A 55,058-nucleotide genomic window follows, 5' to 3' on the forward strand; every position below is an offset into this window, starting at 1 on the left:
AGGCCCCGTCTTCATGCTCTGGCCACGGCAGGATCACCCGACCGGGAATCCGCGTTCGACCGCCACCGCTCAAGATCGAAAAGACAACAGCTACTTACACGCCCTGCTGATGGGGCCACGTAAAGGGCACGGGCCTTGGGGGCACCGAGATCGGCATCGTGGGAGAGTCGCCCTCCGCCCCTTGACCTGCTCTTCGGTAGTAGCCCCAGCATCCACAGCGGCGAGGTGCCTTGAGCCTGGCATTCCCTTCCCAAGCTCACGCTCACCCGATTTGCGCGCCACTATGCTTCGCCTCGCCCGGGTCCGCGCCTCCCCAATCACGAGCGGGCGGGCCGAACTATCTCTCAACCACGGAGAACGCAACATTGTTCGACCCGCCCGGACGGGAGCGGAGGCCGCCCATGAATGTACCGACGGGCAAGGGCCAACCGCGCGCCAAGGAGGCACGTTCAGCCGTCATGGTCCCGATGCCGACGGCATTCCGGAACAGTTCATAGCCGGACGTTGATCAGGGGAGTGGTGTCGGTGCCTTACTGGGCGTCAGCGGACGGCGGCTGCGCGGCCTATGGTTGCGGCAGATGAGGCGTCAGGACGTGCTGCGGCGTTCCTGGCCTGCCTGCGGGCCTTCCTCGGCGATCGAGCGGGCTCGGCCGGTGCCGGTGTCGATGAGGATCTGCTTGGCCTGCGTGACGTTGTCGACACGGACGGCCCGGGCCATCGCCGCGCGTGCCGCGTCGGGCGTCGCGTGCGGCGGGACCACCAGCAGGGAGAAGAGATCTCGATCGCCTCGGGTGATGAGGATGGTGTCGTCACCCACTGGGAACGAGTCGATGTGCACGATACGGTCGTCGATGATCATTCGTGTCGGCAGTTCTTCCCAGGCGCTGGAGTCCAGGCCGACGCGCATGACGGGCCCGAGGTGCTCGGTCAGCGCGGTGACCAGGGCAGGAAGCTCGGCGCGTACGTCGCGGGAACGCGGCCACCAGGCACCGTCGAGAATGCCCTCACGGGTATGTGTCGTCGTCAACCGCAGCAGGGCTGTTCCAGGTTTCACAGCACGGTGGATCGCGTCCGGCAGAAGATACATTTGTCGCGGGGTCTCGGCGTCGGACATGGTCTGCTCACCCTCTGCGGGGTTCGGTGGACCGCCGGTTTCACCGTACTCCGAGCGCACGCCCCAGGCTCACCCACGCCCTGCGGACACAGACCCGGGTTCCTGAAGAAGTCGCTGATCACACGGGGCTCAGCGGCCCAACGCCCGGAGTACAGTGAAAACACCGGGAGTACTTCGCACACCTGCTTCCACGCGGGCGTCGCTCTCGGCGACCAACAACACCGGGACGTTGAAAATGCGCCCGGGGACAGGTCCGCGCCATGACCGTGACCATCGACCGTACGACCAACCATGAGCGCGCGTCCTCGCCAACGGCCCGCCTGTCCCTGACTCCGGTGAGCCCGGTTCCAGGTCTTCTGGACGGTGCGTGGTGGCCTCGCTCCCGGGATCTCCTCCGTGAGCTGCCCGCCCTGACGGACGTGCTGGACGCACGCTGGGGCCGTATCACTCGCGTGTCCGTGAACCCGGCCCATTGGCCCGTGATCCCGCGCGAGGTGCCTGTGGCCGGGCACACGGTGCACGTGGGCTGGTTCACTGACGAGCAGGACCCGCACAAGTTGATTCTGCTCTCCTACACCGCAGGCCGCTGGGACCTTCTGGTGATCCCGCCAGAGACGAGTGCGGCCGCCGCCGCCCGGCTGATGGCCGCCGCAGCCACCCCGGGCAGCCTCCTGACCGCCAGCGGTCTGATGGCGAACGAAACCGCCACCCGTGACGCCCGGGAGGCGCGCACCCGGGAGGAGGAGTGGGAGACCGATGGCGGGCCCGCCCCTATGGCGGCCGGCAGCCGAACCCGACCGGACTCCTGAGCTCCGCCGAAGGGAGGTGAGGACGTGGAGACCGTCTTCAGCGGGTCCGTGATCACTGCCATGACCGTCAGAGGAGTGCGGCCGATCCATCTGCTCAATGACCGGCACAACGAGCGGATGGCAGCATGCCACTACACGGAGCCGGAAGAGCCGACAGCCGGCAAGCCCGCCGGATCAGCCGTCGTCACCGCCTCATCCCGAACACCGCGACGGGGCCGCGAAAGATGCATGACGTTCTCCTGGCCTGGGCCGGTGGGTGCGAAGCGTGGCCCCACGCCCACCGCGACGTCTTCCTGATGAACGAGGTCACCATGCAGCCACCCGAATCACCCTCCGCAGGGCGCGCCGAGGTGCGTATCGTCTCCGCGTCCCCCGAGGCCGCCCGTCAGGTCGCCGAGGTGCTCCGTCGTTGCTTCGCCGCGACCGAACAGCGCAGCTACCCTGCCGGCGCCGAAGGCGGAACCCGGCTGCATCTCACCGTGGACACCACGCACACGGCAGGGCCGGCGCGGTCCTGGCTGGTGGCAAGTCAGTCCTCCGGACAAGACCGCACGCAGACGGATGAAGTCTGAAGCGATGCCCCTCAACGGGTGCGGGCAGGGCACCGACGCCCCGTGTCCAGGGACTCCTCGTCGGTGCCCTGCACCCGTGGAACGGCAACCATGGCAACCCTGCAGGAGCGGAAGAACTACCGCGAAGCGATCATGAAGGCTCTGTACCAGGCCACGGAAGGCAATCGCCTCCTTGGCGTCACCGGGGCGAAGCTGCGCGACGAGCTCCAGGTCCCTGAGCAGGACCTGGCGGCCGCCTGCACATATCTGGCCGGCGAGGGGCTCATCACAGTCGACTGGGCGCGAGGAAACACACCCGCGATGGCCACACTCACGCACCAAGGGATCCGGCTGATGGAGGGCGAAGAGGAGGAGGAACGTGGCTGACGCGGCGCGGGGCGTTTGCGCCCCAGGCGCCGTATTCCTAAAAGAGTCCGTGATGCCGGAAAAGCACCCCAGGCATAGCATGGTGAGTGGGTCGGTGCACTCTCACGTGCAACCGACCCGAAAGGGCGGCCCCGGTGTGACTACGCCGGGGCCGTTGTGTCGCCGTCGGCACGACGGCAGGAAGCAGGGCAATATCCACGAGTGGCGCGACCGCGATGCTGTCGCGCCAAAGAGGCGCTGTCACCCCAAAGAGTCACAAGGTCGGCGTGCGTGATCCTCGCTCTGCCTGCGCCTCGACGGTGCGAGCCCCTCTACAGGCCAAGGAACAGGACACGGTACCGACGGCTGCGCAGCTCACGGCAATCTTCAGAGTGCGTCGCTGGGCTGATGCGGTAACCACGGCAAGACGCCTCCGGCGGGGTGCCCACCTTGCTCTTCGGCCGCCTCAGGCACCGGTCGCGCTCCGGCGACCTGGCGGCAGGTGTCGCAGACCCTCATGTGCGCGATGCTGGGGTGGAGGAGGCAGCAGGACCAAAATGCGGCGAACAACACTGAGGCTCGCCTCTGTGTGAGGGCGCTCCGGCGAAACGAGGCCGCCATGACGGAGGGTGAACGGGACTTCCGTAAAGTCACCGTGGATCGGTCAGAGGGATTCGGCGAGCGGCTGCTGGGTGTGCTGCTGGACCGGGCTCACGAGATGCCACCCCAGCTGATCGCCCCGCTGGTCGCGGAGGAAGTGGGCAGGATCGGCGGGCGGGACGTCTCAATCCTCCTTCAGGACTACGACCAGCTGATGCTGGCTCCCCTGCCGGGCATGAGACTCGTGGTCGGGGAGCCCGAGCTGATCGACGATTCTCAGGCCGGCAGGGCTTTTCTCAGCGCGGCTATGGTGGAACAGCCGCAGGCCGATGGCGTACGGATGTTCATGCCGCTGCTGGACGGCAGCGACGTGGTGGGGGTGCTGGCCGTCACCCTGAGCACCGTCGATGACGACGACCGGCGGTTGCTGCGGCGCCTGGCCGGCCTGGTCGCCGACATGCTGGTCACCAAGAACAGCTATACCGATCAGTTCTTCCGGGCCCGGCGCCGTGAGCCGATGAGCCTGGCCGCGGAGATCCAATGGTCACTGCTGCCCCCGCTGACCATGGTCACCCCGCAGGTCGCGGTGGCCGGAATCCTCGAGCCCGCCTACGACGTCGCGGGGGACAGCTTCGACTACGCCCTGAACGACAACATCCTGCACGTGGCTGTCATCGATGCCATGGGTCACGGGCTGGACGCCGCCGTGCTGGCCACCGTCGCCATCGGTGCCTACCGGCACGCCAGACGCGCCGACGTCGGCCTCGCCGACCTGTACATGTTCATGGACACGGCCATCGACAAGCAGTTCGGGCCCGACCACTTCGTCACGGCGCAGATGATGCGCCTGGATATCCGAACCGGCCACCTGCAATGGGTCAACGCCGGGCACCCGGCGCCCCTGTTGATCCGCGACCACCGCGTCGTCCAGGCGCTGGAGAGCCCGGGCACCCTGCCCGTCGGATTCGGCGGCGCCATCCCGCAGATCAGCGACCAGGCGCTGTCCCACGGCGACCGGATCCTCTTCTTCACCGACGGTCTCATCGAGGAGCACCGCACCGGCGAAGAGCAGTTCGGCGAGGAGCGACTGCTCGACTTCGTGGACCGCGCGGGGTGCGTGGGCGAAGGCGTACAGGAAATGGTGCGCGGCCTGTCCCACACCCTGATGCGAGAACGCGGCGGGGTCACCACTGACGACGCGACGCTCTTCCTGGTCGAGTGGTGCGGGGGCACCGCCGACCATCTCGTCACGGTGTAAGCATGACCAGCAGGTTCCCCCCTGGCTCCGCGGGCGGGGCGTGGCGGCCCGACGCCACGCCCCTACAGGGGCTCATCGCGGCCTCGCCCCACCTCACCGCACCCGCCCCGACGCTGCTTCGGCCCCCAGCGTTAGTCTCAGCGGCTACCGGAGCGTTCGCCGCTGGGCACCCAGGCGCGGAGGCAGCCACGGCGGCTGGACGCGGCGCTCGGGTTTGCCGCTGCAAGGCCGGCCTCGGGCCGGGTGGGCTTGCAGGCGATGCATCCCGCTGAACCGACGGAAATCAAGCAGTGCGGCGAGGAAGAGCGCCTGGGCCTCGTCGGCGCTGAGGCCGGTCGGTCGGGTCCAGTAGCCGCCGAGGAGCTGATAGCCGCCGGCCGGGTCGGCGTCGCCGTACAGCGGGATGCCGACCGTGTGCAGTGATTCAACGTCCCGGTAGATGATGCGGCCCGACATCTCCGGCTCGTCCCCCGCTTTCTCCGCGGTCAGCTTGCGGCGGGTCCGGAGGAGCAGGAGGAGGGACACCAACCGGCTTGCGCGGGCGGCGGTATCCGCGTCACCACCGACACGCCACGGCCGGCCGTCAGCCGGTCAACCAAGTGTCCCGGGCGACCAATATCTGTGGTCGCGAACTGAGAAATCGCCGTCACGCGCGATGAAAATTTCTGCGGTACCAAACGACGCGTAATCATTCACTACGCGCAGTCGAATGCGCCGTGCTACTGTTGACTCCAGTTGCAGTTGTGGTTCCCAAAATCTTCAAGGCCCTCACTGGCTCTTCACGCCAATGGGAGTTCTTTTATGTTCCCGGTCATTCCCGGGCGGGGCAATCATCGCGGCGACGCGGTGTCCGCACAGTGCGGGCTCCGGGCACTGCCCCGAAGGAGATGTGACACATGGCTACTGGCACCGTGAAGTGGTTCAACGCGGAAAAGGGTTTCGGCTTCATCGAGCAGGACGGTGGCGGCGCTGACGTGTTCGCCCACTACTCGAACATCGCCGCCCAAGGTTTCCGCGAGCTCCTGGAAGGCCAGAAGGTGAGCTTCGACATCGCGCAGGGTCAGAAGGGCCTGACGGCCGAGAACATCGTTCCCGCCTGACGCTGCCGCGCGCAGTTCGCAGCTGGGGCCCGCACCTTGGGTGCGGGCCCCGACTCGTTGCGCCGCGGGGCGCGGTTGATCCATCACGCCACAGTCGACGCTCCGGCCGCTCCGACCCGGATCGCACCGCCCGTTTCGGCATCAACCGGTGAGCATTTCCCGCCGGCCGAATCCGCTTTCGCATTTGTTTTGGCCCATTCTTGCGATTCTCTGTGCTGCTCAACGTCGCAGAAATTCCTTGATGCGTGCCGCTTCGAGGAAGGTTCTGCATGAACCGCACACGTACGAACGACCGTTTCACCCGTACCCGTATCGGCAGTTCCGGCTCCCGAAAGGACGGCAGCCGCTGGGGGGCTACGGGCTCCCAGCGCTCCGGTAATCCGAGCCGTTCGCGCCGTTACGGGGGCGGCCCCGCCACGCCGCAGCGGGAGTTCACCCCGCCCGTAACGATCAGCCCCGCGCTCCCCGCCGTCGAGGCGTTCGCTGACCTCGAGATGCCCCGGCAGCTCCTGGTCGCGCTCGCCGCCGAAGGCGTGACCGTACCGTTTCCCATCCAGGCGGCGACCCTGCCGAACTCGCTCGCGGGTCGTGACGTACTCGGCCGCGGGCGCACCGGATCCGGCAAGACCCTCGCCTTCGGGCTGGCGCTGCTGGCCCGTACGGCCGGCCGGCGAGCCGAGCCCCGGCAGCCGCTGGCGCTGGTGCTGGTGCCCACCCGGGAGCTGGCACAGCAGGTCACCGATGCGCTCACTCCGTACGCCCGCTCCGTGAAGCTGCGGCTGGCCACGGTGGTCGGTGGGATGTCGATCGGCAGGCAGGCCGGTGCGCTGCGTGGTGGGGCTGAGGTCGTCGTCGCGACGCCGGGCCGGCTGAAGGACCTCATCGAGCGGGGCGACTGCCGCCTGGACCAGGTCGGCATCACCGTCCTGGACGAGGCTGACCAGATGACCGACATGGGCTTCATGCCGCAGGTCACAGCGCTGCTGGAGCAGGTGCGCCCTGAGGGGCAGCGGATGCTGTTCTCAGCCACCTTGGACCGCAACGTCGACCTTCTGGTCCGCCGGTACCTGACCGACCCAGTGGTCCACTCCGTTGACCCGTCCGCGGCTGCGGTCACCACGATGGAGCACCACGTGCTCCATGTGCACGGCACGGACAAGCATCAGGTGACAACCGAGATCGCGGCGCGAGAGGGCCGCGTGATCATGTTCCTGGACACCAAGCACGCCGTCGACCAGCTCACCAGCCACCTGCTGAAGAGTGGTGTGCGGGCTGCCGCACTGCACGGTGGAAAGTCGCAGCCGCAGCGCACCCGGACCCTGGCCCAGTTCAAGACGGGGCATGTGACGGTCCTGGTGGCGACCAATGTCGCGGCACGCGGGATCCACGTCGACAACCTCGACCTGGTGGTCAATGTGGACCCGCCCAGTGACCACAAGGACTACCTCCACCGGGGAGGCCGCACGGCCCGCGCCGGCGAGTCCGGTCTCGTCGTCACCCTGGTGACGCCCGGCCGGCGCCGCGACATAGTCCGTCTCATGTCGGACGCCGGGATCCGCCCTCGGACCACCCAGGTCCGTTCGGGGGAGGCCGAACTGAGCCGCATCACCGGCGCGCGAACTCCGTCGGGTATTCCGGTCGTCATCACGGCACCGGTGGTCGAGCGCCCCAAGCGCGGCGTCCCCGCCTCTCGCGGCCGACGCAGCCGTACCGCCAAGGACCGCCGGACCGGCCAGGCGGCACGCCACACGGCTCAGCGGCAGTCCGCCCCCGCCGCGGCAGCCTAGAACTCAGAGGTCAGCGCTCTTGCCCAGTCCCCCAGGAGGCACTCTTTGCCGCTGATTCAGATGACGCCGAGCCCGGCGGATTCCGCCACCAAGCCTGTGGTCGACGCCATGGATGCGCCCGGCCCGCAGGTCTGGGACGACATGACCGTGGAGGTGGCCTTGGCCGTCATGGCCAGTGCCCGTGCCGGGCACCTGCTCGTCCATGACGAGGACGGCCGGTGCACGGGCCTGATCGCTCAGGCCCAGCTCACCGTCGTCCGCGACAGCTCCGCATACACGGATCGGGTCCGCCTGCGGGACATTCTCGGCGACAGCGGACCGTTCGCTTCGCCCATGACCACGATCGCCGAGGCGGAGCGCGCGATGCGGCACGGGCAGCTCGGGGCCTTGCCCGTCGTCGACGAGCACGGCTGCGCCGTGGGCGTTCTCGCCCTCTCACGCTGATCCGCCCCCCGGTCAGACCCTTCTCCCTATTCCTGTGAGGCACCCATGCGCTGCATCATCGCCCGTTTCCCGTTCGACCTGACCAAGAGCGGGGTGCTGGCGTCGATGAAGGACGTCAAGCCCGAGCTCATCACGGGTGAGTCCGTGATCATCGGCCGCCGCCAATACCCCGTGAAGCAAGTAGGCGAAGTCATCACCGGTCAGGACCGTCGCGACTTCACCGTCGGCGAAGTCACCAGGGCCATGACCCGTCTCGGCTTCACGTGCCGCCCCCTCCCCGAAACCTCACCCGCGCGCGGCCTCACTCGGCTTGAGGAAGCGTCGGCTCAGCTCGGCACCTCCGCGCCCTCGTAACCGGCGGAGCAGGCGACAACCGAGAGCAGGACAGCATTGAGGGCTCGACCGGCGCGCGCCGGTCGAGCCCTCAATGCGTTCAGTGTCTGGTCGGCAAGACAGCGCCTCCCGGGCCGGCCAGGTGTCCGTGACTCATGAGTCGGAGTAGCTGAAGTCGCCAACGGTCCAACCGCTGACGTCCTTGATCGCGACGCGGTACATCCCGCCCGTCTCGGGGATCCCCATGCTGCCTTGCAGAATCCGGGCGACGTGAAAGTGCAGATGGGTGGGCGGCTCGCCGCGGTCAGGCCGGTCCTGCGTCTCGTCGGCGGTGAAGACGCCGGAGAAGGGGCCAAGGCGGTCCGAGTCCCTCAGGATCTCCGACACACGCTGCCTCCACACGGCTTCGGGAGCCAACCGTCCGGTGATGACAGCGCCGCCGGTGACCACGGTCAGGGACATCTGAGTGCTCTGCTCGGACTCCACCATGGCGGCCACGTCAACGAGCAGTTCGTCAGCGTTCGACATGAGAGCCGATTTTATTCATCGATCCGGCCGGCTGGGCCCCAAGGACGCGGCGGCGGACGGGCCGAGGCCTCCTGCCGGGGGTGCGGCGCCTGAGCCGGCCGGATGACCGGCCGCGCCTGCCAGTTACGGACCGCAGGTTATCTCAGGCCCATGCACACCAAAATCTATGTTCGCCAGACTAGACATTGGGCTGTCGCGCGGTTAGTGTTTCTCTCGTAGACACAGTCAAGACAGACCCGGCAGACACGAACTGGCGGGTAGCAGTACAGGAAGTTTGCAGGTCGGTGCGGCTTGGAGCTCCAAAGCCAGGTTGTTCCCGGGAAGGTGACGGGACTGGCAGCCGCACCGGCCGGCACGAAGTGGATGACCCAGCGAAGAACGGAGGAAGCAGACGCCATCAGGATCGCCCGGGCACGGGTGAACCGGCCCGGGTACCGCAAGACCCCGGAATGGAAGGTGGTCCACGGTCACGCATCCGCGATCCCCGCGCTGCTGCCCTTCCCAGGCGGCGTAGCGGAAAACAGAAGGTCGGCACAGCAGTAGGGCCGACAGATGGTGTTGAATTTCCTTCGGGGCCCTGGTGCGTACGGCACCGGGGCCCCTCGACGCGTTGCTCAACGAGGTGAGAATGACAGAAGACAATCCGCTCAGTGGTCATCTGGACGACGACGACTACCCCGCCTACACCATGGGACGGGCAGCCGAGATGGTCGGCACCACCCCCGGCTTTCTCCGCGCCATCGGTGAGGCCCGGCTCATCACCCCGCTCCGCTCCGAGGGCGGGCACCGCCGGTACTCCCGCTACCAACTGCGGATCGCCGCCCGCGCCCGCGAACTCGTCGATCAGGGCATGCCGGTCGAGGCCGCCTGCCGCATCGTCATCCTCGAGGACCAGCTCGAGGAAGCTCAGCGCATCAACGCGGAGTTCCGCCGCGCCGCGTCCGAACAGCACGACGACCTTCAATGAGCCCGTCCAGGCACAGCCGGCCGGCTGGAACACGGAAGCGGAGCCTGACAGCGCTCATCCACGTCCGACAGCAGCACGCCGGGGGTCGGGGTCAAAGCCGGTGAGCCGAGGACGGCGCCCGCACGGCGCCTTCACGGACGAGGAACTGGCCGAGGCCCACACCAAGATCTTCGGCACCGCCGGCGCTGTCGATCACACGGACGCCGCTTGAGTGCCCACATCGAGACGGTCGTCCTGGACTCACAGGGACTGTCCGCATGGATCGCGCAAGACCGGAAGCTTCTTGCGATGCTCCAGGTGTTCCACAAAATGGGAGCCGATTTCGTGGTCGGCGCCAACACCATCGTGGAGGTTAGCCACACACGGGTGAACCTCCCGCGTCTGAACCGGACGCTGCCGCGCGTCAAAGTCGAACCGGTCACACCGGTGACCGTGTGCGGCTGATCGCCCTATGAGACGCGGACTTCGCAGGACAGACGAATGTCGCGCTGGACACCCGCACCAGATGCGCACCGGACAGAGCGGCCAAGCTCAGAGCGCGGGTTCGATTCCCATCACCCGCTCCCGTGCAAAGCCCCGGGCCAGCAGTCCGGGGCTGCTTCGTTGTGCCCGTCGTCGCCGCCGAGTCGGCCCGGGCGGGAGCCTTCGGGGCCGTGCGGGTGGGTCGGTTGTGGTGGCGCCAGTGCTTCGTTAGTGGCGCGTTACTGGGACGGTAGGCGCCGCTGGCAGGGTGAGCATCACACCGGGCGAAACGTCGCTGGGTGTACCACTCCGCTGATGACGAAGAAGGTCTTCTCATGCTGATCACCCGCTCCCGACTCCGTACGTTCGCCGGCGCCGGTCTGCTGGTGACCGCCGCGATGCTCGCCACCGCCTGCCAGTCCTCGGACGGCGCGAGTGGTCAGTCCGGTAACTCGTCGGCCTCCGCCGAGGCTGCGGCTGACAAGGACACCGGCGCCGGCTCATCGGCCAAGTCCTCCGTGGCGAAGGGCAAGGGAACCCAGGATGGTGTGGGCTCCGGCGCCGACACCGGCAGCGGCGAGCGCGGCAAGGTCGGGCAGGAGTGCGGGGCCAACGACATTTCCTGGAGCACCAGGGCCGAGTCGCAGGCCGGCGGATACATCCTGATCATCGCGAAGGCCAAGCCCGGGATCACCTGTGTCCTGCCCGCCGAGCTTCCCACGGTGGCCTTCGGGTCGGACGGCACCGAGGCCGGCCCTGCGGAGCAGGCCGTGGGCGAGCAGATCACGCTGGGCAAGGGAACCGTCGCCTACGCCGGGGTGAACCCGAAGACCACCATGGAAAACGGTGGCAAGGAACTGACCAGCATCATCGTCGGCATCGGTGCTGACGACCCCAACCCGGTCTCCCTGCCGGTCGACACCATCACCGTCGACAAGCCCATCGTCACCAACTGGCACACCTCCGCCGCGGATGCCGTTCCCTTCGACGGCGGCACGGACCAGTAACTCGCCGGGCCGCCGACTGTGCGCTCGCAGTCGTGTCGGATGCGCGCCGGGACGAGCGGTGGACCACGGTCGACAGCGGATACCGCGGACTGCTGCGCATGAGCGCTTCAGGCTTCGTTCACCCAGGTCAGCGCGCTGATCAGCCGTGCGGGGGCTGGTGCCTCCCGAGCCTGGGGCGCGCGTTCGATTCCCGTCACTCGCGGAGCGTTACGCGTGTATCACCGTGCAGCAACGACGTGAGGAGTTCGTAGATGCTTGACAAGCGCGCACGTCTGATCGGCGTCCCGGTCGCGGCTGTCGCCTTGACCCTGACGGTCGCCGGTTACCAGGCCACTGCGGCCGGGTCGTCGCCCTCGGGCGGCGAAGGGCGGGGCGGCAAGGCAACCGTGGCGACAGCCCCGTGCCTGGCCGGCGCCACGACGCTGGTCGGCGATCTCGACGGTGACGGCCACCCGGACAAGATCGCGAATCCAGGGCACACCGGGACGAAGATGACGATCCAGTGGGGGGCCGCGGACGGTTCGTTCGGGGAGAAGCAGGCCGTCAGCAAACTCCTGGGCGCGAAGACGGGGGAGGTCGCGACCGCCGCGGTCGCCGACTTCCAGAACGACGGCACCCTGGACATAGTCGTCAACATCGTCAAGCCGTCCGGCATCGACGACCCCTCGACAGCGCGCGTCGCGGAATACCGCCCCGGCCCGCTCAAGCGGGCGAACCTGAGCTCCGCCGGCTCCCGGCACTCCGACATCGGCGACCACGGCGAGGTCCAGCAGCTTCGGATCGCCAACTACGGCGACGACGCCTACCCGGACCTCGCGATCCTCAACAACAACGGTGACGGGCAACTGGACCGGGACGTGCGTCTGACGCAGCCGGACAGCGGCCCGGGGGACTTCGACTACGAACTGAAGGTGAAGTACGGCGCGTTCGGGTCCACGGGCGAGCCGCCGGCCATGCCCAGTGACGGCTGGGCCCAGTTCTACAAGCCCTGCTCCTGACCACGACCGGCCGCCCGCCCGGCCCTCCGGAACACCGGCGGCGCCGGGCAAGGACCACCTTGCCCGGCGCCGCCGGGCCGGGACCTGCGCTCGCCGCCGGCCCGTGCCCTGGGCCGCCGTGGCTCAGCCCAGCGCGTCCATCAGGGCGGTGACATAGGCGTCCAGCCGCTCCTCCACGACTCGCGTCGTCAGCTCCGTCCTCCCCGCCTCCCGCCACGGCCGCGACACCGACCGCACTTCTTCCGAGCACGCCAGCCCGTCCCGCACCAGCCAGTACAGCCGCTCGCCCGCGGCCGCGGCCAGCACCCCGCCGGCCTCCTCATACGCCTCGGTGAACCGCAGGCCCCACGCCGGGCCGTGCAGCAGGGCGAGATTGGTGGCGCAGTGCGCCACATCGAGATCCGCCGGGCCCCAGGAAGTCGCTGCCCAGTCGACGACGCCGGTGATCCGGGCATCCGCCGGGCTTGGGGGCGCCACGTCGAACAGCACGTTGCCGGGTTGGAAGTCCCGGTGCAGGAATCGCCCTTCATAGGGCGGCGCGGGCTTGCGGATCACGTCGATCGCCGCGGCCCATGCCGCCGCGTCGGCGCCCTTCGGAACGACGACGGTGTCGGCGGTCGTCAACGTGACGTACTCGCGGGGCCGCTCGGCGGGGCGCAGCGCGTGGATCGCCACGAGTTGACGGGCCAGCAGAGGGACGCGTGTCTCCACTCCCTCATCGTCGAGGACCGTCCGGCCCGCCAGATGTGTCATGAGGAGCGACGGATACTCGCACTGCGCGGCGGTCGGATCGACCGCGACCAGTCCAGGAGCCGATACGCCGGTCCCCGTGAGCAGGGTCAGGGCGCCAGTCTCCCTGTGCAGCCAGTCTTCGGCGTGCTCCGCGTAGAACGGGTTGACGAAGCTCCGCAGCACCAGGTCGCGGGTGGCTCCGTCCCGCGTGGCGATGGTCAGTCTCCGCATTTCGGCAGTGATGCCGCCGGGCAGCGACTCGGTTCCGACGACCCGTTCGCCGGCCTCCAGGTGCCGGCTCACCCAAGCCAGTGTCAGCGGTCGGACAGCCGCCGCCCCATCGTGGTTGGTCACCGCGCCACCTCACCATCCATGCGGCGGCAGGCGCAAAGGCTTTCATCGGAGCTGTCGATCATGGTCGCGGTGCCGTCCCGACGGCCGGTGAACCGAGCTGACCTCCGGGGAGAGCGGAGCTGTGCACGGAGAGGTAATGGTCGACCAGGAGCGGCAGCCCGACGACGACCACCAACCACACCTGCACATAGAGCCTGTCGCCCTCCATCGCCAGCGGGTGGGCCACGGACGACAGCAGGCCCGTACCGCCCACGGCGATCAGGCACAGCGCGATGGGCACCGAGCGGCTCATCGCGCCCCAGACGCCCAGCGCCAGGAGGAAGAGCAGGGAGGGAGCCAGCGCCTCGCCCTGGAGCCACTGCCACCAGTAGTTGGCATCGAGCCGGGCCAGCCGGCGCCATGGGTCGGCGACTTCGGAATACGTCCAGTGGAGGGAGAAGGTGTCCTGGAGCGAATCCTCCAATCCGGGCAGTCGGAGCACCCTGCTCATCGCAAAGGCGACCACGGACTCGAGGAGCGAGACGACGAGCAGGCAGCGCGTGCCCCTGTGCCGGGCCTGTGGGACGAACAGCAGCGCCGTGGCACTCGCCGCCACCAGGCATGGCCCCACCAGGGCGAAGCTTGAGTACTTGACCGCGAAACCCAGTGCGAAGGCCCCTACGGACAGCAGAGCCCCCGCCACCCACCGCCCCTGGCACAGCCACACCGCGCCGAGCAGCATGGCCACCAGGAGGGCGATCACCGGACCTTCCGTCATGGGCCGGCTGCCCCACAGCCCAATGGGCGTGACGTAGTACAGGCACTGACCGAGCCATGCCACCGGAGGCGGTGCGCGCAGCGCGCGCAGGAGCACCAGGACCAGCAGCCCTCCGAGCGCCGTGAAACCCAGGGCGACGGCCGTCAGCCCCGCCTTGGCCCCCAGGAGCCGGACGAGCGGTGCGGACATCAGTGGATAGGCGGGGCGGGCATGAAAGAGCGCCTCGTACCGCGGATTGCTGGGATTGAGGCCATCCGCATGCTGATTCAGGCAATCCTGGAACTCTTGGGGGCGTACCGGGGCCCGGAACTGGATCTGGTGCAGCATGCGGCCGCGCTGAAGCATGGCCGCCGTGTCCGCGCAGTAGGCCCGCAGCGCTTTGTCCTGGGCTTTGCGGTAGGGGTCGCCCAGGAACTCGTACGCTGAGCGGGCGTAGCGGTATGAGTCGTTGGAGAAGCGTGTGCCCGGATAGGCGAAGAGGTGCAACACCACGAAGACGACGACCGTCAGTAACGGGATGATCTTGTGTGTTCGCATCACGGTGACACTCTAAATGCGCATATACGGCGCGACATCTTGAATGGTCACGCAGAGTGGCGGAGTCCACCACGACCACAACCTCGACATGCCCCGCAACTCATCTCCGGTGCAGTGGAACTGATCCAGGGACCGGGCCGGAAACGCTGGATCACCCGCGGAACGCATGTGAGGATTACTCGCGGCCGGTTGCCCGAAATCCGCAGCCGGCTGCGCGAAAAAGACCGTTGGGGAACAATGCGTACACACAAGGCCGCGGCCTGTCTGGTCATCACGGGAGCCCTGCTGGCAGGCTGCTCCGACGACGGCGACAAGGACGGCGCCGACGGCGGCATGGTGACTGTCGAATTCAAGGTGACGGGGGATTCGCCGGCGAGCGTGTACATCCCCGGTATCAACTCGAGCCTGTATACCGACACCAAGAACAGCGGCGGCGATGCGGACCTGGATCTCGATGAGGTCAAGACGCCGTGGTCGAAGAAGTTCAAGGTGAAGCCGGGAAGGTCGCTGTCGCTGCAAGCGGGTTCGGTGGAGCCGAAGACGGAAATCGGCTGCCGGATATTCGTCAATGGCAAGCTCATCGACGAGGAGACGAAGAAGAACAAGCCAGGTCACACCCTCACCGTCGGGTGCAGCGGCACGACCTCGGGGTGATCGGCCTCGGGGTGATCGGCCTCGGGGTGATCGGCCTCAGGTGACCGGGCTCGGGGTGACCGGCCTCGGGGTGACCGGGCATACGGTCAGACCTCGTCCGGGGGGCCTTTGCTCCGTATGGACCAGCAGCTTTGGCCTGCCGCTTCCTCGCCGAGGACGATGGTCACGGGGCGGCAGTGGAGTCACCGGCTCATGGGAGACATGGCGCGCCCCGGAAGGGAAGCATTCCCATGCCAGTCGGCGATCACGTGGTGCGAGGCTACTTCGGTCTCGGCGATAACGAGCGCGTCGTTCATGTGACCAGCGATGCGGACTTTGTCCTGCACATCTGGGCCAGAAACATCGAAACGTCGCAAGGGGGCGTACAAATCCTGACGCCCCCGAGTCAGTTTCGGGGAATTGGGTCGACGGGGCCGCAGGACGGACTGGTCCTCGACGTCCCCGCACAGACGGGCATGACGCTTGGATGCATGGGGGCACAGGGCGGCGAGACCGTGGATCTCTCCAGCGCGTTCGGTGCCAGAGTCACGGTGTTTCTCACCCTCACCACGGCCGACGGCGCGACGGTGTCGATGACCAGGGAGTAGGGCGCATGCGGCGCCGGAGCGCCGCCTCGCCGTACGGGGAACCGGGTCAGGAGGCGTTGACCGGGGCGGCTGAGGTGCCCGGGCGGGTGGCTCGCCAATTGATCCGGAAAGTCTCCGGAAACTTTTCAGAACCAGCCTTCCGGATTCCGGGTCCCGAGCCGGAGGATTCGTCGACAAGCCCCTGCCCGATCAGACGATCATGGCGCTGAACAGGATTTATGTCCTCTCAGAAGATCCCCGGGCGGGACAGAGTTTCCGTAATCCTTGCGGAAACTGTTGACACCCGACGCACCCGGTCTAACACTGTCGATCCAGGTCATCCGCACGACCTGATCCTCCGGTCGCCGACCGCACGGCGACCACCCGAGCCCCGCCGCGTCGCACGCATCCGACGCGCGCGGGCGCCCACATCAAAGCCCGCCCGCCAGGCCGTATCACGCTGCCTGGCCACCTGCCGGCCTTCATGAGGAGGAAAGCATGCACGAGGACAACGCCCCCGCCCGCCCGGTCAACCGCAGGGACTTCATCGGCCGTGCCGGCGCCTTGGCGCTGGTCACATCAGGGCTGATGCTGCCCGGCACCGCCTACGCCGACACGACCATCACCACCAATCAGACCGGCACCAACAACGGCTTCTACTACTCGTTCTGGACCAATGGCGGTGGGTCGGTCTCCATGACCCTGGCCGCCGGTGGCAGTTACCGGACCTCGTGGACGAACTGCGGCAATTTCGTCTGCGGCAAGGGCTGGTCCACCGGCGGACGCAGGAGTGTGAACTACTCGGGCAGCTTCAACCCGTCCGGCAACGGCTATTTAGCTCTCTATGGGTGGACCTCAAACCCGCTCGTGGAGTACTACATCGTCGAGAACTGGGGCACCTACCGGCCCACGGGCGCGTACAAGGGCGCGGTGACCAGCGACGGCGGTACGTACGACACCTACCTGACGACGCGCTACAACGCGCCGTCCGTCGAGGGCAACCGCACGTTCAACCAGTACTGGAGCGTCCGGCAGTCGAAGAGGACGGGCGGGACCATCACCACGGGCAATCACTTCGACGCGTGGGCCCGTTCCGGAATGGGTCTGGGCACCTTCAAGTACTACATGATCCTCGCGACGGAGGGTTATCAGAGCAGTGGGAACTCGAATCTCACGGTGAGCGGGTGAGCGTCCCGTCCTCCGAGTAGTCCACCCCGCCCTCGCCGATGTCGCTCTGCTCGGCGTCGACCGGATCGCAGAGCTTCTTCCGGAGTTCGTCGGCGGCCGTGTGGTCGATCTCGTCGGCGATCCTCAGGGCCTGCTGCCATACGGACCGGGCCAGGTCGGGCGCGTCGCGCGCGTCGTGGCTGTCGCCGAGATGGCTGAGGATCTCGACTTCTCCGCACCGGTCGCCGAATTCCCGTACGAGGTCGAGGGCCCGCTGGTAGCAGGTCACGGCGTCGGTGTAACTGCCCAGGTGGTGGTGGGCGTAGCCGAGGCTGTCCCAGGCCCCGGCCTCGGCGTGCCGGTTTCCGGACTTCTGGTTGAGCTCGATGGCCTCGGTGCAGTAGTCCAGCGTGTGCTCGTATTCGCCGAGCATGGCGTGCAGCCACCCGGCGTTGTTGAGCGACTTGGCGTGTCCGGTCCGGTGGTCCGCCTGCCGGTAGAGCGCGAGCGCCTGTTCGTTGTGGACAAGCGCTTCGCGCAGCCGGTTCTGTTCGACGAACACCCAGCTCAGGCCCCGGTACGCATGGGCCTGTCCCAGGCGCTCGCCACAGCGGGCGTAGAGGTCCAGCGCGTGCTGGAAGTGGGCGTGTCCCTCGTCCAGGCGCTTGACCTGGGTGTGGACCGCGCCTAGGCCGCGGTGGGCGTCGGCCTGCCAGGACAGCTCGCCGAGCCGCTGCGCGGCGAGCAGCGCCGCGTGTTGGGTGTCGGCCCAGTCCCGCCAGTGGCCGCGGTAGTCGAAGTACGGCTCGAGGGCCTGGGCCAGCATCCATACGTGGGCGTCGAAGCCGGAGGCGCGGGCGAGGTCCATGGCGCCGAGCAGGAACGGATGCTCGGCGGTGAACCACCTGAGGGCGTCTTCCTCGTCCGCGAACGCCTTCGGTGTGACGCCCGGCCGGGGGTCGGGCCGGGGGACCCGGTCCCCGTGCGGGTCCAGGAGCTCGGCGGCGGCACAGGCGCTGTGGAGGCAGAAGTCCAGCAGGCGGTGTCGGGCGGCCTGGCGGTGGGTGGCCGACAGGGCCTCGGCCTGTTCGGCGGCGTAGAGCCGGACCAGGTCGTGCATGCGGTGGCGGTGGGGGGTGTGCTGCTGGAGCAGATGGGCCGCCTGCAGGGTGCGCAGGTGTTCACGGACGCGGGGCTCGGGGAGACCGGTGAGGCTCGCGGCGGCGGGGACGCCGATGTCCGGGCCCGGCGCGAGGCCGAGCAGGCGCAGCGTCTGTGCCGCGTCGGCCCCGAGGGCCCGGTACGAGGAGGAGAACACGGCCCGCAGGTCGGCGGCGACGTCGCCGGTGTCCAGGGCGTCGAGCCTGGTGGCGGCCTCCTCGACCTCCTCGGCGAGGGCCGAGAGGGGGAGGTCCGGGTGTGCGGCGGCGCGGGCGGAGAGGATGCTGATGGCGAGCGGCAGCCCCCCGCAGTGGTCCAGGAGCGTGTGGACGGCCGCGGGTTCGGCGGCGACCCGCTGGTCGCCGAGGTGGCGGGTGAGCAGCGTACGGGCCTCGGTTTCGGGGAGTACGTCGAGGCCGAGGGCGTGCACTCCGTGGGTGGCGGCGAGCCCGGTCAGCCGGTGGCGGCTGGTGATCAGCACCGTACAGGTGGGGCTGCCGGGCAGCAGGGGCCGGACCTGGTCGCTGTCGCGGGCGTTGTCGAGCAGGACGAGCAGTCGTCTGCCGGAGACCAGGCTCCGGTACAGCCCGGCCTGCCCCTCCACGTCCGAGGGGATGGCCGCGGGGTCGGCGCCGAGGGCGTCGAGGAGGCCGCGTATCGCCGCCGCCACCGGGACGGGTTCGGCGGAGGGGTCGAAGCCGCGCAGGTTGACGTAGAGCTGGCCGTCGGGGAAGTCCCGCAGGTGGCGGTGGGCCCAGTGCAGGGCCAGCCAGGTCTTGCCGATGCCCCCGGGGCCGGTGATCGCCGCGATCGCCATGGAGCCCTCGGCCCCGGCCCGGCCGGCCGGCAAGCGGGCCAGCTGGTCCAGTTCATGGGCGCGGCCGGTGAACCTGGGGGGTGGGGCCGGCAGGTGTGCGGGGACCGGGTGGCGGGCCGGCCCGGCCGCGGGAGGGGCGGGCGGAGGGGCCGGCTCGGCGGCGGGGGACGAGGCCGCATGAGGGGCGGGCGCGGGGGTGGCGGCCGCATGCGTGGCGGGGGTGGCGGGCGCGGGCTCAGGAGTGGCGAGCGCCGGGTCCGCGGTGAGGATCTGCTGGTGCAACTGCCTGAGCTGGGGCCCCGGGTCGATGCCCAGTTCCTCGGACAGCCGGCGCCGGAAGGCGTCGTAGCGGGTCAGCGCCTCCGCGACGCGCCCGCTGCGGTACAGGGCCAGCATGACGCGCCCGGCCAGCCGCTCGTTGAGCGGCTGCTCCTCGACGAGGGTGAACAGTTCGGCCAGCAGCTCCGCGTGGCGGCCGAGAAGGAGCAGGGTGTCGCAGCGGTCGAGCAGGGCGGCCAGCCGCTCCTGCCGTAATCCCTCACGTACGGAACCGAACCACGGGGTGTCGCAGGACGCGCAGAAGTCCCCCTGCCACGCCCTCAGCGCCTGATCGAACAGCGGCGCGGCGGCCGATGCCTCGTCGACGGCCCGGGCCTGTTCGACCAGGGCGCGGAAGCGGTGCAGATCCACGCAGTCGGGGTCGACCAGCAGCGCGTAACCCCCCGTGCGCCGAGCGATCCGGCACTCGTCCTCGGCCACCGCCAGCACACTCCGCAGGCGGGACAGATAGCTGTACAGCGTCCCCTTGGCGCGCTGCGGGGAGTCCTCGCCCCAGATCCGGTCGATGAGCTGCTCGGCCGACACCGTGCGCCCGGCCTCCGCAAGCAGCACCGCCAGCACCGAACGCTGCTGCGCATGGCCCAGATCCAGCGCTTTTCCGTCGACATACGCCCCGACATCGCCGAGCACACGGAACTCAATCGGCATTGCCCACTCCCCCGTTGCCAGAGGTCCACTTTTGCAAGACGTGCCCCGAGCAGCCAGTTCATGTTTCAGCCAAGGTTCCACCAAGCTGAGTACTCATGTGGCCGAAGTTGAGTACCCAGGCGGATGGGGCCCAGCCCCCCCCCGGCGGAAATCACTCGCCCTCAGTGCCGTGAGAAGGAGAGCATGCGCCTATGCATGTCTCCGGACCGCCGACCCACCCCGTGCGAGTGCCCGCGCCGATCAACGCTCTGGCCGGGGACCGGCCGGTGCTGCCCGTATGGCAGAACGAGTTGGGCGGCTTGACCTTCCAGCTCGGCAGCGGGGAGAACCGGCTGTTCGCCAAGTGGGATCCGAAGGGCTCGCCGGCGGATCTGGCGGATGAGGCCGCTCGCCTCGGCTGGGCCGGCCGCCATACGCCCGTTCCCGAGGTTCTGGATCTCGGGTCGGACGACGACGGGGACTGGATGGTCACCAAGGGGCTGCCCGGCGAGAGCGCCGTCAGCCCCCGGTGGAAGGCCGACCCACGGACGGCCGTCCGGGCCCTGGGGACGGCGCTGCGGGCGCTGCACGAGCGGCTGCCCGTGGACGACTGCCCGTTCAGCTGGTCGGTCGACCACCGGCTGGACGTGGCCCGGCGCGCGGGCGTCGCGGTGCCCGCGGACCTGCCCGCACCGCCGTCGGTCGACCGCCTGGTCGTCTGCCACGGGGACCCCTGCGCGCCCAACACGCTGCTGCACGAGGACGGCACGTGGTCCGGCCATGTGGACATGGGCGCCCTCGGCCTCGCCGACCGGTGGGCGGATCTGGCCGTGGCCACGTGGAGCACTGAGTGGAACTACGGGCCGGGCTGGGAGGGCGCTCTCCTCGACGGCTACGGCGTCAGCCCCGACCAGGAGCGGATCGACTTCTACCGGCGTCTGTGGGACGCGACCTGAGCCGGATCGCCGGCGGCTCAGACGATCAGACAGGTGGTCGTGGCGTGGGCGATCAGCTTTCCCCGCTCGTCCAGCACCTTGCCCTCGGCCGTGGCCGTCCGGCGGCCGGAGTGGATGACGGTGCCCTCGGCGGTCAGGGTCTGCCCTTCGGTGCCGGCGGCGCGGATGTAGTTCACCTTCAGCTCCAGCGTGGTGTAGCCGACGCCGGCGGGGAGGGTGGTGTGGACGGCGCAGCCCATGGCCGAGTCGAGGAGGGTGGCGGCGATGCCGCCGTGGACGGTGCCGAGGGGGTTGGCGAAGTCGGGTCGGGTGTCGAGGGAGACGACGACGCGTCCGTGGTCGACCTCGTCGAAGCGCATGCCGAGCAGGCGGCCGATGGAGGGGATGTCGGCGGGGCGCTCGGACTGTATCCAGCGCATCAGGTCGAGGCCGGACAGGGCGGTGGGGTCAGTGGTCGACATGGGGCGGGGCTTCCTCGCGGGGTGCGTCGGCGTCAGCCGAGGGGGATGTCCTTGTCGCGCAGGACGGCCAGGACGGGGGCGTACATCCGGGCCTTGATGGTGGCGAGGTTGTCTCCGGCCTTGCCCACCTGCGCCGCGGCGTACTCGATGGCGGTCGACCGTACGGCGGCCTCGGCCACCGCGTGGTCGGCGATGCCCGCGGCGAGCGCGTCGTGGCCGCCGTAGCGGCGGGCGGTGACCATGGCCTCATGGGCGGTCTGCGGGGCCAGCCGTCCCTGGATGAGCGCGGACATGCCCGGCGTGAAGGGGATGTTGATGTCCGCCTCGGGCAGGCACCAGTAGCCGCGGTCGGCGCGCATCACGCGCACGTCATGGGCCAGGGAGAACATCGCGCCCGCCGCGAAGGTGTGCCCCTGCAGCGCGGCCACGGTCACCAGCGGCAGGGACAGCATCCGGGCCAGCAGGCCGTGTACGGCGACGACGTACGCGTGGTGCTGATCGGAGTGGGCGAAGAGCCAGTCCAGGTCCAGGCCGTTGGAGTAGAACTTGCCCGTGGCGGCCGTCACCAGGGCGCGGGGCCCCTCCGCGCCCTGGACCTCGTCCAGCGCGGCGTTGACGGAGTCGAGCCAGTCGGGATGGAAACGGTTCTCGCCGTCCCCGAGGTCGAGTACGAAGACGTTGTCGTGGCGGTCCAGCGTGGGCATGGCTACTCCTCGCGGGCGAAGCCCGGAAGCCGCTTTCGACCCCAGCGCCTTCGCGCAGCTCTTCCTACCTGGCGGTAACTTATGCCGCCCGGCACAGAAGACGCAAGGGTCCCCGCCGGTGGCGGGCCCGGGCAGCCCGCCGCCGCGCTTCTAGGCGTCTTTCCGCGTGGCGGGAAACATCAGCCGGGCCGAAAGGGCGGCCAGTCCCAGGGCCCCCCACACCAGCCCGTGCCGCAGCCACCTCATACCGCCCTCCCAGTCCCGCGGAGGACCGAAGGCCAGCCAGAGCGCGACGGCGATGCCGACCAGCAGGGCTGCGATGCCGACCATGCGGCTCACTGCGGGACTCATGCGCTCACTATCCCCTTCGGCCTTCCCGGCCGACCACCGAATAACAGCGAGCGGCCCTCACGCGGCGGACACCGCCTCCCCCATCGCCTCCCGCATCGCCCGCGCGGTGGCGGCCGCGTCGTAGTCCTCGGGGAGGCCGGGGACCAGGATGATGTCGCCCTCGATGTGCCGCGAACGCAGCGGTGCGATCTCCTGGTACGCGGGTGAGTCCCACCAGGCCCGCGCCTCGGCGATCCCCGGGAAGCCGATCACCACGACATGTCCGGGCCAGCTGCCCTCCGTCACCTCGTGCCGCGCGCCGTGGACGAGGAAGCGACCGCCGTACGGCTCGAAAGTGGCGGTGATGCGCTCGATGTACTCGGCGATCTCCGGGTGCGGGGCGGCCTCTCGCAGATGGCCTATGACGTAGGCGGGCATGGGTGGCGTCCTTCCGGTCGGTGGAGCCGTGGGGTCCGTATGCCGACGATCGTGGCGCACGGGGGCCGCGGCGGTCGATGACCTGGGAGGTAATCGACCAGGTCACCGCCGGGTCTTCGGTGCGTAGCGCCCCGGGGTGACGCCCACGAACCGTTTGAAGTGCCGGGTCAGATGCGGCTGGTCGTAGAAGCCGACCGCCGTCGCCACCTCCGCGGGCGGCCGGCCGTCGAGGAGCAGCCGCCGCGCGCGGTCGACCCGTCGGGCCATCAGGTACTGGTGCGGTGCGATGCCGAAGGCCGTGCTGAAGGCCCGTACCAGGTGGGTGGGGTGGGCGTGCACCAGCTTGGCGGCGTCGTCCAGGGTCACGCCGTGCGACAGCCGCTCGTCGAGCAGTTCCCGCAGGCTGTGGGCCACGCCGAGGTCGGTCCTCGGCGGGGAGGCGGCGAACCGGGTCCGCAGGTGTCCGCGCAGCCGTTCGCCGATGAGGGCCAGGCGGCTCTCCGCTTCCAGTTCGTCGCCGCGCCGGGCCAGTGCCGCGTGCAGCTGTCCGATGCGCCGGCGCAGGAGGGGGTCGACCATGTCGGGGTTGTCCACCGCCGGGCCGATGAGCCCCTCGTCCAGCTGGGACAGGTCCAGGTAGAGCACCCGCTTGCGGAATCCCTGCGGGGTGGCGGGCGAGCCGTTGTGCGGCACCTGCGGGGGGAGCAGGGAGACCGTGTCGTCAGGGGTGCCGCACTCGCGGCGGTTCAGGTCGTAGCGGACCGCGCCGTTGTCGACGATCAGCAGGGTCCACACGTCGTGGACGTGCATCGGGTAGGCGTGCTCGGTGAAGTGGGCATGGAAGACCTCGACGACGCCCGGGACCTGCGGGCGCCACGCCGATACCTTGTGCCGGGACACCATGCAAGAAACGTACAAGACGGTACGGCGGGGCGGTCGGCAGCCTCGGAGCATGACGAGCCTGACGAGCCTGACGACCGAGACCGCCCCCGTACGTTTCGACACGAAGATCGCCGTGGTGCTGCGGGAGGATCTGCAGCCCTGGCAGCGGCTGAATGTGACCGCGTTCCTGGTCAGCGGCCTGGGCACGGAGCTGCCCGAGGTGATCGGCGAACCGTACGCCGACGCCGACGGCACCCCGTACCTGCCGATGTTCCGCCAGCCCGTCCTGGTCTTCGAGGCGACGAAGGAGACACTGACCGCGGCGCACTCCCGTGCCCTGTCCCGCTCGCTCCCCCGGGCGCTGTTCACCTCCGACCTCTTCACCACCGGAAACGACCGGGACAACCGCGCGGCGGTACGGGCCGTGCCGAGGGGCCGGCTGGACCTGGTGGGGCTGGCCGTGTACGGGCCGCGCAACGCGGTCGACAAGGTGATCAAGGGCGCTCGGATGCACCCCTGAGCGCCACGCCCTGAACGCCACGTTCTGAACGCCACGCCCCGGGCGCCGTCCGGCCGCCATTCGGCGGCGGCCCGGGAGCCATGGAAGTGTGGAGGGTCAGTGCACGTGCGAGCGCCGGTCGCGCGTGATGGGCCACTCACACGGTCGCCGAACCTAATCTAGTGCGGGCACGGGCGTTCGAGCGACGAGAAAGACGATAAGGCGGGATGGGCGATGCCCCTGAGCACCGGGGATCCTGAATCCATAGGCGGCTACACCCTGGTCGAGCGGCTGGGCGCGGGCGGCATGGGCGTGGTCTATCTCGGGCGGTCGGCCTCGGGGCGGTATGTCGCGGTCAAGCTCGTGCACGAGCAGTACGCGCAGGACGAGGAGTTCCGCACCCGCTTCCGGCAGGAGGTCGCGGCGGCACGCAAGGTGAGCGGGGCGTTCACCGCTCCCGTGGTGGACGCCGATCCGGATGCCGAACGGCCCTGGATGGCCACGCTGTATGTGCCCGGGCCCACGCTGAGCGAGGTGGTACGCAAGGGAGGCCCGCTGGACGGGCGGGCCCTGCGGACGCTGGGGCTGGGTCTCGTCGAGGCGCTGCGCGACATACACCAGGTCGGGGTGGTGCACCGGGATCTGAAGCCCTCCAACATCCTGATGGCCGAGGACGGGCCGCGCGTCATCGACTTCGGCATCTCGCGCGCCGCCGACAACCAGACGCTCACCGTCACCATCGGGCGGGTGCTGGGCACCCCGCCCTTCATGTCGCCGGAGCAACTGCGCAGCCCCCGGGGGGTCACCGCGGCCTCCGACGTGTTCTCGCTGGGGTCGCTGCTGGTGTACGCGGCCACGGGCACCGGGCCGTTCGACTCCGACAGCCCGTATGTGTCGGGCTATCAGGTGATGTACGAGCACCCGACGCTGGTGGGGGTCCCGGCGCCGCTCGCGGCCATCGCCGAACGCTGCCTGGCCAAGGAGCCGACCAGCCGTCCCGACCTGGCCGAACTGCACCGCATGCTCGAGGGTCTGCCCGACTTCGCCGCCGCGGCCCCCTCGGCCACCGTGAAGCCGGACGCCCAGGGCCCCGGCCCGCAAGGGCCCCACCCCCAAGGCACCCACCTGAGGGGGACCGGCCCTCAAGGGACCGGTGCCGCAGGAGCCCCCGGGTCCCCGTCGCCCCGGCTCCCGGGCGAGTCCGCCGCCGGGCGGCGACGCGGGCGGCTGATCCTCACCGCCGTCGGCGCGGGCCTGGCCCTGGCCGGGCTGACCGTCGCGGCGGTGATGTACGCGACGAACTCGGATGACCCAGACACGTCGCAGGCCAAGGACACCGCGTCCGCGCCGACCGCGGCGCTGCCCAAGGGCTGGCGCCCCTGGCGCACGTCGCTGAGCGTCACCACGTCCGGCCCCCGGATGGGCTACCAGAAGTCCGGGTGTGTGTCCGAGGCCACCACCCTGTACTGCGGCGGAACGGGCTTCACCGTCGCCGCGGTGGACGCCGCCACCGGTCGCGTCCGGTGGCGGTGGGGCGACATCCCGCAGCAGGCGCGGCCGATCGGCGTGCGCGGCGGGGTCGTCTACGCCTACCGGGAGACGACGGGGCGGGGCCGGTACGTGGTGGCGCTGGACGCCGACACCAAGGAACAGCGGTGGGAGCAGCGGATGAGCGGGGCCGGGTCGGCGGTCCTGTTCTCCGGCGGGGTGCTGACGCTGGCGGACGGGGAACAGGAGTTCATCGCGTACGGGACGTCGGGTCAACTGCTGTGGCGGTCGCCGGCGCTCGCGGGGAAGTTCTGCGAGCCGACGGTGCTGGGCGGCGTCCCGTACGCCCTGTGCTCACCCACCGACGAGTCCGGCCTGGCCGAGGAGGGCCCGTACACCCTGCTGCGGCTCGACCCCGCTGACGGCACCCCGCGCGAACTCGCCACCCTCCCCAAGAAGTCGCTGCTCCTCGGCGCCTTCCACGACCAGCCCGTGTTCCTCGTGCCGCAGACCGCGAAAGACGTGTACGACGAGGGGTACGTGCGGCCGTACAACGCCCTGATCCGAGTGGACCCGCGCACCGGCGAGACCGAGCGGACCGCGCTGGCCCACACCATGTACGGCTCGGCCACCGTGCTGAACGGCGTCGTCTACTTCGTCCAGGACAACGGGACGGTCAGCGCCGTGTCCGCGGACACCGGCCGGAGGCTGTGGCGGAGGTCGACGGGCATCGAGAGCCTGTCCCCGCCGGTGAGGTCCAAGAAGTACGGACAGGTGTACTTCTCCAACCGCTTCGGCCGGTTGCTGGCGCTGAACACCAGGACCGGGGCGGAGGCGTGGCGCGTCACCGGGCTGGACAACGTCGGGGTCGGGGGGGTGGCCGTCCCGCCGAGCGTGACGCTCGTCAAGGACGCGATCGTGGCCACGGCCGGGTACTCGGCGTTCTCCGTGCGCCCGGACCGGCCCTCGGCCCAGGGCTCGAACCGGCCGTCCGCGTCCGGGCAGGTCACGTCCCCTGGCGCCACAGGCTGACGGCGAGGCCGAGACCGGCCAGGGCGATGGCGATCCGCAGGGGTGTCTCGGGCAGCCGCCGTACGATCACGGGCCCCACCCAGCTGCCGACGAGGGCGCCCACGCCGAGCGCCACCGCGGCGCCCCAGTGCACGGGCGCGACGAAGGCGTAGGCGACCGCGGCGGTGATGTTCGCCGCGCCGGTGGCGATGTTCTTGACGGCGTTGGTGACCGGAAGCGGTTCCCCGGCGGCGGCGGAGAGCGAGAGCACCGCCAGCATCAGCACGCCTGAGGCCGCGCCGAAGTATCCGCCGTACAGGCCCACCACCAGGACCGCGCAGGCCATGGGGAGCGTGGGACGGGCGGCCCCGAGCGGGCGTGGCCGCGACGCCACCAGGCGGCGCAGCGGGTCACGGACGAGGATCAGCACCGAGCCGAGCGCGATGAGCCACGGCACGACCGCCTCGAAGGCCGAGGACGGGGTGGAGAGCAGCAGCGCGGCGCCGACCGCGCCGCCGAGCGCGGCGAGGACGCCGAGCCGCAGCAGCCGGTCGCGCTGACCGCGCAGTTCGGCCCGGGACCCGGCCGCGGTGCCCACCGTGTTGGAGAACAGCGCCACCGTGTTGGTCACATTGGCGGCCACGGGCGGCAGACCGGCCGCGAGCAGGGCCGGATAGCTGAACAGCGAGGCCAGTCCGGCGATGGAGCCGGCGAGCCCCGAGGCCACGCCGGCCGACACCAGCAGTGCCGAGGACCCGATTCCCATCTCCAGTTCCCCGCTCCTGCCCGTGCCCGCGTGTGCCGTCGGCTCATCCTCCAGACTCGCTGTCTCGTATGCAAGACAGCGTCCACATACTTAGACGGTCGCGCGCTCGGGGCCCACGAGCTCGTCCAGGACGTCCGTCATGGTGACGAAGCCCAGCACCGCGCCGCCGTCGTCCCCGGTCACCGCCGCCAGGTGGGTGCCCGCGCCGCGCATCGCGGTGAGGGTGTCGTCCAGCGGGGTGTCGGCGCGTACGCGGGTGACGATGTGCAGGGCGGTGCGCGGGAAGGGCTTGTCCCGGTCGGTCGCCCCGAGCGTGTCCTTGATGTGCAGATAGCCGAGCACCGCCCCGGCCGGGCCGATCACCGGCAGCCGGGAGTAGCCGGAGGCGGCCGCGGCGCGCTCCAGTTGGTCGGGGGTGACCTCGGGGCCGACGGTGACCATCTCCTCCAGCGGCACCAGGACGTCGCCGGCCCGCCGGGTGCCCAGCTCCAGGGCGTCGCGCAGCCGCTCGCTGCCGGAGGGGTCGAGCAGCCCCGCGGCGCTGGAGTCCCGGACCAGCCGGATGAGCTCGTCGTCGGTGAAGACCGACTCCACCTCGTCCTTCGGCTCGACCTTCAGCAGCCGCAGGAGCGCGTTGGCGAAGGCGTTGATGCCGAAGACGACGGGGCGCAGCGCGCGGGTGAGGGCCACCAGGGGCGGGCCCAGCAGCAGCGCGGTGCGCTCGGGGGCGGCGAGGGCGATGTTCTTGGGGACCATCTCGCCGATGAGCATGTGCAGATACGTGGCCGCGGTGAGGGCCAGGACGAAGGCGATCGGGTGCACCAGGCCCTGCGGGACGTGCACCGCGTCGAAGCCGGGCTCCAGCAGATGGGCGATGGCCGGTTCGGCGACCGCGCCCAGGACCAGCGAGGAGATGGTGATGCCCAGCTGGGCGGTGGCCAGCAGGGCGGACAGGTGCTCCAGCGCCCACAGCACGGTGCGGGCGCGCCGCCCGCCGGCCTGCGCGGCGGGTTCGATCTGACTGCGGCGCACCGAGATCAGGGCGAACTCGCCGCCGACGAAGAAGGCGTTGGTGAGCAGGGTGAGGGCGCCGATGGCCAGCTGCAGAACGGTCATCGGGCGTCCTCCTTGTCTGTGGCCTTGTCCGTGACCTTGTCTGTGGTCTCGCCTGTGGCCTTGCCTGTGGTCTTGCCCGGGGCGGGCTCGGTGGCGGGGCCGGCCGCGGGTTCGGCGGCGGGCCGCGCCGGGGCGGTGAGGGTGACGCGGTCGGCGCGGTGGTGGTCCACGTCGAGGACGGTCAGCTCCCAGCCGTCGAGATGGACGGTGTCGCCCTCGTCGGGGATGCGCCCCAGGCGGGTGGCGAGCAGCCCGGCCAGCGTCTCGTACGGGCCGTCGGGCGCGACGAGGCCGATGCCGGCGAGCTGGTCGAGGCGGACGCCGCCGTCGGCCTCCCAGACGGCACGGCCGTCGTCGGCGGGCGGCGCGGGCAGCAGATCGGGGGGATCGAGCGGGTCGTGTTCGTCGCGGACCTCGCCGATGACCTCCTCGACGACGTCCTCGACGGTGGCGACCCCGGCGGTGCCGCCGTACTCGTCGATGACCACGGCCATGACGCGCTCGGCGCGCAGGCGCTGCAGCAGGGTGGCGACGGGGAGGGTGTCGGGCACCAGCAGCGGCGGGGTGAGCAGGTCGGTGACGGGGGTGTCGGCGCGCTTGGCGGCGTCCAGGGCGAGGACGTCGCGGATGTGGACGGTGCCGATGACCTCGTCCAGGCTGTCGCGGTAGACGGGGAAGCGGGACAGGCCGGTGGCGAAGGTGAGGTTGGCGGCGTCGGCGGCGGTGGCGTGGGCCTCCAGCGCCTGGACGTCCACGCGCGGGGTCATCACGTTCTCGGCGGTCAGCTCGCCCAGGTGGAGGGTGCGGACGAACAGCTCGGCCGAGTCCGGCTCGATGGCCCCCTGGGCGGCGGAGTGCCGGGCGAGGGCCACCAGCTCCTCGGGGGTGCGGGCGCCGGCCAGCTCCTCGGCGGGCTCCAGGCCGAGGCGGCGTACGAAGCGGTTGGCGGAGTTGTTGAGGTGGCGGATGAACGGCGAGAAGGCGGCGGTGAAGCCGCGCTGCGGGCCCGCCACGACCTTGGCCACGGCCAGCGGGCGGGAGATGGCCCAGTTCTTGGGCACCAGCTCGCCGGCCACCATCAGCACCACGGTGGAGGTGGCCACGCCCAGCACGGTGGCCACCGAGGAGGCGGCCGAGCCCAGGCCGACGGCGCGCAGGGGGCCGCGCAGCAGCGCGGCGAGGGAGGGCTCGGCGAGCATGCCGATCACCAGGGAGGTGACGGTGATGCCCAGTTGGGCGCCGGACAGCTGGAAGGTCAGCCGGCGGACGGCGGCCAGGGCGCCCTCGGCACCGCGCTCGCCCGCCTCGACCGCGCGCTCCAGCTCACCGCGCGGGGCCGTGGTGAGCGAGAACTCGGCGGCCACGAAGACCGCGCAGGCCAGGGTGAGCAGCAGCGCCAGCAGGAGCAGCAGGACCTCGGTCACCGTGTCACCCCCCACTCACCGCTCGGCTGCCGACGGGGGATGGCACGGCCGGTACTGGGAGGTTCACCCATGGCGGGTCCGCCGCTCCTTTTCATCGCTCGGGTGGGCCGCATGGGCCCTCGTACAGGGGGAAGGGATCCTCTCCCAACCAACGTAAAAGGATGGTAAAGCATTTCCAGTGGACGGTACCCCTTCCCCGCTTCTACATGCATGTAGAAGGCCATATCGCGCAGAGTAACTTGTGAACCGGCGGCCGCACCGGCCGCCGCCACACGCATCCTGCTAGCTTTTACAACACTGTAGAAACAACACACGTACGGAGTTCTCATGGCCCTGTGGGATCGCATCAAGGATTCCGCCCAGACGATGCAGACTCAGCTCGTCGCGAAGAAGAACGACCTGAAGAGCGGTGCGTTCCGTGACGCGAGCATGGCGATGTGCGCCCTGGTCGCGGCGGCGGACGGCAGCGTCGACCCGTCCGAGCGGCAGCGCGTCGCCCAGCTCATCGCCACCAACGAGGTGCTGCAGAACTTCTCCGCGGACGACCTGCAGCGCCGCTTCAACGACTACCTCAACAAGATCACCGCCGACTTCGAGTTCGGCAAGGTCAGCCTGTTGCAGGAGGTCGCCAAGGCGAAGAAGAAGCCCGCCGAGGCGCGGGCCGTCATCCAGATCGGCATCGTCATCGGCGGCGCCGACGGCAACTTCGACAAGACCGAGCAGGGCATCGTGCGCGAGGCCTGCTTCGCCCTGGAGCTGCCGCCGGCCGAGTTCGACCTGTAGGACCGCCCGCCCGTCACAGCGGGGTGGCCGCCTGCAGGACGAGGAACAGCGCCACCGCCGCGTTCGCCGAGGACAGCGCGGACGCGGCGGTGCCGGCGGCCGCGATCCAGGCGGCCAGGCCGGCCGCCGTGGCCGCGGGCGGCCACCAGCGCGCGGGCGGCACCGGCCCCAGCAGCGCGGCCACCCGCCGCGGCACGGGCCCGGGGGCGGCGAATCCGGCCAGCGTGGGGGTGGGGGTGCCCCGCGAGACCAGCGCCGCCTTGCCGACGGCCCGCGCCATCACCCTGCGGTCCCCCACCGCCCCCGCCGCCTCCTCGTCGGCCCACCGCTCCGCGCAGTAGGCCACCGCGCCCCGCAGCGCGTGCAGCAGGGGGTTCGCCCGCGCCGCCAACTGGGCCACCAGCAGATAGCGATGGTGCCGTCCGGCCAGATGAGCCCGCTCATGGGCGATCAGCGCCTGCCGTTCGCGCGCGTTCAGACACTCCAGCATCGCGGTGGAGACGACGATCCGCCCCCGCGCACGGCAGCCGCCCGGCCCGCCGGGCAGGGCGTACGCGTACGCCTTGCCGTCGGGCAGCACCGCGACCGGCGAGTCCGGCATGCCGACCAGCGCCGCCTGGGCCCGCCGCCGCACCGTCACATGCCGCACCAGGGTGGCCGCACAGCCGGTGGCCACCACGGCCAGCGCGCCGATCGCGGCCTTCCCGGCCACCTCGTCGTACGGCACCGCCGCCCGCACCTCGGGGTCGGACCAGCCGTCCGGCAGCGGATTGCCCGGCAGTTGGGCCGTGCCGACGACGACCAGCAGGCCCAGGCACAGCGTCGAGCACAGCGCGAGCACGCCCCCGACGAGCGACAGCAGGCGGGTGGCGGCGCGCGGATGCAGATGCTGCTCGGCCAGGCGCGCGATCGGCAGCGCCGTCAGCGGCAGCACCAGGGGGAGGAAGACGAACACGCCCATGGGTCAGCTCTCCGGCTCCTCCGCCGCCTCGCTCAGCAGATCGCGCAGCAGTCGCTCGTCGTCCGCCGACAGCCCCGTCACAAAGCTCGCCAGCACGGCCTCCCGGTCGTCCTGGCCGTCCAGCACCCGGCGCATCCGCAGCGCGGCCAGGCCCGCCTCGTCCGCCTCGGCCCGCCATACGAACGACCGGCCCACCCGCTCCCGCGCCACGGCCTGCTTGGTGTGCAGCCGGGAGAGGATCGTCATCACCGTCGTATACGCCAGGTCGCCCTCAAGCCGCTCCTGTACCCAGGCCGCCGTGACCGGGCCGCCCGCCCGGCACAGCACCTCCAGGACCTGCGCCTCCAGCTCGCCCTGCCCGCGCCGGCGGGAACGCGGGCGCGGACCGCCCTCGTCCGGGTTCAAAGGGTCATGCCTCACCTTCCGTCTCCCTCCGCTAGGCCGCGCTGCGCGGGCGAGGTGCCACTGGCGACCGGCCGCCACAGGACCGTACCGCCTCGGCGGCCGCACACCGCCCACCCCAATTCTTCTACAGTGCTGTAGATTTTTCCTCCGGGCCCGACGACCAGCACACCCGAGCCACAGGAGGAGATCGTGGGAGTTTCCCTGTCCAAAGGCGGCAATGTCTCGCTCAGCAAGGAGGCACCGGGCCTGACCGCGGTCCTCGTCGGCCTCGGCTGGGACGTACGGACGACAACGGGCACCGACTACGACCTGGACGCCAGCGCGCTGCTGTGCGACGAAGCCGGGAAGGTCCCCTCCGACCAGCACTTCGTCTTCTACAACAACCTCAAGAGCCCCGACGGCTCGGTCGAGCACACCGGCGACAACCTCACCGGCGAGGGCGACGGCGACGACGAGTCCATCAAGGTGAACCTGGCCGCCGTGCCCGCCGACATCACCAAGATCGTCTTCCCCGTCTCCATCCACGACGCCGAATCCCGCGGCCAGAGCTTCGGTCAGGTCCGCAACGCCTTCATCCGCGTGGTCAACCAGGCCGACGGCGTCGAACTCGCCCGCTACGACCTCAGCGAGGACGCCGCGACCGAGACCGCCATGGTCTTCGGCGAGCTCTACCGCCACGGCGCGGAGTGGAAGTTCCGCGCGGTCGGCCAGGGCTACGCCTCCGGCCTGGCGGGCATCGCCTCCGACTACGGGGTCGGCGTCTGACGCCCCCGCCGCCACCGCCGCCGCTGCCGGGCCGGGCCCTCGGGCGCCCCGGCCCGGCGGCGGCAGCGGCGACCGAGTACGGCCACTACGTCCGACAGCGCGCGCCGGCGGCGCACGGCGCCACGGCCGGACTTCTCCGGCCCTGACGTCACCCCGGCCGACCACCCCGCGAAGAAAGCAGGTACCGATGCTCGGGATAAGTGAGCTGTCGCTCCTCCTCATCGTCGTCATCGTCGTCATCGGGGCCAAGAAACTCCCCGACCTGGTCCGCTCCATGGGCAAGTCGGCCCGCATCCTCAAGGGCGAGGCCAAGGCGATGAAGTCCGACGACGCGCCCGCCGTCTCCGAGGACGCGTCAGGACACCGCGTGATCCGGGCCGAGCCCGGCGACGTCATCCGGTCCCGGACGGAGCCCGACCCCGGCAGCGGCACCGCTCCGCGCTGACCCCGCCCCGGCCGCCCCGCCTCACAGCACCGAGCGGAATCCGGGCAGCCGGCGCAGCCCGGCGGCGGCCGGGAACGCCGCGCCCAGCGCCAGGACCGCCGTCAGGGCCCAGGCGCCGAGCGCCGGAAGGCCGTCGCTCCCCAGGGCGGACTGCACGGCCACCACGATCGGCAGATGGATGATGTAGACGGCGTACGAGCCGGCCGCCAGTTCGCGGCGCAGTCGCCCCGAGCCCGCGCAGCGCTCGCGGAAGAGGGTGAGCAGCCCGACGCACAGCGCCACACACAGGGCGCTCTCGTACAGCGACCACAGCGCGGACCGCCATCCTGAGCCCCCCGGGGCGAAGCAGCCGGCGTCCGGGCCGACGGCGAACAGCAGCGCGGCCCCGCCCAGGCCGCCCGCCAGCCAGAACCGGCCGGTCCGGGCGGGGAAGCGCTCGAGCCACCCGTATCGGTGGGCCACCACGCCGAGCAGGAAGAAGCCCCCCTGCAGCGGCAGCCGGGCTGGCTCCACCTGCAGAAAGTCCAGGAAGGGCACCCAGGTGTCCAGGGGATAGCGCAGCCGTACGGCGTAGGTGGCCACCGCGAGCGCCACGGTCAGCAGCGCCAGCGCGCCGTGCCCCGGTATCCGGCCGCCCTCCGGGCGCGCGGCCCCCCGCTCCGTACGCCACCGCCGGGCGAGCCGGGCGGCCTGCCGGCACAGCACGTACAGGGCGCAGTACGCCAGCAGGTTCTGGATGAACCACAGGTGGGCGAACTGCAGATCCGGCCAGGACGGGCCGCTCCAGTCGGCCGGCTTCTCCCCGAGCCCCAGGTAGATGTCGGTGAAATAGCGGGGGTAGGAGATCGGGGCGTAGCCGCGGTAGTGGACGTAGTACGCGTACATCAGCCCCGGCACGATCGTCAGCGCCCCGACGGCCAAGGGGATGCCGAGCCGCCGCAGCCGGGAGCTCAGGAAGCGCCGGGCGCCGTGACGTTCGTACGAGACGGGCACGAGGTAGGCCGAGACGAAGAAGAACAGGCTCATCGCGAACGTGCCGTCCAGCGCGGACAGCGTGGCCAGCGCCTGGGAGTGCGGCCGGCCCTCGACGTACCACCAGTCCCCCGGGCCGTACGCCTGGGCGGCGTGGTGGACGACGACGAGGACGGTCACGGCGATACGGAGGTTGTCCAGCCAGGCGAACCGGGATGGAGCAGAAGACTTGGTGTCCATGTGTTGAGCTTGGTGTACACATGCACACCCGCGCGGTAGGGCTGTCCCCCGTATCGGCCTTCGGGGCAGCCCTACGTACCGTCGGGCCCGAACAGACCGTGGAGCAGCAGCCGCTGGTTGGCGGCGCTGCGGCGGGCCAGCACCTCGGGGGCGAACATCGGGGCGCTCACATTGGGTTGCATGACCCGCTCCAGCAGCAGCGGCCCGAGGATCACGCAGAGCAGCTGGAACGGCGCCCACTCCTCGTCGGCCCCTCGCGCCGACGTGCCGGACGCCTCGCGCAGCCGCTCCAGCTCCCCGCGCGCCCCGTGCAGCAACCGCCCGAACAGCGCCGCGCTCGCCTCGCTGTCCTCCAGCAGCGCCTGCCGCAGATAGCCGCGCAGCACCAGATCGGCCCCGAACAGCCGCGCCGAGACCTCCCCCAGCGAGGCCATCAGCGCCCCGCCGTCCGCGCCCTTTGCGTCAAGGCCGCCCAGCGCCTCGCCGATCCGCCCGAGCACGTACTCGTCCACCGCCGCCCGCAGCCCCTGCTTGGAGCCGAAGTGGCGGGTCACCAGGGCCGGGGAGAGCCCGGCGGCGGCCGCCACCGCCCGCGTGGACGTCGCCTCGAAACCCCGCTCCGCGAACAGTTCGAGCGCCGCCTCCCGCAGCCGCGCCCGCCCCGTCAGGTCCGCTCTGTCCACCGCTCGCATACCGGCAGGCTAGACCGGGGCGCGGCAGCGTCCCCCGGCGCCCGCCCATCCGTCGCGCTCGCTCGCCCCGGTCCAGCGCACCGCTGGACTCCTCGCTCAACCACCGCGCGGCAGCGGCTGCGGCGGAGCGCAGCGGAGCCTCTTTGAGCCCAGCCACCCGCCGGGCCCAGGAATCGGGACACCGGGCCCGCCGCCCCCCTCCCCCTTCTCGCCGGCGCTTTGGACCCGGAGGGTCCGAGACGAAACCCGCACCCGCCCGAGCCGAATGCCGCGAGACGGCACACAGGCGCAGGCGAAGCGAAGCGCCGCCCACGCGCAGCGAAGCGGAGCCCGCGCGCAGCGCAGCCGCCTTAGCGGCCGCTTCGTTCAAACCTCGGCAGCCACGCTCGGTACCCTGATTCAGTCGCGGTCCCCCCACCACCTACCTCCTCGTACGGTGCTGCTGTCCGTCGGCGTCGGTTTGCTCAGGGTCGATCAGGATCGAGGTTGGTGCACACGTGCTGGTGGCGGATCGGTACCGGTTGGAGACGCCCATAGGCCGCGGCGGGATGGGCGAGGTCTGGCGGGCCACCGATGAAGTGCTCAGACGGACGGTGGCCGTCAAGCTGCTGCTCGGGGACGACCCCGCGTCGCAGGCTGCGGCCCGCTTCCGGCTGGAGGCTCAGACAGCGGCCCGGCTGAGCCACCCCAACATCGTGGGCGTGTTCGACTTCGGGGCACGCGACGGCCGCTTCTATCTGGTGATGGAGCTCGTCGAAGGCCAGAGCCTGGCCCAGGAGCTGAACTCCCAGGGCACGCTCCGCGCGGAGCGGGTGGCCGCGATCGCCGCCCAGGCGGCCGCGGGGCTGGCCTCCGCGCACCGTACGGGGATCGTCCACCGGGACATCAAGCCGGGCAACCTGATGTCCGACGCCGACGGCACGGTCAAGATAGGCGACTTCGGGATCGCCCGGTTCGTCGACGACCCCGCCACCGCGCTCACCACGGCGGGGCAGATCATCGGCACCAGCCTCTACCTCGCCCCCGAGCGCGCCCTGGGGCGGCCCGCGAGCCCGGCCTCCGACGTGTACTCCCTGGGCTGCCTGCTCTACCAACTGCTCACCGGCACCCCACCGTTCCAGGCCGACACCTCCGCCGCCACGCTCGCCCAGCACATCGACGCCGCGCCCGTGCCGCCCAGCGGGCGGGGCGCCGCGCTGCCGCCCGCGTTCGAGAACTATCTGCTCGGCATGCTCGCGAAGCAGCCCGAGGACCGCCCCTCCGCGCAGCAGATCGCCGACTGGTTCGGCTCGGGCGCCTGGCAGGGCCGCCCGGAACCCATGCCGCAGCCCGCCCCGGGGCCCGCGCCCATGCAGGGGCCGCCCCCGCACGCCCAGGTCTTCGGCACCGCAACGCCGGCATCCGCACCGACAGCCATGCCGCCGGCCACCCCGCCCCGTGCGCCCGAGGCGCCCTCCGTGGCCACGTACCGCCTGCCGCAGCCCGCCGCCACCCGCCCGGACCGAAGACGCCGTCCCACGCCCGCGGCCCCGCCCGCGTCGGCATCCGCGCCCCCGTCCGCGAAGCGGCGTGGCGTCCGCGAACTCATCCGGCGCCGGCCGAGGGTGGCGAGCCTGATCGCCGGCGTCCTGGCCTTCCTCATCGCGATCCTGATCGGTGTCGTCTGGCTCTGACGGCGCTGCTAGCCTCGGGACGTGCGTTGATCTCCTCGCCGTGGCGCATCGCGCCACGGCCGCGGCCTGACCTCGACCTTCCGCGCCCCGCGCAGCCGAGGCGCCTTCGCCTGGAGATCCGCCGATGACCTCACGTCCCCTCCCCTGCCCCCTGACCTACGAGGCGTTCGTCGCCCACGCCACCGCCGACCCCCGCGTGCTCGGCCTTGTCCTCAAGGGCTCCCAGGCCCATGAGGACATGGCCACGCGCCACTCGGACCACGACCTGTTCGTCGTCCTCGACGACGAGGCCGAGGACGCGGCCGAGAACGGGGCCACGAACGGGACCGAGGGCGGGGCTGACGGCGGGGCCGAGGGCGCGATGGACCTCACCGCGCTCGACGGCTACCGCTCCGAACAGCTCGACCTCATCGTCATGCCGCTCAGCGCGTTCCGCCGCTACGCGCTGCCCGGCGACCCGGCCCAGATGGACCGCTACGCCCTGCTGCACGCCCGCGTGGTGCTCGACCGGCTCGACGGCGGGACTGGCATCGCGCGTCTCCTCACGGAGAAGACCACCGTCGGCGCCGACGAGGCCCGCACCGCCGCCGACCGCTGGCTGGACGCGTACGTCAACTCCTGCTACCGGTCGCTCAAGAACCACCGCGACGGCCACCTCCTCGCCGCCCATCTGGACGCCGCCGACAGCATCGGCTACGCGCTGGAGTCGATCTTCGCGCTGCGGCGACGGCTGCGCCCGTTCAACAAGTTCCTGGAGTGGGAGCTGGCGCGGTGGCCGCTGGAGGGCTGGGACACCGGGGACTTGCTGACGGCGGTGCGGCAGATCACCGCCACCGGCGACGCCGCCGCGCAGCGGGCGCTGTTCGGCGACATCGAGGCGGCCGCCAGGGCCGCCGGGCACGGGGGTGTGCTGGATTCGTGGGGCGACGTCCTGGTGTTGCTGAGGGGCACGACAGCCTGACCCGGAGGACGGCTGAGAGAACGCTGAGAAGAACCGCCCCCGCTTACGTATCTCTTCGGTATGCGACGACAACCGATGAGGGGCGGCCCGGTGAAAAACAGGAAGAGACATAAGCGGTCCCGAGTGATCGTGATGTCCGTGGTCGGTGTGACGGCGTTGGCCGTAGGGGGCGGAGCGCTCCTGATGACCGACAACAACGCCTCGGCCGCCAAGGAGACGCCCGCACAGCAGGCGGCAGCGCGGGCCGGCATGACCGTCAAGTGCCCCGATGTCGCGACCAGCTTGTCGAACGTGCCGCAGCAGGCGCGGCCCGCCGTGAACAACGAGCTGGCGAAGATGGACAGCCAGGTCGCCGACGCCTACAAGCGGCTCGCGGAGCAGGGCGCGAAGGCCGACCAGGAGTTCGTGCGCACCCGCGTACTGGACCCGCTGACGTCCGAGCGGCGGCAGACCCTGGACCGGATCGCCACCGAGATCGAGAAGGTCCGGACCCGCCCGTCGGGCCTGGACTCGCTCGCGGCCTGCACCGTCAAGCAGGACGAGGCGGCCGCCCAGGCCGCGGCGGCGAACACCCCCGGGGCGGCGAACACCCCCGCCGCGGCGGACACCCCGGCGGCGGGCGCGGCCCCCGCCGCGGGCGGCCGGCAGCAGTCAGGCCCCCAGCGGTCGGACTTCGTGGACATCCGCAAGGTCAAGCCCAACGTCAAGAACCCCCGGGTGCAGGCCAGGGGCTCCAAGGGCACTTTCTCCTCGCGCTGCGGACGCAACGAGAACAAGCACTTCAACTCCGACAACGTCATCGTGGCTCCCGGCGTGGGCAACGGCGCCCACCACATGCACGACTACGTCGGCAACCTGAAGACCGACGCCTTCGCCTCCAACCAGGTCCTCGAATCCGCCGGGACCACCTGCACCAACGGCGACCGTTCCACCCACTACTGGCCGGTCCTGCGGCTGCAGGACGGTACGAAGGAGTTCGACGCGGGTGCCCCGGGCGGCGGGACGGAGGGCAACGTGGGGCGCATCCTGCGGCCCGCCTCCGTGCAGCTCAGCTTCAAGGGCAGCCCCGTCTCCAAGGTCGTGGAGATGCCCAAGTTCCTGCGCATCATCACCGGTGACGCCAAGGCGTTCACCAACGGGACGGCCAACGCCAACGCGTCCTGGAGCTGCACCGGATTCGAGAACCGCCAGCTGAAGGACAAGTACCCGCTGTGCCCGAAGGGCAGCAACGTGGTGCGGACGTTCAAGTTCCAGAGCTGCTGGGACGGCAAGAACATCGACAGTGCCAACCACCGTACGCATGTGGCGTTCGCCCGCGCGGACGGCTCGTGCCAGCAGGGGTTCAAGGCCATTCCGCAGCTGGTCCAGCGGATCACCTACAAGCTGGCGCCCGGCGCCCGGAACTTCGCGGTGGACAGCTTCCCCGAGCAGTTGCACAAGCCGGTGACGGACCACGGCGACTTCATCAACGTGATGTCGCAGAAGCTGATGAAGCAGGCCGTGAGCTGCATCAACAGCGGCCGTAAGTGCGGCTGACGCACTGACCCGGCAGGGGGGTTGCCCCCCCTGCCGGGTCCTTCCCGCCGCTTCAACGCCCCATCGGCTCAGACAGCGGGCGCATCCCGGAGGCCCACCGCCTCGAGGCCCAGGGCCTTGAAGGCGATGCGCTGGTCGACGTAGAGCAGGGCCACCGTGGCCCCGCACATCACCGCGGCGAACACCAGGTGCCCCGCCACCGACGTCACCTGGGCGCCGACCGCCCCCAGGACGGCATGCGCGCCCAGGCGCAGGGCGATCAGCCCGAAGGCGATCTTCCGGGTGCGGGAGTTCTTCAGCATCGCCCGCACCAGCTTCATCCGCCGCCGCAGCACGGTCACCCCCACCACGATGTTGACGGCGGCGAAGGCGGCGATCACCATCCAGGCGCCGCTCCACGCCTGGCACAGGTCGTACGCCGCGCCGCACACGCCCTCGAAGGCGAAGAACCACACCGGCAGCGGCTTGACGTCCGCGAGGTCCGCGGCTGGCGCCGTGGCAGTGGCCCGGTCCTGCTCCTGCTCCTGGTCCCGCTCGGAGGTGATGACGCCGCTCATCTCTGTCCGTCCCTTGGTGGTGGTGGCGCGCTTCGTGCCGACACTTCGATCCTGCCGATCGCCCGCCGCGGAGGGCAGATCCGGCCATCACCACCTGGCAGTGACAAATGTCAGTGCCCGCCCGCCGAACGGAAGCTTCCGCTGCCGCCCCGCTGCTACGCTCCGTCCGTCTCGCCCTCGAGGCGCACGCGGGGCCCCACACCCGAAACCTGGTTCACGCCCGCCGCCATGGCGGAATCCACCGTTCTGGGAGGCCCCCTTGAGACGCCCTGCCCGTTCGTTACTGACCGCCGTCGTGGCCCTCGTCGCGGGCGTCACCGCGACCACCAGCGCCGGCGCCGCGGACACCCCGCTGCCGATCCGGACGGACGGCGTCTGGGGCATCGACTTCGCGGGCGGCACCCTGGCCACCGTGGAGCACAGCGCGTCCCGCGAGCTGTACGTCATGACACGACGGGTCGCGCCGGACGGATCGACGGCCGCCACCCGGGTCCCGATGATGTACGCCGGTACATTCGCCGACGGGGACCACATCAAGCGCGTGCCGTGCGACGCGGGCGACTGCGTCCCGCTGGTCGGCTCCGGCAACGGCGACGTCGGCCTTGTCTTCGTGGACGACAGCAAGGAGCGCGTCCAGATCCGGACGAGCCCCGACAGCTACCACGGCGTGGAACCGGCCGTGACGGGCGCCCGGATCGTGGATGTCACCGGCCGCTACTTCCTCTACAACGCGCAGTCCACCAACAAGCAGTACCTCGACGACCTCCAGCCGTACCGCACCACCGACATCCGGGTCACCCGCTCCATCACCGCCGCCTCCGTATGGGGCACCCGCCTGTGGGCCGCGGGCTCCACCGCCGGGACGGTCACCCAGACCGACATCAAGACGAAGAAACTCGTCGAGACGGTCGCCACGGGCGCGCCCTGCGTCATCAAGGAACTGCAGGTCATGGGGCGCTGGATCTACTGGAGCTGCGGTACGGCCGGCCCGGCCGGGGTCTACGACCGCACGGCGAAGAAGAGCTTCACCGTCCCCTCAGGCCCCGCCCTGGTCGGCGACGGCTACCTGGTCCGCCACGACCGAACCGCCGGACAGCTGCTGCTCACCGACTTCCACACCGGCGCCGCCGAGGCCCCGCGCCCGCTCGCGGACCTCCCGGCCGGCAGCACCGCCGACCAGCGCCGGCTGACCTGGGCCGTGGACAAGTGGGGCGGCGACATCGCGTACGTCGACTCCGCGAAGGCCATTCATGTCGTGCCCAGCGGGGTGCCCACCCAGTCCCTGGCGAAGATCGAGTCCGATGTGGCGGACCCCGCACTCGTCAAGGGCGACGAATGGGGCAGCACCTGGCAGTTCAACAAGCCGGTGACCTGGACCTTCACCGTCAAGAACGCCAGCGGGCGCACCGTACGCACCCTCACCGGAAGCGGCAGCCCCGAGGCCGACGTCGCCTGGGACGGAAAGACCGACACGGGAACCCAGGCCCCCAGCGGCCGCCACACCTGGACGCTGACCGCCAAGGCCATCGAGGGCGCCGGCACCAGCACCACCACCGGGGAGATCGTCGTCTCCGGCACCTGACCCGGCGTGCAGCACCCGCAGGGCGATCGGCGAGCGCCATGCCCGGGGATCGGGCAACCGCAAGGCCGCACGGCCACAACCAGCGGTTGTGTCCATAGGGTGCCCGCATGGACCTCGACACCGTCCGGACCTTCGTCGCCGCCGCCGACGCGGGGCAGTTCCAGGAGGCCGCCGCCGAGCTGGCAGTCACCCAGCAGGCCGTCTCCAAGCGCATCGCCGCGCTGGAGCGCGACCTCGGCGTGCGGCTGTTCACCCGCACGCCGCGCGGCGCCGAGCTCACCATCGACGGGCAGGCGTTCCTGTCCCACGCCCGGGACCTGCTGCGCGTCGCCGACCGGGCCGTCGAGGCCGTGCGCCCCGGCCGCCGTCCGCTACGCGTCGACGTGATCGCCTCGCGCGGCGCGGCGTCGGGCCTGATGCGCGGCTTCCACCGCGCGCACCCCGAGATCGGCCTCGACGTGTTGACGCTGTTCGACATCGAGACGGCCGTCGCCGCCATCCGATCCGGTGCGATCGACGCGTCCTTCCGCGCCGTCGCCAAGCCCGGCCGGCCCCTTCCCGAGGACATCGAATCCGTCCGGGTGCTCGACGAGCCGCTCCAGCTCCTCACCGGCCCCGCCCACGCGCTGGCGAATGCCCGGTCGGTGACCGTCACCCAGCTCGCCGGGCACCGGATCTGGATGCCCGGCATCGTCCCCGGAACCGAATGGGCCGCCTACTATGACGACCTCGTCGCCGCGTTCGGCCTCACCATCGAGGCGACCGGCCCCAACTTCGGCTCCCACGTCCTCCTCGACACCGTCGCCGAGACCCCGGACCTGGCCACGTTCATGGGGGAGCAGACCCTCCCCGTCTCGCCCCCGGACCACGGCCTGCGCCGCATCCCGGTGACCGACCCCACGCCCGTCTACCCGCACTCGCTCCTGTGGCACCGCGACAACCCCCACCCCGCGCTGGCCGCCCTCCGCGCCCACCTCACCGCCACAGCGGCCGGCCACGACGCCGCCGGGACCTGGGTGCCGGACTGGGCGCTCCCTCGTCCCAGAGGGGGACGGCGACGGCGTTGAACGTCGGGCTACCGTGGCGCCTTCCGTGGCCCTCCCGAACGGGGCACGACGAGCCCGAACTCGTACGCCAGCATGACCGCTTGGGCGCGGTCCCGGGCGCCGAGTTTCGCCAGGACCCGGCTGACGTGGGTTTTGACGGTCTCGGCGCTCACCGTGAGACGGGCGGCGATCTCGGCGTTGGACAAGCCCTCCGCGATGAGGCGGAGGACCTCGGTCTCACGCGGGGTGAGGAGGGCGAGCGGCGTGGGCGCGGCGGTGTGGGGGCGCAGGCGGACGAACTCGCCGATGAGGCGGCGGGTGACGGTGGGGGCGAGCAGGGCCTCTCCGGCGGCGACCACGCGTACGGCCTCGAAGAGCCGTTCAGCCGTCATGTCCTTGAGGAGGAAGCCGCTGGCGCCGGCGGCCAGGGCGTCATAGACGTACTCGTCGAGGTCGAAGGTGGTCAGCATGACGATGCGCGGGCCGCCGCCGGCTCCGGGCCCGGCTCCCGCGCCGGCGATGATGCGGCGCGTGGCCTCGATGCCGTCCAGGACCGGCATGCGCACATCCATGAGGACGACATCGGGACGCGTCTGGCGGCAGACCCCCACCGCCGCGGCGCCGTCCGCCGCGCTGCCGACGACGGACAGGTCCGGCTGGGTGTCCAGCAGCGCGCCGAACCCGGCGCGCACCACGTCCTGGTCGTCGGCGATGACGATGCGTACGGTCATGCGGCCGCCTCACGCAGGGGCAGTTCGGCCGTGACGACGAAGCCGCCCGCCGGGCCGCGCCCGGCGCGCAGGGTGCCGCCGGCCATGGCGACGCGCTCACGCATGCCGAGGAGGCCGTGGCCGGCGGCGGTGGCAGGGGCGGCGGGGGCGGGACCTGCGCCGATGTCCCGTACGGTGACGCGCAGCGCGCCCTCGGCGTAGTGGAGTTCGACGTCGACCGGCGCGCCGGGGGCGTGCCGGCGGGCGTTGGTCAGGGCCTCCTGGACGATGCGGTACGCGGTGAGCTGCAGACCCGGGTCCAGGGGCGTGATCCGGCCGCGTACGACGAGCCGGACCCCGCCGCCCGCGGTGTCGCGGGCCTCGTCGACCAGCGTGAGGAGCTGGTCGAGTCCGGGCTGCGGCCGGCGCGTGGGCACCTCGGCCGACGCGTCGTCGCGCAACACGCCCAACAGGCGGCGCATTTCGGTGAGCGCCTGCCGGGCCGTGTCGCCGATCGCCAGCAGCCGCTCGGCGCCCAGCGGGGGCAGCCCGGGGGTGGTCAGCCGGGCGGTCTCCGCCTGCACGGACAGGGTGGAGATGTGGTGGGCGACGACGTCGTGGAGCTCCCGGGCGATCCGGGCGCGCTCGCCGCGCGCCGCGTGTTCCAGCACGGTGTGCGCGTACGCCCCCTCGGCCGCGGACCGCGCGGCGGCCTCCCCGCCGGCCCGCCGCGCCGCACCGGCCGCGAGCGCGGCCGCGGCGCCCGCCAGCAGCGCCACGCCGAAGGGCTTGCCGCCCGCGGCCGAGGGGGCCGGGCCCACCGCGTACGCCACGAAGGGCACGGCGAACAGCAGGGCGGTGCGCGGCGAGCCCCGCAGCCCGGTCAGATACAGCAACGCGGCCAGGGCGGGCAGCGCGGCGACGCACGGCAGCCGGCCGCTGAGTGGGGTGAGCAGGACCGCGGCCGTCACCGCCGTGGTCGCGGGCAGCAGTTGGCCGCGGGCGAAGGCGAGCGGCGCGGTCGAGCCGAGGACCAGGGCGAGGGTGAGGGTGAGCGGGATGTCCGCGCGGGGCCGCTCGCCGAGGGGCACGACGGTCTGGAGCAGCCCGGCGGCGCACAGCGCCGCGGCCGCGACGAGCGGCAGGTCGGGCGCGCGGCCAAGCCGCCGCAGCGCGCTCGCCCCACGCCCGGCCGCAGGGCGCCGGCCTGCCTCGCGCCCCCCGGCCACGACGCCCCGGGCCGCTGCCCGCTCCGCCACGCCGGCCCGGGGCTTTCTCCACGTCACGCCGGTCATTATGCGGCGGGCGGCGCCCCCTGCCGTCCCCCGCGCGGGGGACACCCGGGCCGGAAAGATTCCCCACGGGCGTGACGGCCCCAAGGCCGGGGCTGCGTAGCGTCCCTGGGCATGGCGGAAACCATGAGGGGCATCGCGATCGAGGCCCACGACCTGCGGAAGCGTTACGGGCCCACGGCGGCCGTGGACGGGCTGACGTTCACGGTGCGGCCCGGTCTGGTCACCGGGTTCGTCGGGCCCAACGGGGCGGGGAAGTCGACGACCATGCGGATGGTGATGGGGCTCGACGCCCCGGACGGGGGCAGCGCCCTGATCGGCGGCCGCCCGTACGCGTCGCTGCGCGAGCCGCTGACGGTCGTCGGGGCGCTGCTGGACGCCGAGGCGGTGCACCCCGGCCGCCGGGCGCGCAGCCATCTGCTGTGGCTGGCGCGGTACAACGGGCTGTCGGCGCGGCGCGTCGACGAGGTGCTGGAGCTGGTCGGCCTGGCCTCCGCCGCGCGGCGGCGGGCCGGGGGCTTCTCGCTCGGTATGCGGCAGCGGCTCGGCATCGCGGCGGCGCTGCTGGGTGATCCGCCGGTGCTGATCCTGGACGAGCCGGTCAACGGGCTCGACCCCGAGGGCATCCAGTGGATCCGCGGCTTTCTGCGGTCGCTGGCCGCCGAGGGGCGCACCGTGCTGGTCTCCAGCCACTTGATGAGCGAGCTGGAGGACACCGCCGACCATGTGATCGTCATAGGCCGCGGCCGGCTGCTGGCGGACACCGATGTGGCGTCGCTGCTGGCCGCCGCGTCCAGGGACCGCGTGACGCTGCGCACCCCGAGCCGCGCGGCGGCGGTGACGGCGCTGACCGGGGCCGGGGCGGAGGTGGCGGTCCTGGGGCCGGACCGGCTGACCGTGGACGGGCTGCCGGCCGAGCGCGTGGTGGCCCTGCTCTCCGAGGGCGGGGTGCCGTTCTCGGAGGTGGCGCGGCATCGCGCCTCACTGGAGGAGGCCTATCTCGAACTGACCCGGGACGCCGGGGAGTTCCGAGCACAGGAGGGCTCGTGATCCGCGCGATCCGCGCCGAGTGGACCAAGCTGATGTCGGTGCGCAGCACCGCCGTCGCCCTGCTGGCCGCCGTCGCCCTCACCGTCCTCATCGGCTATCTCGCCGCGCAGGGCGGCCACGGCAACGCCAATGACGCCCCGAGGACCGTTGACCACTTCAGCCTCGTCCACCGCGAACTCACCGGCGACGGCAGCGTCACCGCGCGCGTCGCCCGGCAGGAGGACAGCGGCCCCTGGGCGAAGTCCGGCGTGGTCATCAAGGCGTCCACGGCCAGCGGCTCCTCGTACGTCGCCCTGATGGTCACCCCCGACCACGGCGTGCGCATGCTGGCCGACGCGGAGACGGAGGCCACCGGCGGCGGCGAGACCAGCGCCCCGGTGTGGCTGCGGCTGACCCGCTCGGGGCGGAAGGTGACCGGGTACGAGTCCGCCGACGGCCGCACATGGCGGAAGGTGGGCACGCTCACCGCCCGCGCGCTGCCGGCACGCGCGCAGGCGGGGCTGTTCGTGGCCTCCCCGGGGCGCAGCCACGAGCGCCTGGCGGGCCCCGGCAACATCGTGGGCGGCTTCCGCCCCACGACCGGCCGGGCCGTCTTCGACCATGTCGCTCTGGCTCCGGCGGGGGCTTTCGCCCCGGACGACTGGCGGTTGACGGACGTGGCCGAGGCCCCCGTGACCAATGGCCCGCCCGTGGAGATCCGCACGGCGTCCGAGAACCCGGGCACCCTGCGGCGCGCCGGCGGCACGTTCACCCTCACCGGGAGCGGCGACCTGGGGAGCATCGGGGTGGCGGGGGTCGGCAGCGAGCTGCATGGCTTCGACCGGGTCAAGAACAGCCTGTCCGGCACGGAGTTCGGGCTGATCGCGGTGATCGCGCTGGGCGTGCTCGCCATGACCTCGGAGTACCGGACGGGCACGATCCGTACGACGTTCAGCGCCTCCCCGCACCGCGCCCGGGTGCTGGCCGCCAAGGCCGTCGTGCTGGCGAGCGCGGTCTTCGCGGCCGGGCTCGCCGCGGCCGTCACCGCCCTGCTGCTCACCCGGCCGATCCAGCGCCGCAACGGCATGGGGCCGCCGATCTTCCCCGATCCGTCCCTCACCGACCCGACGGTGCTGCGCGCGGTCGTCGGCACGGCGGCCACGATGGCCCTGATCGCGCTGTTCTCCCTGGGCGTCGGCGTGCTGCTGCGGCGTACGGCGGGGGCGGTGATCCTGCTCTTCGCGGTGTTCCTGGTGGTCCCGATCGTCGCCCAGGTCAGCTCGATCGGCGTGAACACCTGGGTCAACCGGGCCACCCCGATCGCGGGCCTGGCCGTACGCCAGACGATCCACCAGCTCGGCGACGCGATCAGCCCCTTGGGCGGGCTCGCCGTGCTGTGCGCGTACACGGCGGTGGCCCTCGGCGCCGCGTTCTGGGTGCAGGGCAGGCGTGATGCGTGAGGCGCGGCGCGCCGGGCGGGCGCTGCACACCGGGCGGGCGCTGCGCGCCGAGTGGACCAAACTGTGCACGGTGCCGTCCCAGCTGTGGACCCTGGTGGCCCTGGCGGCGCTCATGGCGGGCGTGACCGCGCTCACCGCCGCGGGCCAGGGGCGCCCCCGCGACACCCCGGCGGACCCGGTGGCGCTCGCCCTGTCGGGCGTGTACGCGGCGCAACTCGCCGCCCTCGCCGTCGGGGTGGCGCTGGTGGCTTCCGAGTACCAGCCGAGGGTGATCCGTACGACGCTGGCGGCGCACCCGGGGCGGACCGGCGTCCTGGCCGCGAAGGCGGCCGTGGTGACCGCGGCGGTGCTCGCCGCAGGCGCCCCCGGGGTGCTCGGGTCGCTGCTGGCCGGGCGAGCCGTCCTGGCCGGGCGGGGACTCGGTACGGCCGCCCTGTCCGACCCGGCGCTGTGGCGGGCGGCCACCGGCACCCTGCTGTATCTGGCGCTGGTCGCGCTGCTGGGCGCCGGGGTGGCCGCCGTGCTCCGGCACTCCGGGGTGGCCGTGGGGGTCACGGCGGCCCTGCTGTACGGCCCGTTCCTGGCCACGAAGGTCGTCCCGATGTCCACGCACGCCCTCCACCTGGTCCAGAAGGCCTCGCCCATGAGCGCCGGGCTCGCCGTCCAGACCACCCTCCCGGACACCGGCCCCGCGCCCCTCGGCCCGTGGGCGGGGCTCTCCGTCCTCGCCGCCTGGGCCGGGGCGGCGCTGGCGCTGGGCTGGGCGGGGCTGCGGTTCCGGGACGCGTAAGTCAGTTTTCCCCGGGTGACGCGAGCAGTTCCCGCACGGCCCGGCCGATGAACTCGACGTCGTCGGGGTTGGCTCCGGCGCCCGTCAGATGGCCCCACTCGCCGGGGATGACCCGGACTTCACCGCCGGGGATGTGGCCCGATGCCCAGGCCTCGTCCTCGGGTGGGAAGTAGAGGTCCTTCTGCGCGGGCATGGCCAGCGTCTTGGCGGTGATGGTGCCGAGCGCCTTGGTGACATCCCCACCGGCTCCCTCCGTCGCGCCGACGTCCGCGTGCTGCCAGGTCCAGAGCATCGCGAGCAGGTCGTTGGTGTCCTGCCCGGCGAAGTTGGGCTCCCAGAAACCGGCGAGGAAGTCGTCGAGGGAGTCGAACCCCAGCGTGCGGTAGCGCTCGTTCCAGTAGAACGCCTGCGAGAAGCCCCACCCGGCGTACACCCTGGCGAATGCCCGGAGCCCCGCCGCGTACCCCGGGGCCTCGCGGCCTCGGCGCCATTCGGGGTCCGCGGTGAGCACCGCCCGAAGCCCCTCGATGAACACGGAGTTGTGGGGCGCGGTCTTCGGCGATCCGCAGAACGGCAGGGCGCGGGCGACCATGTCCGGATACGAGACCGCCCACTGGTAGGTCTGCTGCGCGCCCATGGAGCAGCCGATCACGAGCTCCAGGCGTTCGATACCGAAGCGGCCATGGACCAGCTCGTGTTGGGCGCGCACGTTGTCGCGCATCGTGATGTGGGGGAAGTCGGCCCCGGCCCGGGGCGCGGGGGTGTTGGAGGGGGAGGAGGACAGACCGTTGCCGAAGAGGTTCGGCACGATGACGAAGTAGCGGTCGGTGTCCAGGGGCCGGCCGGGGCCGATCAGCCACTCGTGGGAGGTGTGGTCACCGGCGAACCAGGTGGGGAACAGGATGGCGTTGGACTTGTCGGGCGCGAGCGCGCCGTGGGTCCGGTAGGCGAGGCGCGCCGGGGCGAGCGTGCCGCCCCGCTCCAGGGCGAAGTCGGGCAGTTCGAGGACCGAGTGGTCGGGTGGCGTGGTGGTCATGGGGTGTCCTTGTTCTGTGGGGTGTCGGGTCGTGGGTGTCGGTCGTGGGGTGTCGGTTCGTGGGGTGTCGGGTCGTGGTCAGCGGGTCAGGGCTTGGGCGATGGCGGCCACCCGGGCCTCGTCCCCGGGACGGCACACCAGCTGCAGGGCGACGGGCAGGCCGTCGACGGAGCCGGCCGGGATGCTGAAGGCGGGCAGGCCCAGCAGGTTCCAGGGGCTGGTGAGCGAGAGCAGGGCCTCGCGTACGGCAGTGCCCGGGCCGCCCACGGCCAGTTCGCGCGCGCCGAGAGGGGGCGCGGTGAGGGGGACGGTCGGAAGCGCCAGGACGTCGTGCCCGTCGAAGAGCTCCCCGACGAGGCGGGTGACGTCCTTACGGGTGTCGAGCGCCGCCGCGTACCGCTCGGGGGAGATGGCGGCCGCGGCCTGGAGTCGGCGCAGCACTTCCTCGTCGTACAGACCGGGCGCGCGCTCCACGCGCCGCGCGTGCGACTCGGCCGCCTCGAAGCCCTGGATGGCCGAGAAGGCCTCGCGGCAGGCGCGCGCCTGCTCCCACCGCGCGTCGGGTACGGCGCCGACCGCCGTCTCCAGGGCGCGCCGCACCGTGGCCACGACGCGCGGGTCCCCCGCGACGGGCTCCTCCTCCGTCAGCCATCCGACGCGGCCGGTGTCCGGGGTGCCCTCCGGCCCGGTCGGTGCCGACTGTGCCAACACCTCGTGGACGGTGAGGCAGTCCCGCACCGTGGGGGCGTGGACGCCGACGTGGTCGAGGGTCCGGGAGAGCGGCAGCACGCCCTCCGTCGGTATCACCCCATAGGCGGGTTTGAAGCCGACGACGCCGCAGAGGGCGGAGGGGATGCGGACGGACCCCCCGGTGTCCGTGCCGAGCGCGAAGGCCACCATCCCCGCGGCGACGGCGGCGGCGCTTCCGCCGCTCGAACCCCCGGACATCCTCGTGAGATCCCGGGGGTTGCGCGTCGGGCCGTGGACGGAGCGGTCCCCCGTGGGCCCGTACGCGAACTCGTGCGTCGTCGTCTTGCCGACGATCACCGCGCCGGCCCGGCGCAGCCGTCGTACGCAGGCGGCGTCGGCGCGGGCGACGCGGCCGTCGAGGTGGGCCGAGCCCGCGGTGGTGGGCAGGCCGGCCACGTCGATCATGTCCTTGATCCCGGTGGGCAGGCCGTGCAGCGGTCCGCGGTCAAGCCCCTCGCCGAGCTCGCGGTCGGCCTGGTCCGCCGCCGCCAGCGCCCCTGCCGCGTCCACATGGGCGAAGGCGTTCACCCGGGGGTTGGCCCCGGCGATGGCTTCCAGGGCGCGACGGGTGAGTTCGGACGCCGTGGTCCGCCCCGACCGCAGATCCGTGGCCAGGTCGTCGATCGTCCGGTCGGTGAAGAAGCCCGGGGTCACGGCCCCGGTGGGGGCCCCGGAGCCGGGGGTGAGGCTGGTCATTTAAGGGGTGTCCTTGTCGGGAGTCCGGGTGCGGCCGCGCGCCGGGTCGTTTGAAGCCGGTCGGTCGTTCAGAAACCGGTCGTTCAGAAGTGGGTCGTTCAGAAGCCGGGGAACAGGCCGAGGAGCGGGACGATCGTCGCCGTGCAGATCGCCATGGTCGCCGTGTAGGCCACCATGGGGTGGATGTACGAGGGCAGTCGGCGGGCCAGCTCGGCGGCGAGCGGAGGGGCGGCCAGCGCGCCGAGGGCCGCTCCGGCGGCGATCGAGGCGGGGGACCCGCCGTAGGTGAGCACGGTGGCCGGGGTGACGGAGACGACCGGTACGAAGGTGGGGTACCAGCCGGCGCTCGCCCAGCGACGGCGCCACAAAACAACGCCGCACACGGCCGCGAGGATCTGGGCCGCCATCATGTGCGGGAGCAGGCCGCTGCCGTAGGCGACGGCGGCGGGGTTGAGCAGGAAGGCCGCGACGGTGCCGAGCAGCAGGCCCGCACCGGCCCACTCATTGCCGTAGAAGTGGGCTTCCGTGAAGTCGGCGAGCACCCTGCGCACCACCCATCCCGCCCCCTGAACGGGAGCCTCGACGGGGGCGGGAGCGGCGGGCGCCGCGGGCAGATCCGGCATCCACGGGAGGGCGCGGCACAGCGCGAAGGCCGCGGCCCCGCCCAGGCTCATGCCGGTGACGCTGCCCACGACCGGGGACAGGCCCAGCGGGACGCACACCTCGTCGACCAGGAGCAGCGCCGCCGGGGTCACCAGCACCACGCCCAGGACGGCTCCCGTGACGGCCACGCGCCAGCCGCGCCCGTACAGCACCACGAGGGCCGGCGGCACGGAGACGAAGGGGGCGAACGTCGGCTGCCAGGCGTCCGACGCGGTGAGCGTCCAGCCCCAGGCGAGATTGGACAGCACCAGGGCCAGCCCGGCGCTCACCGCGACCCAGGGCCACAGCCCCGTGGCGCAGGCGAGCGGAAACCCGCGGGCGCGGCCCTTGCGCGCGCCGGCGTGGGCGTACGCGGCACCGCAGACCATGAGGAGTCCGCCGAGGGCCGACTTGTACAGCGTGGCCTCCGTGGTGTCCCCGAGGAGCCACCACAGCAGCCACTGGGGCTCGGAGCGGTCGAGCGCCCAGCGGGAGTAGGCGGGGATGAGCGCGGGCAGCCGTGGCTCGACCGCCTTCAGGCCTATGCCGACCAGTACGCCGGCCAGGGCCGTCGCCGCGGCGCCCGCCCACAGGGGAGCGCCGCCCGCGCGGCGGTCCGGGGGTGTCTCGCCTGCCACGGACGCACCTCATCGCGGGGCGGCCGGGCTCAGCGTGTAGCCGAGCATCGGGTCGTACAGGTCGGTGCGGCGATCGCGGATCAGGTCGTTGAGCTGGTTCCAGACGGGGGCGCTGCGGGCCGCGACGACGTCGATGTCGGCTGTCAGGATGCGTTCCTCCTCTGCCCCGGCGACCTCGCCGAGGGGCCACCCGTTGGTGCCGGCGATCAGCGAACACCCGAGGAAACGCGCGTCCCGGTCGGTGCCGATCCGGTTGGCCGCGGCGATGAAGACGTTGTTCACATGCGCCGCCGTCATGGTCAGATACGCGGCCATGCACCGCCCGGACTCGTCGAAGATCGGCGGCGGAGTCCACACCCAGTTGTTGACGCTGCAGATGATGTCCGCCCCCTGCTGCGCCAGCAGCCGCGGAACCTCCGGGAACCAGATGTCCCAGCAGATGAGGAGGCCGATGCGGCCGATCGGTGTGTCGAACACGGGGAAGCCGAGGTCGCCCGGTTCGAACCAGAGCTTCTCCGTGTTCCACAGATGGGTCTTGCGGTAGCGGCCCACATATCCGTCCGGGCCGACCAGTACGGCGGTGTCGTACAGGCGCACACCGTCCCGTTCGACCAGCCCGCCGACGAGGTGGACACCGCGCTCGCGGGCGAAGGCCTCCCAGGCGCGGACGGTCTCCCCCGAGGGAACCTCCTCGGCGTGGTCGTATGCCTCGGCCCGGGTGGCGAACGTATAGCCCGTGGCGCTCAGTTCGGGCAGCACGATGAGGGTGGCCCCGCCGTCGGCGGCGCGGGCCGCCAGGCCCAGGCCGTGCTCGACGTTCCGGCGGCGGTTCTCGACTCCCACCTGTGCGTCGCACTGGACGACGGCGACTCTGGCGGGGCTGACCCGGCGGTCCGCACCGGGCTCTTGGGGTGGTGCGGCGGGGTTGGGGGAAGTGTTCACGGTTCTCGCCTCTCGTCGCTGTCGTCGTGACCATCGTTGCCCAAACGTTTGGGTACGCAAGGAAAGAACCCAAACGTTTGGCCCAATCGTTTGGGTTATGATGGGCACGCGCTCGAAACGTCGTCAAGAGCAGCGGCTGAGAGAAGGCAGAAGACAGAGATGGCAGACGGTGCACGGCCGGTCACCCTGCAGTCCATAGCCAAGGAGCTGGGCCTCCACGTCTCCACGGTGTCCCGCATCCTGAACGGCCCCCCGGCCACCGGAGCGCGGGCCGCGTCCACCGTCACCGCCGACCGGGTCCGCCGGCTCGCCGCCGAACTGGGCTACCGGCCCGACCCGCACGCCACCGGGCTGCGCACCCGCCGCTCCAACCTGATCGGCGTGCTCGTGCCCCGCATGTCCGACCTGGTCCTCGCCATGATCCACGAGGGCATCGAGGAAGCGGCCACCGCCAAGGGGCTCTCCACCATCGCGGTCAACACCCTCGACCGGCCCGAGACCCGCCGGGCGCGCACCGACATGCTCATCGCCCGCCGCACCGACGGCCTGATCTTCGGCGACGCCCGGGTGCGGGACGACTTCCTGGCCGAGGTCGCCGCCCGCGGCACCCCCTTCGTCCTGGTCAACCGGCACTCCGCGGACCACCCCTCGGTCACCTGCGACGACCGGCTCGGCGGCCGGCTGGCGGCGGACCACCTCCTGGGGCTCGGCCACCGGGACGTCGCGATCATCGCGGGCGAACCGCATGCGAGCACCGGGGCGGACCGCGTCGCGGGCTTCCTCGAGCGCTGCGCCGAAGAAGGGGTCACGGTGCCGCCCCACCGGATCGCCCACGGCGGTTTCGACACCGCGGCGGGCCGAGCGGCCGCCGACCGCCTGCTGGCCACCGACCCCGGGCTCACCGCGGTCTTCGCCGTCAACGACTTCGCCGCGATCGGCGTGCTGGGGGCGGCGCGGGACCGCGGTCTGCGCGTCGGCGAGGACCTGGCGGTGATGGGCTACAACGACACCCCCCTCGCGGCCGAACTCCCGCTCCCCCTGACCAGCGTGTCCTCGTCCACACACGAGATGGGACGCCGGGCGGTCGCCATGCTCGTGCGGATCCTGGCGGGGGAACAGCCGCCCTCGGAGCGGCTGCGCCCCCGCCTCACCGCCCGCGCCTCCACGGGCTGCTGAGGCGGCGTGCGGGCGGGCGTACGGACTGACCTGGCGGGCGTACGGACTCAGCCTACGGACGGACGGGCGTCAGCCGAGGACGCGTACGGGCGAGCCGTCGAGGAAGGCCTGGATGTCCTCGACGGCCTCGCCGTAGTACCTGCGGTAGTTGTCCTGGGAGACATAGCCCAGATGCGGGGTGGCCAGCAGCCGGGGCACCGTGCGCATGGGATGGTCCGCCGGAAGGGGTTCGACGTCGAACACATCGACCCCCGCCCCGGCGAAGGCACCGCGCCGCAGGGCGTCGATCAGCGCGTCCTGGTCGACGATGGCGGCCCGGGAGGTGTTGATCAGGTACGCGGTCGGCTTGAGCAGCGCCAACTCGGCGGCCCCCAGCAGGCCACGGGTGCGGTCGCTCAGCGCGAGGTGGACGGAGACCACATCGCTGGAGGCCAACAGCTCCTCCTTCGACCCGGCCAGCGCCACCCCGACCTCCTCGGCCCGCTGCCGCGTCAGGTTCTGGCTCCAGGCCGTCACCTCCATCCCGAAGGCCGACGCGATCCCCGCCACCCGGCTGCCGATCTTGCCCAGGCCCAGCAGCCCCAGCCGGCGGCCGTGCAGATCCGCGCCGACCGTGCTCTGCCAGGGCCCGCCCGTACGCAGCGCCGTGTTCTCGGCGACCAGACCCCGGGCCAGGCCGAGGATCAGCGCCCAGGTCAGCTCGACCGGCGGCGCCTGGGAGCTGGCGGTGCCGCAGACCGTCACGCCGTGGCGCTCGGCCGCGGCGTAGTCGATCACCGAGTTCCGCATCCCGGAGGCGATCAGCAGCTTCAGCTTGGGCAGCCGGTCGAACAGCGAGGCGGGGAAGGCCACGCGCTCGCGCAACGTGACGACGAGGTCGAAGTCGGCCAAAGCCGCGGCGAGTCCGTCCTCAGTGCCGAAGTGCTCGGGGAAGCTCACCACCTCCACCCGGTCCAGGACGGGCGTCCAGTCGGCACTGGTCATGGCGACCCCCTGGAAGTCGTCGAGCACCGCACAGCGCAGCTTCATCCCCGCTCCCTCACCGCGGCTTTCCGCGTCATGTTGTCCGTTTCGTTGTCCGGGCGCGGCCTGTGAGGCTGTTCCCGGCACAGGTTTATCGGCCATACTGCCCGCCGTGGAGCAGCGCATAGGACCGAGCACCCCGCCCG

The 55,058-nt window shown here is 71.5% G+C and carries 56 protein-coding genes and 1 pseudogene (1 of these 57 running past the window's edge); 31 read left to right on the forward strand and 26 right to left on the reverse strand.

Going from position 1 to position 55,058, the window contains the following annotated elements; translation table 11 throughout:
* Positions 1-586: 586 nt before the first annotated feature.
* On the reverse strand, positions 587-1,114 hold the full coding sequence (locus ACFZDL_RS43275) for a DUF5994 family protein (RefSeq protein ID WP_353596213.1): 528 nt from the start codon (positions 1,112-1,114) through the stop codon (positions 587-589).
* Between the two features lie 260 nt (positions 1,115-1,374).
* Between ACFZDL_RS43275 and ACFZDL_RS43280 the strand changes: the two genes are divergently transcribed.
* From ACFZDL_RS43280 to ACFZDL_RS43295, 4 genes are all read left to right on the forward strand, one after another.
* Positions 1,375-1,923 (forward strand): DUF5994 family protein, encoded by a 549-nt coding sequence (locus tag ACFZDL_RS43280; RefSeq protein WP_353596212.1) that lies wholly within the window; start codon positions 1,375-1,377, stop codon positions 1,921-1,923.
* A gap of 311 nt (positions 1,924-2,234) precedes the next feature.
* Positions 2,235-2,495 carry a hypothetical protein gene (locus ACFZDL_RS43285; protein ID WP_353596218.1) on the forward strand — a complete coding sequence of 87 codons (261 nt, stop codon included), beginning with the start codon at positions 2,235-2,237 and terminating at the stop codon, positions 2,493-2,495.
* A gap of 90 nt (positions 2,496-2,585) precedes the next feature.
* Complete coding sequence (locus ACFZDL_RS43290; RefSeq protein ID WP_353596211.1) at positions 2,586-2,861, forward strand: hypothetical protein; 276 nt, start codon at positions 2,586-2,588, stop codon at positions 2,859-2,861.
* Positions 2,862-3,459: 598 nt separating this feature from the next.
* Positions 3,460-4,698: a PP2C family protein-serine/threonine phosphatase gene (locus ACFZDL_RS43295; RefSeq protein ID WP_353596210.1), complete on the forward strand. Its 1,239-nt coding sequence runs from the start codon at positions 3,460-3,462 to the stop codon at positions 4,696-4,698.
* Between the two features lie 144 nt (positions 4,699-4,842).
* On the opposite strand, the gene ACFZDL_RS43300 is transcribed toward ACFZDL_RS43295, so the two are convergent.
* Complete coding sequence (locus tag ACFZDL_RS43300; RefSeq protein ID WP_353596209.1) at positions 4,843-5,223, reverse strand: HTH domain-containing protein; 381 nt, start codon at positions 5,221-5,223, stop codon at positions 4,843-4,845.
* Positions 5,224-5,594: 371 nt separating this feature from the next.
* Between ACFZDL_RS43300 and ACFZDL_RS43305 the strand changes: the two genes are divergently transcribed.
* The 4 genes from ACFZDL_RS43305 to ACFZDL_RS43320 all read left to right on the forward strand — a co-directional run bounded on the left by ACFZDL_RS43305 (position 5,595) and on the right by ACFZDL_RS43320 (position 8,383).
* Complete coding sequence (locus ACFZDL_RS43305; RefSeq protein ID WP_030173817.1) at positions 5,595-5,798, forward strand: cold-shock protein; 204 nt, start codon at positions 5,595-5,597, stop codon at positions 5,796-5,798.
* Between the two features lie 269 nt (positions 5,799-6,067).
* Positions 6,068-7,585, forward strand: a complete 1,518-nt coding sequence (locus tag ACFZDL_RS43310; RefSeq protein ID WP_353596208.1) for a DEAD/DEAH box helicase — start codon at positions 6,068-6,070, stop codon at positions 7,583-7,585.
* 45 nt (positions 7,586-7,630) lie between these two features.
* Entirely contained in the window at positions 7,631-8,029 is a 399-nt protein-coding gene (locus tag ACFZDL_RS43315; RefSeq protein WP_353596207.1) for a CBS domain-containing protein, read from the forward strand.
* 45 nt (positions 8,030-8,074) lie between these two features.
* A complete protein-coding gene (locus tag ACFZDL_RS43320) occupies positions 8,075-8,383 on the forward strand; it encodes an SCO5918 family protein (protein WP_353596206.1) in 309 nt (102 codons plus the stop codon).
* Positions 8,384-8,515: 132 nt separating this feature from the next.
* Here the strand turns inward: ACFZDL_RS43320 and ACFZDL_RS43325 are convergent, their stop codons facing one another.
* The gene (locus tag ACFZDL_RS43325; RefSeq protein ID WP_353596205.1) at positions 8,516-8,890 is read right to left on the reverse strand and encodes a hypothetical protein; all 375 of its coding nucleotides are present in this window, start codon (positions 8,888-8,890) and stop codon (positions 8,516-8,518) included.
* A 628-nt stretch (positions 8,891-9,518) separates the two neighbouring features.
* Here ACFZDL_RS43325 and ACFZDL_RS43330 point away from each other — a divergent pair.
* The 4 genes and pseudogenes from ACFZDL_RS43330 (at position 9,519) to ACFZDL_RS43345 (ending at position 12,324) form a co-directional block, all read left to right on the forward strand.
* The gene (locus ACFZDL_RS43330; RefSeq protein WP_353596204.1) at positions 9,519-9,857 is read left to right on the forward strand and encodes a MerR family transcriptional regulator; all 339 of its coding nucleotides are present in this window, start codon (positions 9,519-9,521) and stop codon (positions 9,855-9,857) included.
* A gap of 207 nt (positions 9,858-10,064) precedes the next feature.
* Positions 10,065-10,289: pseudogene (locus tag ACFZDL_RS43335) on the forward strand (DNA-binding protein); the annotation flags it as partial.
* A gap of 365 nt (positions 10,290-10,654) precedes the next feature.
* On the forward strand, positions 10,655-11,326 hold the full coding sequence (locus ACFZDL_RS43340; protein ID WP_353596203.1) for a DUF4232 domain-containing protein: 672 nt from the start codon (positions 10,655-10,657) through the stop codon (positions 11,324-11,326).
* A gap of 251 nt (positions 11,327-11,577) precedes the next feature.
* Positions 11,578-12,324 (forward strand): VCBS repeat-containing protein, encoded by a 747-nt coding sequence (locus ACFZDL_RS43345; RefSeq protein ID WP_353596202.1) that lies wholly within the window; start codon positions 11,578-11,580, stop codon positions 12,322-12,324.
* A 123-nt stretch (positions 12,325-12,447) separates the two neighbouring features.
* On the opposite strand, the gene ACFZDL_RS43350 is transcribed toward ACFZDL_RS43345, so the two are convergent.
* Together ACFZDL_RS43350 and ACFZDL_RS43355 are read right to left on the reverse strand one after the other, a co-directional pair.
* A complete protein-coding gene (locus ACFZDL_RS43350; RefSeq protein ID WP_391194150.1) occupies positions 12,448-13,359 on the reverse strand; it encodes a phosphotransferase in 912 nt (303 codons plus the stop codon).
* A 109-nt stretch (positions 13,360-13,468) separates the two neighbouring features.
* Positions 13,469-14,707: a hypothetical protein gene (locus ACFZDL_RS43355; protein WP_353596200.1), complete on the reverse strand. Its 1,239-nt coding sequence runs from the start codon at positions 14,705-14,707 to the stop codon at positions 13,469-13,471.
* Between the two features lie 111 nt (positions 14,708-14,818).
* Between ACFZDL_RS43355 and ACFZDL_RS43360 the strand changes: the two genes are divergently transcribed.
* The 3 genes from ACFZDL_RS43360 to ACFZDL_RS43370 all read left to right on the forward strand — a co-directional run bounded on the left by ACFZDL_RS43360 (position 14,819) and on the right by ACFZDL_RS43370 (position 17,112).
* Positions 14,819-15,358, forward strand: a complete 540-nt coding sequence (locus ACFZDL_RS43360; RefSeq protein WP_353596199.1) for a hypothetical protein — start codon at positions 14,819-14,821, stop codon at positions 15,356-15,358.
* A 230-nt stretch (positions 15,359-15,588) separates the two neighbouring features.
* Positions 15,589-15,945, forward strand: coding sequence for a hypothetical protein (locus ACFZDL_RS43365; protein ID WP_353596198.1), 357 nt, complete (start codon positions 15,589-15,591; stop codon positions 15,943-15,945).
* Positions 15,946-16,422: 477 nt separating this feature from the next.
* Complete coding sequence (locus tag ACFZDL_RS43370) at positions 16,423-17,112, forward strand: glycoside hydrolase family 11 protein (protein ID WP_353596197.1); 690 nt, start codon at positions 16,423-16,425, stop codon at positions 17,110-17,112.
* On the opposite strand, the gene ACFZDL_RS43375 is transcribed toward ACFZDL_RS43370, so the two are convergent.
* Positions 17,096-20,056 carry a BTAD domain-containing putative transcriptional regulator gene (locus ACFZDL_RS43375; RefSeq protein ID WP_353596196.1) on the reverse strand — a complete coding sequence of 987 codons (2,961 nt, stop codon included), beginning with the start codon at positions 20,054-20,056 and terminating at the stop codon, positions 17,096-17,098. The two genes, ACFZDL_RS43370 and ACFZDL_RS43375, sit on opposite strands and share 17 nt — an antisense overlap.
* A 191-nt stretch (positions 20,057-20,247) precedes the next feature.
* On the opposite strand from ACFZDL_RS43375, the gene ACFZDL_RS43380 reads away from it, so the two are divergent.
* Positions 20,248-20,991, forward strand: a complete 744-nt coding sequence (locus tag ACFZDL_RS43380) for an aminoglycoside 3'-phosphotransferase (protein WP_353596195.1) — start codon at positions 20,248-20,250, stop codon at positions 20,989-20,991.
* Positions 20,992-21,008: 17 nt separating this feature from the next.
* Here the strand turns inward: ACFZDL_RS43380 and ACFZDL_RS43385 are convergent, their stop codons facing one another.
* The 5 genes from ACFZDL_RS43385 to ACFZDL_RS43405 form a co-directional block, all read right to left on the reverse strand.
* Positions 21,009-21,452: a PaaI family thioesterase gene (locus ACFZDL_RS43385; protein WP_353596194.1), complete on the reverse strand. Its 444-nt coding sequence runs from the start codon at positions 21,450-21,452 to the stop codon at positions 21,009-21,011.
* Between the two features lie 32 nt (positions 21,453-21,484).
* Entirely contained in the window at positions 21,485-22,156 is a 672-nt protein-coding gene (locus tag ACFZDL_RS43390; protein ID WP_353596193.1) for an enoyl-CoA hydratase-related protein, read from the reverse strand.
* Positions 22,157-22,306: 150 nt separating this feature from the next.
* A complete protein-coding gene (locus tag ACFZDL_RS43395; RefSeq protein WP_353596192.1) occupies positions 22,307-22,507 on the reverse strand; it encodes a hypothetical protein in 201 nt (66 codons plus the stop codon).
* Between the two features lie 57 nt (positions 22,508-22,564).
* Complete coding sequence (locus ACFZDL_RS43400; protein ID WP_353596191.1) at positions 22,565-22,924, reverse strand: DUF1330 domain-containing protein; 360 nt, start codon at positions 22,922-22,924, stop codon at positions 22,565-22,567.
* A 102-nt stretch (positions 22,925-23,026) separates the two neighbouring features.
* Positions 23,027-23,827, reverse strand: a complete 801-nt coding sequence (locus ACFZDL_RS43405; RefSeq protein WP_353596190.1) for an AraC family transcriptional regulator — start codon at positions 23,825-23,827, stop codon at positions 23,027-23,029.
* A gap of 49 nt (positions 23,828-23,876) precedes the next feature.
* Here ACFZDL_RS43405 and ACFZDL_RS43410 point away from each other — a divergent pair, with 49 nt between their 5' ends.
* Together ACFZDL_RS43410 and ACFZDL_RS43415 are read left to right on the forward strand one after the other, a co-directional pair.
* Complete coding sequence (locus ACFZDL_RS43410; protein WP_353596189.1) at positions 23,877-24,326, forward strand: DUF2000 domain-containing protein; 450 nt, start codon at positions 23,877-23,879, stop codon at positions 24,324-24,326.
* Between the two features lie 213 nt (positions 24,327-24,539).
* Positions 24,540-26,825 (forward strand): PQQ-binding-like beta-propeller repeat protein, encoded by a 2,286-nt coding sequence (locus ACFZDL_RS43415; RefSeq protein ID WP_353596188.1) that lies wholly within the window; start codon positions 24,540-24,542, stop codon positions 26,823-26,825.
* On the opposite strand, the gene ACFZDL_RS43420 is transcribed toward ACFZDL_RS43415, so the two are convergent.
* The 3 genes from ACFZDL_RS43420 to ACFZDL_RS43430 all read right to left on the reverse strand — a co-directional run bounded on the left by ACFZDL_RS43420 (position 26,800) and on the right by ACFZDL_RS43430 (position 30,110).
* A complete protein-coding gene (locus ACFZDL_RS43420) occupies positions 26,800-27,570 on the reverse strand; it encodes a sulfite exporter TauE/SafE family protein (RefSeq protein ID WP_353596187.1) in 771 nt (256 codons plus the stop codon). The genes ACFZDL_RS43415 and ACFZDL_RS43420 overlap by 26 nt on opposite strands.
* Positions 27,571-27,660: 90 nt before the next feature.
* The gene (locus ACFZDL_RS43425; protein ID WP_353596186.1) at positions 27,661-28,686 is read right to left on the reverse strand and encodes a hemolysin family protein; all 1,026 of its coding nucleotides are present in this window, start codon (positions 28,684-28,686) and stop codon (positions 27,661-27,663) included.
* A complete protein-coding gene (locus ACFZDL_RS43430; protein WP_353596185.1) occupies positions 28,683-30,110 on the reverse strand; it encodes a hemolysin family protein in 1,428 nt (475 codons plus the stop codon). Before ACFZDL_RS43430 ends, ACFZDL_RS43425 begins: the two co-directional genes overlap by 4 nt.
* Positions 30,111-30,437: 327 nt before the next feature.
* On the opposite strand from ACFZDL_RS43430, the gene ACFZDL_RS43435 reads away from it, so the two are divergent.
* Positions 30,438-30,893 (forward strand): TerB family tellurite resistance protein, encoded by a 456-nt coding sequence (locus ACFZDL_RS43435; protein ID WP_353596184.1) that lies wholly within the window; start codon positions 30,438-30,440, stop codon positions 30,891-30,893.
* A 13-nt stretch (positions 30,894-30,906) separates the two neighbouring features.
* Here ACFZDL_RS43435 and ACFZDL_RS43440 read toward each other — a convergent pair whose 3' ends face one another.
* The gene (locus ACFZDL_RS43440) at positions 30,907-31,854 is read right to left on the reverse strand and encodes a M56 family metallopeptidase (RefSeq protein ID WP_353596183.1); all 948 of its coding nucleotides are present in this window, start codon (positions 31,852-31,854) and stop codon (positions 30,907-30,909) included.
* A gap of 3 nt (positions 31,855-31,857) precedes the next feature.
* Positions 31,858-32,259, reverse strand: coding sequence for a BlaI/MecI/CopY family transcriptional regulator (locus ACFZDL_RS43445; protein WP_353596217.1), 402 nt, complete (start codon positions 32,257-32,259; stop codon positions 31,858-31,860).
* A 189-nt stretch (positions 32,260-32,448) separates the two neighbouring features.
* Here ACFZDL_RS43445 and ACFZDL_RS43450 point away from each other — a divergent pair, with 189 nt between their 5' ends.
* Entirely contained in the window at positions 32,449-33,024 is a 576-nt protein-coding gene (locus ACFZDL_RS43450) for a TerD family protein (RefSeq protein ID WP_353596182.1), read from the forward strand.
* 187 nt (positions 33,025-33,211) lie between these two features.
* Positions 33,212-33,469 carry a twin-arginine translocase TatA/TatE family subunit gene (locus ACFZDL_RS43455; RefSeq protein ID WP_353596181.1) on the forward strand — a complete coding sequence of 86 codons (258 nt, stop codon included), beginning with the start codon at positions 33,212-33,214 and terminating at the stop codon, positions 33,467-33,469.
* 21 nt (positions 33,470-33,490) lie between these two features.
* Here ACFZDL_RS43455 and ACFZDL_RS43460 read toward each other — a convergent pair whose 3' ends face one another.
* Together ACFZDL_RS43460 and ACFZDL_RS43465 are read right to left on the reverse strand one after the other, a co-directional pair.
* Entirely contained in the window at positions 33,491-34,681 is a 1,191-nt protein-coding gene (locus ACFZDL_RS43460; protein ID WP_353596180.1) for an acyltransferase, read from the reverse strand.
* 71 nt (positions 34,682-34,752) lie between these two features.
* Positions 34,753-35,373 (reverse strand): helix-turn-helix domain-containing protein, encoded by a 621-nt coding sequence (locus ACFZDL_RS43465; RefSeq protein WP_353596179.1) that lies wholly within the window; start codon positions 35,371-35,373, stop codon positions 34,753-34,755.
* 497 nt (positions 35,374-35,870) lie between these two features.
* Between ACFZDL_RS43465 and ACFZDL_RS43470 the strand changes: the two genes are divergently transcribed.
* From ACFZDL_RS43470 to ACFZDL_RS43480, 3 genes are all read left to right on the forward strand, one after another.
* Entirely contained in the window at positions 35,871-37,046 is a 1,176-nt protein-coding gene (locus ACFZDL_RS43470; protein ID WP_391194159.1) for a protein kinase, read from the forward strand.
* A 124-nt stretch (positions 37,047-37,170) separates the two neighbouring features.
* On the forward strand, positions 37,171-38,007 hold the full coding sequence (locus ACFZDL_RS43475; RefSeq protein ID WP_353596178.1) for a hypothetical protein: 837 nt from the start codon (positions 37,171-37,173) through the stop codon (positions 38,005-38,007).
* A 183-nt stretch (positions 38,008-38,190) separates the two neighbouring features.
* Positions 38,191-39,543: a DUF1996 domain-containing protein gene (locus tag ACFZDL_RS43480; protein ID WP_391194160.1), complete on the forward strand. Its 1,353-nt coding sequence runs from the start codon at positions 38,191-38,193 to the stop codon at positions 39,541-39,543.
* Between the two features lie 68 nt (positions 39,544-39,611).
* Here ACFZDL_RS43480 and ACFZDL_RS43485 read toward each other — a convergent pair whose 3' ends face one another.
* Complete coding sequence (locus ACFZDL_RS43485; RefSeq protein ID WP_353596176.1) at positions 39,612-40,100, reverse strand: hypothetical protein; 489 nt, start codon at positions 40,098-40,100, stop codon at positions 39,612-39,614.
* A 259-nt stretch (positions 40,101-40,359) separates the two neighbouring features.
* On the opposite strand from ACFZDL_RS43485, the gene ACFZDL_RS43490 reads away from it, so the two are divergent.
* Both ACFZDL_RS43490 and ACFZDL_RS43495 read left to right on the forward strand, forming a co-directional pair.
* Positions 40,360-41,682, forward strand: coding sequence for a FlgD immunoglobulin-like domain containing protein (locus ACFZDL_RS43490; RefSeq protein WP_353596175.1), 1,323 nt, complete (start codon positions 40,360-40,362; stop codon positions 41,680-41,682).
* 107 nt (positions 41,683-41,789) lie between these two features.
* Positions 41,790-42,749 carry a LysR family transcriptional regulator gene (locus ACFZDL_RS43495; RefSeq protein WP_353596174.1) on the forward strand — a complete coding sequence of 320 codons (960 nt, stop codon included), beginning with the start codon at positions 41,790-41,792 and terminating at the stop codon, positions 42,747-42,749.
* Positions 42,750-42,757: 8 nt separating this feature from the next.
* On the opposite strand, the gene ACFZDL_RS43500 is transcribed toward ACFZDL_RS43495, so the two are convergent.
* Entirely contained in the window at positions 42,758-43,459 is a 702-nt protein-coding gene (locus tag ACFZDL_RS43500) for a response regulator transcription factor (RefSeq protein WP_353596173.1), read from the reverse strand.
* On the reverse strand, positions 43,456-44,724 hold the full coding sequence (locus ACFZDL_RS43505; protein ID WP_353596172.1) for a sensor histidine kinase: 1,269 nt from the start codon (positions 44,722-44,724) through the stop codon (positions 43,456-43,458). The genes ACFZDL_RS43500 and ACFZDL_RS43505 overlap by 4 nt, the downstream gene beginning before the upstream one ends.
* Before the next feature lie 120 nt (positions 44,725-44,844).
* On the opposite strand from ACFZDL_RS43505, the gene ACFZDL_RS43510 reads away from it, so the two are divergent.
* From ACFZDL_RS43510 to ACFZDL_RS43520, 3 genes are read left to right on the forward strand one after another with little or no spacing between them, the layout of a single operon-like run.
* The gene (locus ACFZDL_RS43510) at positions 44,845-45,780 is read left to right on the forward strand and encodes an ATP-binding cassette domain-containing protein (RefSeq protein WP_391194166.1); all 936 of its coding nucleotides are present in this window, start codon (positions 44,845-44,847) and stop codon (positions 45,778-45,780) included.
* Positions 45,777-47,219 (forward strand): hypothetical protein, encoded by a 1,443-nt coding sequence (locus ACFZDL_RS43515; protein WP_353596171.1) that lies wholly within the window; start codon positions 45,777-45,779, stop codon positions 47,217-47,219. The genes ACFZDL_RS43510 and ACFZDL_RS43515 overlap by 4 nt, the downstream gene beginning before the upstream one ends.
* Positions 47,212-48,009, forward strand: coding sequence for a hypothetical protein (locus ACFZDL_RS43520; RefSeq protein WP_353596170.1), 798 nt, complete (start codon positions 47,212-47,214; stop codon positions 48,007-48,009). The genes ACFZDL_RS43515 and ACFZDL_RS43520 overlap by 8 nt, the downstream gene beginning before the upstream one ends.
* Position 48,010: 1 nt before the next feature.
* Here the strand turns inward: ACFZDL_RS43520 and ACFZDL_RS43525 are convergent, their stop codons facing one another.
* From ACFZDL_RS43525 to ACFZDL_RS43540, 4 genes are all read right to left on the reverse strand, one after another.
* On the reverse strand, positions 48,011-49,045 hold the full coding sequence (locus ACFZDL_RS43525) for an alpha/beta fold hydrolase (RefSeq protein WP_353596169.1): 1,035 nt from the start codon (positions 49,043-49,045) through the stop codon (positions 48,011-48,013).
* A 78-nt stretch (positions 49,046-49,123) separates the two neighbouring features.
* Positions 49,124-50,491: an amidase gene (locus tag ACFZDL_RS43530; RefSeq protein WP_353596168.1), complete on the reverse strand. Its 1,368-nt coding sequence runs from the start codon at positions 50,489-50,491 to the stop codon at positions 49,124-49,126.
* Positions 50,492-50,589: 98 nt separating this feature from the next.
* Positions 50,590-51,771, reverse strand: a complete 1,182-nt coding sequence (locus ACFZDL_RS43535; RefSeq protein ID WP_353596167.1) for a hypothetical protein — start codon at positions 51,769-51,771, stop codon at positions 50,590-50,592.
* A 9-nt stretch (positions 51,772-51,780) separates the two neighbouring features.
* Positions 51,781-52,713 (reverse strand): nitrilase family protein, encoded by a 933-nt coding sequence (locus ACFZDL_RS43540; protein ID WP_353596166.1) that lies wholly within the window; start codon positions 52,711-52,713, stop codon positions 51,781-51,783.
* 159 nt (positions 52,714-52,872) lie between these two features.
* Between ACFZDL_RS43540 and ACFZDL_RS43545 the strand changes: the two genes are divergently transcribed.
* Positions 52,873-53,889: a LacI family DNA-binding transcriptional regulator gene (locus tag ACFZDL_RS43545; protein WP_353596165.1), complete on the forward strand. Its 1,017-nt coding sequence runs from the start codon at positions 52,873-52,875 to the stop codon at positions 53,887-53,889.
* A 69-nt stretch (positions 53,890-53,958) separates the two neighbouring features.
* Here the strand turns inward: ACFZDL_RS43545 and ACFZDL_RS43550 are convergent, their stop codons facing one another.
* Entirely contained in the window at positions 53,959-54,918 is a 960-nt protein-coding gene (locus ACFZDL_RS43550) for a D-2-hydroxyacid dehydrogenase family protein (protein ID WP_353596164.1), read from the reverse strand.
* Between the two features lie 106 nt (positions 54,919-55,024).
* On the opposite strand from ACFZDL_RS43550, the gene ACFZDL_RS43555 reads away from it, so the two are divergent.
* Positions 55,025-55,058, forward strand: the beginning of a protein-coding gene (locus ACFZDL_RS43555; protein ID WP_353596163.1) for a hypothetical protein. Its footprint extends 593 nt past the window's final position; only the first 34 of its 627 coding nucleotides appear in the window; its start codon is at positions 55,025-55,027; the stop codon falls past the right edge of the window.

This window comes from Streptomyces sp. NPDC007917, assembly GCF_042959105.1.
GTDB lineage: Bacteria > Actinomycetota > Actinomycetes > Streptomycetales > Streptomycetaceae > Streptomyces.

Coding starts and splice junctions, on each gene's coding strand:
- ACFZDL_RS43500 (WP_353596173.1), bottom strand. CDS start 43,459: ATGACCGTACGCATCGTCATCGCCGACGACCAGGACGTGGTGCGCGCC.
- ACFZDL_RS43550 (WP_353596164.1), bottom strand. CDS start 54,918: ATGAAGCTGCGCTGTGCGGTGCTCGACGACTTCCAGGGGGTCGCCATG.
- ACFZDL_RS43455 (WP_353596181.1), top strand. CDS start 33,212: ATGCTCGGGATAAGTGAGCTGTCGCTCCTCCTCATCGTCGTCATCGTC.
- ACFZDL_RS43365 (WP_353596198.1), top strand. CDS start 15,589: ATGCCAGTCGGCGATCACGTGGTGCGAGGCTACTTCGGTCTCGGCGAT.
- ACFZDL_RS43325 (WP_353596205.1), bottom strand. CDS start 8,890: ATGTCGAACGCTGACGAACTGCTCGTTGACGTGGCCGCCATGGTGGAG.
- ACFZDL_RS43410 (WP_353596189.1), top strand. CDS start 23,877: ATGACGAGCCTGACGAGCCTGACGACCGAGACCGCCCCCGTACGTTTC.
- ACFZDL_RS43280 (WP_353596212.1), top strand. CDS start 1,375: ATGACCGTGACCATCGACCGTACGACCAACCATGAGCGCGCGTCCTCG.
- ACFZDL_RS43475 (WP_353596178.1), top strand. CDS start 37,171: ATGACCTCACGTCCCCTCCCCTGCCCCCTGACCTACGAGGCGTTCGTC.
- ACFZDL_RS43405 (WP_353596190.1), bottom strand. CDS start 23,827: ATGGTGTCCCGGCACAAGGTATCGGCGTGGCGCCCGCAGGTCCCGGGC.
- ACFZDL_RS43400 (WP_353596191.1), bottom strand. CDS start 22,924: ATGCCCGCCTACGTCATAGGCCATCTGCGAGAGGCCGCCCCGCACCCG.
- ACFZDL_RS43485 (WP_353596176.1), bottom strand. CDS start 40,100: ATGAGCGGCGTCATCACCTCCGAGCGGGACCAGGAGCAGGAGCAGGAC.
- ACFZDL_RS43465 (WP_353596179.1), bottom strand. CDS start 35,373: ATGCGAGCGGTGGACAGAGCGGACCTGACGGGGCGGGCGCGGCTGCGG.
- ACFZDL_RS43545 (WP_353596165.1), top strand. CDS start 52,873: ATGGCAGACGGTGCACGGCCGGTCACCCTGCAGTCCATAGCCAAGGAG.
- ACFZDL_RS43530 (WP_353596168.1), bottom strand. CDS start 50,491: ATGACCAGCCTCACCCCCGGCTCCGGGGCCCCCACCGGGGCCGTGACC.
- ACFZDL_RS43395 (WP_353596192.1), bottom strand. CDS start 22,507: ATGAGTCCCGCAGTGAGCCGCATGGTCGGCATCGCAGCCCTGCTGGTC.
- ACFZDL_RS43520 (WP_353596170.1), top strand. CDS start 47,212: ATGCGTGAGGCGCGGCGCGCCGGGCGGGCGCTGCACACCGGGCGGGCG.
- ACFZDL_RS43425 (WP_353596186.1), bottom strand. CDS start 28,686: ATGACCGTTCTGCAGCTGGCCATCGGCGCCCTCACCCTGCTCACCAAC.
- ACFZDL_RS43305 (WP_030173817.1), top strand. CDS start 5,595: ATGGCTACTGGCACCGTGAAGTGGTTCAACGCGGAAAAGGGTTTCGGC.
- ACFZDL_RS43415 (WP_353596188.1), top strand. CDS start 24,540: ATGCCCCTGAGCACCGGGGATCCTGAATCCATAGGCGGCTACACCCTG.
- ACFZDL_RS43435 (WP_353596184.1), top strand. CDS start 30,438: ATGGCCCTGTGGGATCGCATCAAGGATTCCGCCCAGACGATGCAGACT.
- ACFZDL_RS43275 (WP_353596213.1), bottom strand. CDS start 1,114: ATGTCCGACGCCGAGACCCCGCGACAAATGTATCTTCTGCCGGACGCG.
- ACFZDL_RS43295 (WP_353596210.1), top strand. CDS start 3,460: ATGACGGAGGGTGAACGGGACTTCCGTAAAGTCACCGTGGATCGGTCA.
- ACFZDL_RS43510 (WP_391194166.1), top strand. CDS start 44,845: ATGGCGGAAACCATGAGGGGCATCGCGATCGAGGCCCACGACCTGCGG.
- ACFZDL_RS43340 (WP_353596203.1), top strand. CDS start 10,655: ATGCTGATCACCCGCTCCCGACTCCGTACGTTCGCCGGCGCCGGTCTG.
- ACFZDL_RS43390 (WP_353596193.1), bottom strand. CDS start 22,156: ATGCCCACGCTGGACCGCCACGACAACGTCTTCGTACTCGACCTCGGG.
- ACFZDL_RS43330 (WP_353596204.1), top strand. CDS start 9,519: ATGACAGAAGACAATCCGCTCAGTGGTCATCTGGACGACGACGACTAC.
- ACFZDL_RS43525 (WP_353596169.1), bottom strand. CDS start 49,045: ATGACCACCACGCCACCCGACCACTCGGTCCTCGAACTGCCCGACTTC.
- ACFZDL_RS43290 (WP_353596211.1), top strand. CDS start 2,586: ATGGCAACCCTGCAGGAGCGGAAGAACTACCGCGAAGCGATCATGAAG.
- ACFZDL_RS43370 (WP_353596197.1), top strand. CDS start 16,423: ATGCACGAGGACAACGCCCCCGCCCGCCCGGTCAACCGCAGGGACTTC.
- ACFZDL_RS43310 (WP_353596208.1), top strand. CDS start 6,068: ATGAACCGCACACGTACGAACGACCGTTTCACCCGTACCCGTATCGGC.
- ACFZDL_RS43420 (WP_353596187.1), bottom strand. CDS start 27,570: ATGGGAATCGGGTCCTCGGCACTGCTGGTGTCGGCCGGCGTGGCCTCG.
- ACFZDL_RS43440 (WP_353596183.1), bottom strand. CDS start 31,854: ATGGGCGTGTTCGTCTTCCTCCCCCTGGTGCTGCCGCTGACGGCGCTG.
- ACFZDL_RS43375 (WP_353596196.1), bottom strand. CDS start 20,056: ATGCCGATTGAGTTCCGTGTGCTCGGCGATGTCGGGGCGTATGTCGAC.
- ACFZDL_RS43495 (WP_353596174.1), top strand. CDS start 41,790: ATGGACCTCGACACCGTCCGGACCTTCGTCGCCGCCGCCGACGCGGGG.
- ACFZDL_RS43285 (WP_353596218.1), top strand. CDS start 2,235: ATGCAGCCACCCGAATCACCCTCCGCAGGGCGCGCCGAGGTGCGTATC.
- ACFZDL_RS43480 (WP_391194160.1), top strand. CDS start 38,191: ATGACCGACAACAACGCCTCGGCCGCCAAGGAGACGCCCGCACAGCAG.
- ACFZDL_RS43460 (WP_353596180.1), bottom strand. CDS start 34,681: ATGGACACCAAGTCTTCTGCTCCATCCCGGTTCGCCTGGCTGGACAAC.
- ACFZDL_RS43345 (WP_353596202.1), top strand. CDS start 11,578: ATGCTTGACAAGCGCGCACGTCTGATCGGCGTCCCGGTCGCGGCTGTC.
- ACFZDL_RS43385 (WP_353596194.1), bottom strand. CDS start 21,452: ATGTCGACCACTGACCCCACCGCCCTGTCCGGCCTCGACCTGATGCGC.
- ACFZDL_RS43320 (WP_353596206.1), top strand. CDS start 8,075: ATGCGCTGCATCATCGCCCGTTTCCCGTTCGACCTGACCAAGAGCGGG.
- ACFZDL_RS43380 (WP_353596195.1), top strand. CDS start 20,248: ATGCATGTCTCCGGACCGCCGACCCACCCCGTGCGAGTGCCCGCGCCG.